Raw genomic sequence first — 57,671 nt, 5'->3', positions numbered from 1 at the left:
CAGGTTGAACTGATCCTCCCAGCGGAACTCGTAACGCGCCCGTGTGAGAACGTCGTCCCACTCCTGCGCGCCCGGGTGGCCCTTGGCGACATCCGCCGCGTGCGCCGCGATCTTGTAGGCGATGACGCCCGCTTTCACATCCTGCTTGTTCGGCAGCCCCAGGTGCTCTTTCGGCGTGACGTAGCAGAGCATCGCCGTGCCGTACCAGCCGATCATCGCCGCGCCGATCGCGCTCGTGATGTGGTCGTATCCCGGCGCGATGTCGGTCGTTAGCGGGCCGAGAGTGTAGAACGGCGCTTCGTGGCAAATCTCCATCTGCAATTCGACGTTCTCGCGGATCTTGTTCATCGGCACGTGGCCCGGCCCTTCGATCATGACCTGCACGTCGTGCACCCACGCCTTTTGCGTAAGCTCCCCGAGGGTCCGCAATTCCGCGAACTGCGCCGCGTCGTTCGCATCGGCGATACCGCCGGGACGCAGTCCGTCGCCAAGGGAAAACGCGACATCGTATTTCTTCAAAAGCTCGCAGATGCGCTCGAATTCCGTGTACAGGAAGTTTTCGCGCTCCTTGATTTGCGTCCAATGCGCGAGAATCGATCCGCCGCGGCTGACGATGCCGATGAGGCGTTTACGCGTCAGGGGGATGTAGTCCTTCAGCACACCGGCGTGGATCGTGAAATAATCGACGCCCTGCTCGCACTGCTCGACGAGCGTGTCCATATACACGTCGATATCGAGCTTCTCGATCCGGCCTTTCACCTTTTCGAGCGCCTGGTAAATCGGCACCGTGCCGATCGGCACCGGCGCGTTGCGCAGGATCCACTCGCGCGTCTCATGGATGTTCCGTCCGGTGGACAGGTCCATCACGGTGTCCGCGCCCCAGGTCGTCGCCCACTTAAGCTTTTCCACCTCCTCCTCGATCGAGGAGGAAACCGCCGAGTTGCCGATGTTGGCATTGATCTTCACGAGGAAATTACGGCCGATAATCATCGGCTCGCTTTCCGGGTGGTTCACATTCGCCGGGATGATTGCCCGCCCCGCGGCCACCTCCGAACGCACGAATTCCGCCTCGACGTTTTCGCGGATCGCGATGTACCGCATTTCGTCGGTGATTCGCCCCGCGCGAGCGTGGTGCATCTGCGTCACGTTGTGGGCGCCGAAGGCGTCGCGGCGCGCCTCGATCCACGGCTTGCGGAGCCGGGGCAGCCCGTCGCGCGGGTCGCAGCCCGCGGGGCCGCTCGTATCGTACGCGCGAAACGCCGGCTTGCCGCCGGTCAGCCGGATTTCCCGAAACGGCACGGCCAGGCCGTCCCGTTTCTCGTAAATCTTGGCGGATTCTGGAAAATGGTCGCCGGCGGTGCCGCATGCGTGCGTCACGTCGCCGTTGACGGGATTAGATGTCGGGGAAAGCTTGTCGGCCATTGTCGTCCTTCCTACGCCGGCATGACCCGGATCAGGTTCCGCGGGTGTGATCTCAGCCCTCGCGGCCGTTCGCGAGGACACCCCGAGCGACGGTGCGAACGCTATCATCCGGTGCGGCGGAGGGTCAACAACGGCCGGCATCGTGGGTGTGTCATTCGTGAAAAACGTCAGCCTTCCCCACGTTCCCGCCGCGCCGGTGCGCGGCGAAACCCGGCGTGCCTTCCGGGCGGCGCCGCGGGCAACGCGGCGATTTCCTTTCCGACTTACTTTCAGGAAGTTCACTTAACATATTGATTTTGTTTAATTTATTGCCGACCATCCCCGTTCGATCACCGAAAAACATCCTTTGACAAAGCTCACAAATATCTGGTATGAACCGCGCCAAAGACGGTTGAGGAGGCGTCGCCCCGGAGCGGCTGACGTTTACCCTCATTTCCGTAATCTGGGAGGAACGCATGTTTAAGGTTAAATCGCTGGTGCTCCTGACGATGGCGGCCGCCCTGATCTTCGCGGCGGGCTGCGACGAAGCGACGGAGGACGCGCTGGAAGCGGCCACGGGTTACGATTTCGTGCTCGACGAAGGCGAGGCGGGCGCGGACACGCCGGACGGCTGGGTGTTCATGTTCGGTATCAACTTCGAGGGCGATGAGGCCGAGGCCCTGGACCAGGACTTCGAGGTGGACCTGAGCCTGCTCGAGGATCTGCTGGATCTGGACTCGATCACGCAGATGATCGCGTTCGCCAAGGTCGAGGACGTCGCCGGATACGGCAACCGTCTTCGCTACGCGAACAAGGTCGTTATCGACGACGGCAAGCTGAAGCTCGATTCCGAGTCCCGCGAGATTCTTGGGGATTCGATCGGATCGTCCGGTTCCGGCCTGTACGTCGCGTATTTCGCGGAAGAGCAGAACGGTTTTGTGAGCGGCTCGGTGAAGGACTGCGACGGCAACAAGAAAGCCGATATTCTCGTTGTCGCCAACGAAGGCCCCTTCTTCACCTATACCGCGGATGACGGCAGCTACGCGCTTCCCGCGCTTGGCGACACGCCCGTCAACGTCAATTTCTCCGACGGCGACGACTGCCAGGGCGACGATTCGATGCCCTGCACGGATCCCGAGGAGAACCCGAACCCGAAGGACGAGACGACGGGTGAAGATTCGACGCCTCCGAGCGAGGATTTCCCGGACGGCACAAGCGACGTCGAAGGCGGCGAGAGCGAGATGGAAGAGCCGGGCGACGACGACGCGGCGCCGGACGGCGACTGCATCGACTTCGCCGGCGGCGAAGCGTCGTTCAACTGGGACTTCAGCTCCGGCTGCGACCAAGGCTTCTTCGGCGTGTCCGACGAAGGCTACGACGCCCTGTTCCCCGACGGCGACAGCGGCAACTACCTGTTCGCCTCAAGCGGCGGCAGCAGCGTCCAGAGCTGCACGCTGACCCTTTCGGTCGCCGTGCCCGAAGGCGCGACCTCCGTCGAGGTGAGCTACAACTTCGCGAGCCAGGAATACGCGGAGTGGGTCGGCAGCGCGTACAACGACGTCTTCACGTTCATCGTGCAGGGCGCGCCGGAGTACGTCGTCAACCGCACGGTCAACGAAATCGCGACCAACGAAGACTGGATCGACATTCCCGCCGCGGCGGAAGAGATCGCGAGCATCGCGACCTCCGACGACGCGCAGTGGAACGATACCGGCAAGGTGTTTGACGGCTCCCTGCGCTGGGACGACAGCGCCGACGACAATCCGCGCGGTGAGCCCGAAGACGACAACGTCGGCAAGACGGCGAGCGCCGAGCTTCCCGCCGGCCAGTCCACGGTTACGCTCATCATGACCGTCAGCGACGTCGCCGACGCCTACTGGGATTCCGTCGGCCTCGTTGACTGGATCTGCTTCAACTAGAAAAAACGCCAGGTCAAAAGGCGCGGCCCTGCTCCAGGCAGGGCCGCGCTTTTTTTTGCCGCCTCGCATCGGGGGGCTCGTCAGGGCCGCGCATCAGCAATCAGGGTGGCGGTAGCCGCGATGCCGGGGCGGTATCAACCGCGCACTTCGTCGCGCCCCTGGCGCGACTTCGTTTGCGGCCCTGACATCGCCGAGGGCCGCTTTCTTAGAACATCGGCTTGAGCCCCAGGTGCCGCGCGATGACGATGCGCTGGATCTCGCTTGTGCCCTCGCCGATCTCCAGGATGCGCTGGTCGCGGTAGAAGCGCTCGACGTCGAACTCCTTCATCAGCCCGTATCCGCCGTGGATCTGCACCGCCGCGTGCGCGACGCGCTTGAAGACCTCCGAGCAATAGAGCTTCGCCATCGCCGCTTCCTTGGCGAACGGCTGTTCGGCGTCTCGCAGCCAGGCCGCCTTGTAGAGCAGCCAGCGCGCCGCCTCGATCTCCACGGCCATGTCCGCAACCTTGAACGCAATCGCCTGAAAGCTGCTGATCGGCTTGCCGAACTGAATACGCTGCTGCGAGTAATTCAGGGCCATCTCAAACGCGCCCTGTGCGCCGCCAAGACCCATCGCCGCGATGGACAAACGCCCCTGATCGAGCGTCGCCATCATCTGCTTGAAGCCCTCGCCGCGGCCGCCGAGCAGGTTTTCCTTCGGTACGCGGCAATCGTCGAAATAAAGCTGCCCCGTGTCGGACGCGCGCCACATCAGCTTGTTTTTCATCGGCTCGGCGCGGAAACCCGGCGTGCCGTGCGGCACGAGGATACAGGAAATTTCCGGCTTGCCGCTCGACTGCGTTCCGGTGACCGCCTGCACGACGCACACTCCCGCCAGCGGCGAGGAGGAGTTGGTGATGAATATCTTGCTGCCGTTGATCACCCAATGATCGCCTTCGAGCTTAGCGCGCGTGCGGCTGTGCGCGGCGTCGGAGCCGGCGTCCGGCTCGGTCAGTCCAAAGCTCGCGATGATCTCGCCGGTGCAAAGGCGCGGCAGCCACGCCTGGCGCTGCTCCTCGGTGCCATAATAGTAGATGAGGCCGATGCCGAGCGAATTCGCCGCCGCGACCGTCGCGGCGTGCGACCCGTCCACGCGGGCGAGTTCCTCGACGGCGATGACGTAGCTGAGGTACGGAAATCCGCTTCCGCCGTATTCCTCGGGGATCGTCATGCCGAAGAGCCCCATCGCGGCCATTTTTTTGGCCGTCTCCACCGAAAAACGTTCTTCGATGTCGAGGTCGCGCGCGACCGGGCGGATCTCCGTCTCGGCGAACAAGCGGATCTGGTCGCGCAGGATGCGCTGGTCTTCGGAAAGCTCCATGTTCAGCACGGGAGGACCCTTTCTACTCGGCGTTGGCCGAAGGCTTGGCGAGCACGTCGTTCAGCGTCTTGTCCGGCTCCACCCACTCGATGCGAAAAAGATTCTTGCGGATCGGCGCCGCGAGGTTCGGGTCGCCGTATTTGAGGATCATGTTCATGAGCGCGATGTCGGTCTTGTCGCGGCGCGGAAACTGATCGACGCGGTAGTGCCTCCCCACGAATCGCTTGGCGTGGATGCGCAGGAAATTCGAAAGCCGGATGAGCTGCTCGTCCTGGACGTTCACGTGATTTTCGTCGCGGAAATAGCGCTCGGCGGCTGTCTCGAGCTGGGCGGTCAGGTTTTCCGGCGTATAGGGCTCGCGCGCAAGCCGTGGCCCGCCGATCGTGCCCTTGGAGATCGCGAATACGAAATACGGCTCGGCCAGGTCCGGAAGGATATCGCCCTCGATGCGCGAGAGCGTCACGTCGCCGACCGGCGAGTCGAACTCCTCCCGCCACGCCCCTTCGATATTCATCGGAGAGGACTCCGGATAGCGTGAATAGCCCTCTTTCGGTGGGATCGGGTAGTTGTCGATCACGACGCGAAGCACGAGCGCGTTGTGGACGTTGATCCAGAACGCCCGCTTCTGGTCCTTCGTGAAGACCTCGTAGTCGTCGTCGTCGAGCTTGTCGACGGCCTTCACGAAATCGTCGAGCCCTTCGCGGCCAAGCTTGAGCCCCGCGTAGTTCACGCGCCCGTTGTCCGTGACGAATTTCTGCAGCACCGCGCCGTAGTCCGCGTAGGTGTGATCCCAATCCGGATCGGCGATCGCGGGCGGGGCCGCGAAGGTCAGAAGGATGAGCGCGGTAAGAATCCGCGCGGTCGAAGTCCGGCGCAATATCATCATCGACTCCCGATTGTCGTTGCGTGGCAGATGAGCGATTCGTTTTTCGTGGCAAACGCGCGGAAAATCAAGCGGCGTCACGCCACGCGCACCGGGCGAAACCCCACCGCGTCCGCCGCGCAGAAGATGTAGCGCACGCCGTTGCGTTCACCCTCGAACGCCAGATCCTTGTCCGGCCCGTGATAGTGGCCATAAACGACCGTGTGCGCTCCGAATTCCTCGATGATGTCCGAAAAGCCCACGGCGTCGCGGCCCTTCACCACCGGCGGATAATGCAGCATGACGATGATTGGCCATCCGGGCGCGACCTTCTCGAACGAAAGGCGAAGCCGCTGCCGCTCGCGTTCGAAAACCTTTTCATCCGCGAGCACGTTCATCGAATAACCGGGGATCGGCAGATCCCATCCGCGCGTGCCGCACACCGCGAAGCCCTCCACGATCGTTGCGTCGTGCTGCAGTACGTGAATTGACGCGGGCACGCGTTTTCGGAGCTGCCCGATTTTCACCCACCAGGAATCGTGGTTGCCGCGGATCATCACCTTCCTGCCCGGCAGGCGATCGATGAATTCGAGATCGGGCATGGCCTCGTCGAGCGTCATGCCCCAGGAAATATCGCCCGCGACAAGGACGGTATCCTCCGGGGCGACCGTTTCGCGCCAGGCCGCCTCGATCTTCGCGGGGTGGTCGCGCCAGACCTCGCCGAATATGTCCATCGGCTTGTCCACCGCGAATCCCAGATGCAAATCGGCAAGAGCCCAGATCGCCACGCGACACCTCCGCCGCATGTTGTAGCACGAACGCGTAACAGCGCGGGATGGTGGAACGGTGGGACGGCGCGAAGGCTGGAAGGTCCGCCGCAAAGCTGTTAGACACGAATGTCGTGCATTTTCGCCAGCATTTTTTGGGGTCGCGAACGGGTATGCGGTTGGGGAAGGGTTTGACATCAGGCGAGGCGGGATCCTTCGCTTCGCTCAGGATGACAAGACGCGCCTTGACGGCGCGTCGCATGTCCGTGCACGACGCGACGATGCGAGGGACGCACCGATTTGGCGAATGGTGCCGGACGTTGCGAGGGACGCACCGATTTGGCGAATGGCGCGGGACGGTGCGCGGGACGCGCCGATGCGGCGAATGGTGCGGGGCGGCGCGCGCCGGCGTTCCAGCCTTCCGGTCTTTCCTCCTTTCGGTCTTTATTCTTGTAATCGCCACGGCGCTTTTCCCTGCCGGCGCCTTCGCCGCGTCGATTTACGAAGCCGGGTACGATTGGAAGACGATCGCGACGGAGAATTTCGAGATCATCTATTACGAGGGCGAGGAATTTCTGGCGAAGAAGGCCGCGATCGTCGCCGAGGATGTTTTCCCCGCTCTGACGCAAAAACTGCGCTGGGTCCCGCGAGAGAAAATCCGCATCGTCCTTGCCGACTCGCTCGACGACACGAACGGCTATTCCACGCAGCAGCCCTGGAACACCATTCGCATCTTCGCCGCGCTGCCCCATTCGGAAGACCGCCTCGACTACTACGACGACTGGATGCGCACCATCATCACGCACGAGATGACGCACGCCATCCACATCGACAGCGTGCGCGCGATCCCCGCCGGATTGCGTTTCGTATTCGGCCGCGCGTTCTTTTTGCAGCACATCCAGCCGGTGTTCATGATCGAGGGCCTCGCCGTTCACGAGGAAACGGACCTCACGACCAAGGGGCGCAATCGTTCGACTACCTCCGACATGATCATCCGCGCCGCCGCTCTCGAAGGACGTTTTCCGGGGCTCGACCGCGCGTCGTTTTTCCCGCGCACCTGGCCGGGCGGCGCGGTCCCGTACATCTTCGGCGGCGAATTTCACGAATACCTCGCGAACCGCTTTGGCGACGACACGCTTGGCGATTATGCGTGGAAGCACGCGGGCCAGATCTGGCCGTTCCTGTTCGACACGAACGCCAAAAGCACGTTCGCGCACCACACGCTCGACGAGTTGTGGAGCGACTGGCGATACGAAGCGACGTTCGCGTATCAGGCGCAGTACCGCGTGCTTGTCGAGGAGGGTCTCACCGCAACGCGCGCGCTGACCGACTCGGGATTCCAGCATGGACGGCCGCGTTTTCTCGATAACGACACGGTGCTCGTCGAAACGAACGACGGGCGACGAAAGGGGCGGATCGAGGCGATCGATCTTCCGTCGGGGCAAAGCCGAACGGTCGAAGGCGCCGGCATCTTGCGCGGCATGGCCGTCGTCCCCGGAACGCGCAAGATCGTGTACGCCTCCGCCGGCCCGGACAACCCCTGGACGACGCACCACGATCTCTACATCCACGACCCCGACAAGCTGATCGACCGGCGGCTCACGCGCGGCGAGCGCGTACGTGACCCGGACGTCCACCCGGACGGGACGTGGGTCGTGGCGATCGCGCAAAAGGACGCGGCGTCCAAGATTGTGCGCGTCGATCTTGAAACCGGCGAACTCGCTGACCTCACGTCATTTGACCGCTTCACGCATCCGGTGCATCTGTCCGAGCCGGCGTTTTCGCCCGACGGGGAGACGATCGCGCTATCGGTCTGGCACGAAGACGGCAACCGCGACATCTTTCTGTTCGATTGGCGAAGCGGTGCGTTCGAGCGCGTCACGGACGCGTCCTCGCGTGATGTCGATCCGGTATTTTCGCCCGACGGCAAGACGCTGTATTTCGTCTCCGATGCGAGCGGCATCCATAATGTGTACGCGCTCGATCTTGCGTCGCGCCGGCTCGCGCGCGTGACGAACGTCGTCAACGGCGCGTTTTACCCGACGCCTTCGCCTGACGGAAAACGCCTCGCGATGATCCAGTACTCCGCGCGGGGATTCGATCTGCACGTGATGAATCTCGCCGACGCCGACGGCCGCGGAGAGGGCGTCGTCCGCCCGCGGTCCAACGCCATCCGACCGGGCGGCGTCACGGCCGGGCTCGAGGATCGTGCGCGCGAGTCGGACCCGGCCATCGAGCTTTATTCGCCGTGGAGCACGCTGCGCCCGTCGTACTGGATGCCGAACTACTCGTTGGCGTGGTTCGGCGAGCGGACCATCAGCTCGCTCGGATTGCAAACCTCCGGCATCGATTCCATCGGCCGGCACTCGTACGCGGTCGATCTGAACTACCGATTCGAGCGCGGGTTCCTGTCGGGCGCCGTCGCGTACGCCTACGACCGGTTCCGCCCGACGCTCCGCGCAAGCGCCTCGCGCATCGGCCTCGACTACGGCAACATCGCGGAAGACGAAACCGGCGACACGCACAATTTCTTTCTGCTTCGCAACGCGGCGGCCGCCGGCGCGTCGTATCTATTCACGGACGAGTTCTCCGTCTTCGGCAACTTTCTCGTGCAATATTTCGAGCGCGACACGCAGATCGATGAGCCGCGAAATCGCCTGCCGGAAGAAGGCATCATGTCCGGTCCGCGCGCCGGTGTCGTATTTTCGAATGCCGAAGGCTATCAGCTCTCCGTCGCGCCGGAAAACGGCGGTGTGTACATCGCCTCCGTCGCGGCCGACAACCGCGTTTTCGGATCCGAATACGACGTGGCGTCCGCGATCCTCGCGCTTCGCCAGTTCGTGTCGATTCCGTGGCGCAACAATGTCCTTGACCTGCGATTGTTCGCCGGCGCCGCGCAGGGAGACGAACTCTACCGCACGCCCTTTCGCATCGGCGGATACACCCAGGAAGACCTCACCGCGCAGACGGCGACGAACACCTTTTTCCTGCGCGGATTCGCACCCGGCGATTTGCGCGGCGAGCGGGCCGCGGTCGGCAGCATCGACTACCGAGCGCCGCTTTGGTATCAGCAGACCGGCTTCAGCACGCAGCCGATTTACTTCGACACCCTGTCCGCGAGCGTTTACGCGAACGCGGGCAAGGCCTGGATGGGCGAACTTGACGTGAACGATCCCGGCGAAATTTACGAGGCATACGGGTTCGAGCTGATCCAGTCGCTCGGCCTCGCGTATTACTACAACGTCGCGCTGCGTTTCGTTTACGCGCACGCGCCTGATCGCAAGAATCCGGACGTATTCTTTTTCGGCGTCGGAGGCCTTTTCTGATGGCAACGCGCGAGGCCGTCCTGTTCGTGAAGCGCGCGTTTTCGGCCATTGCGGTCATCGCGGTCGTGCCCGTCTTTTTTGTCGGCGGGATCTTCGTGCTGCAAGGCGACGCGGATTTTCGCCGCGTGCTCTCCGACGAAGACCGCGAGGTTCTCGCGGCGGCGGCCTGGTCCGGATTCACGACCGCCCCGCCGGAGCGCTCCGTGCCCTCCACGTCCGATACCGAATTCATCATCGTCGCCTTCCACGCGGGTACGCGCGCGGATCGGCCGTTCATGGGCGCCGTGAGGGCCGAAGCCGATCTCGCGCCGCTTGTCGCGCGCCTCTCGCAAGAGCTGACCGCGCTCTGGAAACGCAAGATCGACGTGACACCCGAGGCGATCTCCGTGCACCTGGCGCGCGGCGTCTCGCGCGTGTGGATCGATTCGCTCGCGAGCGCGGGGCTGACCTACCAGACGGGCATCCACGGCCTGCTTCGCTGCGACGCCGAACATTGCCGCGCCCTGCCCGGCCCGGTGATTCACGCAAATGAGCTGCGTTTTGAACGCGCAATCAAGAACGTATCGGGCTCGAGCGCGCCGCTCATCCGCGACTTCGACCGCGGCGACGGGTTGTACACGTTCCTCGACGAAGGTCTCGTCACGCGCGCGTTCAACGAAAAGCCGCTGCCGCTTTATCGCGCATCGACGCTCGTCGAAAACCTATCGTCCGCGGACATCATCGAGGCGTGCAAAATCGGCGGCGATTTCCTCATCGGCATGCAAAAGGAAAACGGCAAGTGGTACTACGAATACAACGCCGGCCGCGATAAATACGACAAGAAGGACTACAACCTCCTGCGTCACGCGGGTACGACCTACGCGATGTACCAGCTCTTCGGCGCGACGGGCGAGCCGCGCTATCTCGCGAGCGCGGACAAGGGGCTCGCGTGGCTGAAGTCGGTCATCGAGGCGGACCCCAAGGACAAGGATCGCCTGTATGTCCGCGAGCCGCGGGCGATCAAGCTCGGCGGCGCGGGCCTTGCGCTGATGGCGTTCGTGGAAAAACACGGCGTCGCGAAATCAAACGGCGAGAATGATCGCTACATGGCGGGCCTCGCCCGGCACATCCTTCTTTCGCAAAACCGCGACGGCAGCCTTGCGAGCTATTACGGCGGCGTCCCGGGCGTGAAGGAGAAGAACCGGCGTTCGATCTATTACCCCGGCGAGGCGATGCTCGGCCTGATCCGCTATTACAAGATGCTCGAGCGCGAGGGCGGCGACGCGCGCCGGCCGGAGATCCTCGAAGCCGTTCGGTGCGCGGCGGATTACCTCATCAACGAGCGCTGGAACATGCTGGGGCTGCGTTTCAACGTTCCGCCGGACGCGTGGCTGATGCTGGCGCTCGATGAACTGCATTCGGTCGATCCCAGGCCGGAGTACGCCGAATACGCGTTCGCGATCGCGGACGGCATTGGCGCGGATCAGTGGATCCGCTTCCTGCCGCCGCGCGACTACGCGGGCGGCTACTATCCCGTGCCGCCGGCGGTCACGCCCGCGGGCTCGCGCTCGGAGGGCCTGACGGCGACGTGGCGCATCGCGCAGCGCATCGGCGACGAAAAGAAAATGAAGGAGCTGGAAACGATCATCATGCGCGCCGCGAAATTCCAGATCGGCGGCATGATCCGCCCCCAGTTCGCCGGCCTCTACCCGAACCCCAAACGCGCGCTTGGCGCGTTCCGCCACTCGCCCGTCCGCAACACCACGCGCATCGACTACAACCAGCACAACATTTCGGGCCTCTTGGTGGCGGCGGAAATCGTGAAATAATCCCACCCTGTTCGCCGCCCCCCGACTTGTCCTGGATCAAGACAAAATCGTCGTTTGTTCCTTGACGCGCCGCGTCTAGCTCCCTATGATTCGCCCCGCCGATGGGGAGCCGGACTCGCCCCAAGTCCCTTTCCAGAAACGATTTCACTGACAAGGCGTTTCGCCGCCGCCGGAAAACCGGCCGCGCGCCGCTACGGGAGCTGTACCCGTGCCTGACGCATCCCCCTATCCGAACCCGCGAGGCCGCCGTGGCTGACGGACCCCTTTGGCCGCTTCTGTTGTATGCCGGCATTGTGATCGGCCAGGCCGCCTTCATGATCGGCCTGTCGTTTTTTCTCGGCGGACGCCATCGCGAGGAACAGACCGGCGAGCCGTACGAATCCGGCATCGTTTCCACCGGCTCCGCGCGGGTACGTCTTAGCCAGCAGTACTACCTTGTCGCCATGTTCTTCGTGATCTTCGACCTCGAGGCCGTCTTTCTCTTCTCGTGGGCCGTGGCCGTCCGCGACCTGGGGTGGCTCGGCTTCGTCGAGGCGCTGATCTTCATCGTCATGCTTTTTGCCGGCCTGGTGTACCTCTGGAGGATCGGCGCGCTCGACTGGGGCCCGAAATCGCGGCTCGCGCGCCGGGAGGAAACATGACGAAGAAAAACGCGTTGGCGCCCGGCGCGACGCCCTACACCCTTGTGCCCGCGCACAGCTCGACCAAGGCCGCGTTCGCGGCGAACGATCCGTTCGTCATCGAAGCCGCGAAACAGAACGTCGTGTTCTCGCGCCTGCAAGATCTCATCGCCTGGGGACGCAAAAACTCCATGTGGCCGTTCGCGTTCGGCCTGTCCTGCTGTTTTGTTGAGATGGCGACGTCCATCACCTCCAAATTCGACGTTGCGCGCTTCGGCGCCGAGGTCATTCGCGGCACGCCGCGCGAGGCGGACCTGATGGTCATCGCCGGCACGCCGTTCATCAAGATGGCGCCGATCATCCGCCGCCTCTGGGAGCAGATGATGGAGCCCCGCTGGGTGATCTCGATGGGCTCGTGCGCGAACTCCGGCGGCATGTACGACATCTATAGCGTCGTTCAGGGCGTCGACAAAATCATGCCGGTCGATCTTTACGTTCCCGGCTGCCCGCCGCGCCCCGAGGCGTTTCTCGAAGGACTCGTCATGCTGCGCGAGCAGGTCGGGCGCGAGCGCCGGCCGCTGTCCTGGGTCGTCGGCGAGCAAGGCATCATCAAGCCAACGACGCCCTCGATGCGCGATCTCAAGCACGACTGGCGCGTCAAGGTCACCGACCTGCGTTCGCCGAAGGAAGTCTGATGGCGGCCGCCGAGCAAACCAACAACGTCATCGCCGAACTCGCCGGGAAATTCGGCGAGGACGCACTGACCCTGCAACCGACGGCCGATCACATTCCGACCGTGTGGCTTGCCGCGGACAAAATCGCCGAAGCGCTGCGCTTCCTGAAGGACGGCGTCGCCGGCGGCTACAAATACCTGTTCGATCTCACCGCCATCGACGAGCGCGTGCGCGTGCATCGCGAAGGCCAGCCCGACTCCGATTTCACCGTCGTCTATCATCTGGTTTCGTACGACCGAAACTCTGACGTCCGCGTGAAGGTGCCGCTGAAAGGCGACCACCCCTCGCTCGACTCCGCGACAAAGATCTGGCCGAACGCGAACTGGTACGAACGCGAGGTCTTCGACATGTTCGGCCTCAAGTTCAACGGCCACCCGCACCTGCGCCGTATCCTCATGCCGGAATATTGGGAAGGCCATCCGTTGCGCAAGGAGCACCCCGCGCGCGCGACCGAGATGGGCCCCTTCCAGCTTCCCGAGGACGAGGCGATCCGCCGCCAGGAGTCCATGCTCTTCAAGCCCGAGGATTGGGGCCTGACGACGTGGGAAGACGACCACGACTTCATGTTCCTGAACCTCGGGCCGCAGCACCCCGGGACGCACGGCATCATCCGCCTGATCCTTCAGCTCTCCGGCGAAGAGGTCGTGAACATGGTGCCGGATATCGGCTACCACCATCGCGGCGCCGAAAAGATGGGCGAACGCCAGAGCTGGCACACCTACATCCCCTACACCGACCGCATCGACTACCTGGGCGGCGTGCTGAACAACCACGCTTATTGCCTCACGGTCGAGCAGCTCGCGGGCATCGAATTGCCCGATCGCGCCAAGACAATCCGCATCATGATGTCGGAGCTGTTCCGCATCGCGAGCCACCTCGTGTGGTACGGAACCTTCGCGCAGGATCTCGGCGTGATGAGCCCGGTGTTCTACACGTTCAACGACCGTGAGCGCATCTTCGAGATGGTCGAGGCGATCTGCGGCGGACGCATGCACCCGAGCTGGTTTCGCATCGGCGGCGTCGCGCACGACCTTCCCCTGGGATGGGACAAGATGGTGCGCGCATTCGTCGAACGCATGCCCAAGCGCCTTGTCGAATACAACAAGATCGTCATGAAAAACAAAATGTTCCAGGCGCGCACCAAGGGCGTCGGCGCGTTCACGACCGAAGAGGCGATCGACTGGGGCCAGTCCGGTCCCGGCCTGCGCGCCACCGGCTTCGCGTGGGACATGCGCAAAAAGCGCCCCTATGGCGGATACGAAAATTTCGAGTTCGACATCCCCACGGCCGAGGGCGGCGACTGCTTCGCGCGCGCCGAGGTGCGTCTTGAGGAGATCAACCAGAGCCTGCGGATCGTGAAGCAGTGTCTTGAGAACATGCCGGCGGGCGATTACAAATCGCGCCATCCGCTGACGACGCCGCCCCTCAAGGACCGCACGATGCACGACATCGAAACCCTCATCACGCACTTCCTTTCCGTGAGCTGGGGGCCGGTCGTTCCGCCGGGCGAGGCGACGTTCATTTACGAGGCGAGCAAGGGGCACAACGCGTATTACTGCGTCAGCGACGGGAACACGATGTCGTACCGCACGCGCATCCGCACCCCGTCGTTCGCGCATATCCAGATGATGCCGCTGCTTTGCAAGGGCGCACTTGTTCCCGATGTTTTGGCGATTCTCGGCGCGCTCGATTTCGTGCTCGCCGACCTGGACCGATAGAGGACCCATGCTTTCCGCCAAGGACCGCGACGACATTCTTGAACACGCCGGACACTACGCCGATCCGCGCGCGGCGGGCATCGAATCGCTGAAGCTCGTGCAGGATCGCTACGGTTGGGTGTCCGACGATCACCTGAAGGAGGTTGCGGGCATCCTCGGCATGTCGCCGACCGAACTCGACTCGGTGGCGACGTTCTATAGCCTGGTGTACCGCAAGGCCGTCGGCAAATACGTCATCCTGCTTTGCGACAGCGTGAGTTGCTGGATCGTCGGCTATCGCGGCATCCGCAAGCATCTGCGCGAACGGCTCGGCATCGACCTCGGACAGACCACCGCGGACAACATGTTCACGCTGCTCACCGTGCCGTGCCTGGGTTGCTGCGACCGCGCGCCCGCGTTCATGGTGAATGAGGATCTGCACACGAACCTCACCCCGGATCGCGTGGACGAGATTCTCGAATCGTACCGGAAGAAAGGCGCGTGACGATGGAACGTCCGCTGACGAGCCGAATCCGCGAAGGCGAAGCGCCTTACGACTACGACGGTTTCCGCAAGGCCGGCGGCTACGAGGCCGCGGACAAGGTCCTTGCGATGGCGCCCGGCGACGTCGTGAAGGCCATCAAGGAATCCAATCTGCGCGGCCGCGGCGGCGCGGGCTTCCCCACGGGCATGAAGTGGAGCTTCGTGCCGATGGGCGAAAAGGCGCGCCGCCCCAAGTACCTGGTCGTCAACGGCGACGAGATGGAACCGGGCACCTTCAAGGACCGCGTGCTGCTCGAGGGCGATCCGCACGGCATGATCGAATCGATCATCTGCGCCGCGTACGCCATCGAGGCGGAAATCGCCTACATCTTCCTTCGGTGGGAGTACCGCCACGCCGCGCGGCTTTTGCACAAGGCCATCGCCGAGGCCGCCAACGCCGGCATGATCGGCAAGAACATCAAGGGCACCGGCTACAGTCTCGACATCTACCTGCACGCGAGCGCCGGGCGCTACATCTGCGGCGAGGAAACGGCGCTGCTCAATTCGCTTGAAGGCCGCCGCGCCAACCCGCGCGCCAAACCGCCCTTCCCGCAGTTCGTGGGCCTTTTCGGCAAGCCGACCATCGTCCAGAACGTCGAAACGCTCTACAACGTGCCGCACATCATTCTGAAGGGCGCCGACTGGTTCAAGGGCCTCTCGAAGACGGAGGACGGCGGCACGAAACTTTACGGCGTCTCGGGCAACGTCAAGACGCCCGGCTGCTGGGAGCTGCCGATGGGCACGCCCGTCCGTGAGATCCTCGAAGGCTACGCCGGCGGCATGAAGGATGGATACAAGTTTCGCGGCCTCCTGCCCGGCGGCGCGTCGACCGACTTCCTTGTCGAGGAGCACCTCGACCTGCCGATGGACTACAAAAACATCCAGGACGCCGGAAGCCGCATGGGCACCGGCACCATGATCGTCCTCGACGACAAGACGTGCCCCGTCGGCATGGTGCACAACCTGGAGCTTTTCTTCGCGCAGGAATCGTGCGGCTGGTGCACCCCCTGCCGCGACGGCCTCCCGCGCGTGCGCGACATCCTGAACGCGATGGAAAACGGCGAGGGCCTGCCCGACGATATCGAGACCTTGCAGGCGCATTCGCGCTGGCTCGGCCCGGGCATGACCTTCTGCGCGCTCGCGCCCGGAGCGGTCGAACCGCTGCAAAGCGCGATCAAATATTTCGGCGACGATTTCAAACGACACATTGACGAAAAACGGTGCCCCTGGAGCTAGGGAATGGCGAAGATCATTGTCGATAACGTTGAGGTCGAGGTGGACGGCGAGGACAACGTCCTTTCCGCCTGCCTGTCTCACGGACTGAACCTGCCCTACTTCTGCTGGCATCCGGCGTTGGGCTCGGTCGGCGCGTGCCGGCAGTGCGCCGTCAAGACCTACCGCGACGAAAACGACACGCGCGGCATGATCGTCATGTCGTGCATGACGCCGGTGCGCGACGGCATGCGCCTGTCGATCAAGGATGCCGACGCGACGAAATTCCGTGCCGAGGTCATCGAGTGGCTGATGCAAAGCCACCCGCACGATTGCCCGGTCTGCGACGAGGGCGGCGAATGCCACCTTCAGGACATGACCGTGATGACCGGTCACAACTACCGCAAGACGCGATTCCCCAAACGCACCTACCGCAATCAGAAGCTCGGGCCGTTCATCAACCACGAGATGAACCGCTGCATCCAGTGCTACCGGTGCGTGCGGTATTACAAGGACTACGCGGGCGGCAAGGATCTCGGCGCCTTCGCGTCGAAAAACCATACCTATTTCGGTCGCCACGAGGATGGCACGCTCGAAAGCGAGTTCGCCGGCAATCTCGTCGAGGTCTGCCCAACGGGCGTCTTCACCGACAAGACGCTCAAGCAGCACTACACCCGCAAGTGGGACCTGCAAATGGCGCCATCGGTGTGCCAGCATTGCTCCGTCGGATGCAACATCTCCGCGGGCGAACGCTACGGAACGCTGCGCCGCGTCGTGAACCGTTACAACAGCCACGTCAATAAATATTTCCTGTGCGACCGGGGACGCTTCGGCTACGAGTTCGTCAACAGCGAGGCGCGCATCCGCAAACCGGTGCTGCGCGCGGCCGCCGACGGCGTGGCCCTTTCCTCGCGCGACGACGTGCTCGCCGCGGTCGCCGAAACGCTCGGCGACCCTTCGCGCGTCGTCGGCATCGGCAGCCCGCGCGCGTCGCTCGAGGCGAACTTCGCGCTCAAGCGCCTGGTCGGCGACGAGCGCTTCTCGACCGGCATCTCCGCCGCGGAATCGCGCGCCGCCGCGAGCGCGATCGACGTGCTGCGCCGTTCGGGCGCGGCGCTGGCGTCGCTCGGCGAGATCGAGAAATGCGACGCCGCCATCGTGCTTGGCGACGATCCGACGCAGTTCGCGCCGCGTTTCGCGCTGGCTCTGCGTCAGTCGGTTCGCGTTCAACCTCTGGCCGCCGCGCGCGAACTCGATCTGCCCAAATGGCACGACCTCGCGCTGCGCGAGGCCATCCAGCAGGACCGCGGGCCGCTCTTCGTCGCCTCGCCCTGGCCCACGCGCCTGGACGACGTGGCGAGCGGCCGATTCATCGGCGCGCCGGCGGACATCGCACGCTTTGCTCATGCCGTCGCGACACGCGTGGCCAGCGGAACGGACACGGCGGGATTTGACGAAGCAACGCGCGACCGCATCACGAAGATCGCGCGCGACCTCAAGGACGCCGACGCGCCGCTCGTCGTCGCCAGCACCGGCCTTCTCAACGAATCGCTCATCAAGGCGGCGGGCGCCCTGGCCGCGGCGCTCGTGGCCGCGGGCAAACCCGCGCGCATCGCGATTGCGTTCGCCGAGTGCAATACCGTCGGCGTTTCGATGCTCGGCGGCATGGACGCGACGGCGGCCCTTGGGCGCGTGGCGGCCGGCGAGGCGGACACGCTCGTCGTCCTGGAAAACGATCTGTACCGCCGCGCGCCCGCCGAACTCGTGGACAAGGCGCTCGATAAAGCGCGTGTCGTCCTTGTCGATCACACCATGACGCCCACCGCCGCCCGCGCGGGCAGCATCCTTCCCGCCGCGACCTTCGGCGAGGGCGACGGCACGATCGTCAACCACGAGGGCCGCGCGCAGCGGTATTTCCAGGTCTATCCGCCGGCCGGCGACGTCTCCGAAAGCTGGCGATGGATCCGCGATCTCGCCGTCAAGGCGAAGCGCGCGGAATTCGAAGCGTGGAACGACCTCGACGATATCACCCGCGATCTCGCGAAGGCGGCGGGTTTCGAAAAAATCGGCGATGTCGCGCCGAACGCGGACTTCCGCGTGTCTGGCCTGAAGGTCGCGCGCATGACGCATCGCGTAAGCGGCCGCACCGCGCAAAACGCGCATATCAATATTCACGAGCAAAAACCGCTCGACGATCCCGACGCGCCGCTGGTCTTTTCAATGGAAGGCCATCAGGGGCAGGTTCCCGGCGCGATCAAGCCGTTTTTCTGGGCGCCAGGCTGGAACTCCATCCAGTCAACGCACAAATACATGGCCGAGGTCGGCGGACCCCTTACGGGCGGCGATCCGGGCATTGACCTGTTGTCGGTCGAGCCCGGCGGCGACTTCGGATCGGCGCCCGCCCCGGCGACGGCCAACGGCGCGCTCGGCATTCTGCCGCGCCACTTCATCTACGGATCGGAGGAACTCAGCAATCTCGCGCCGGCGGTCCGCGCGCAGACCCCGGCGGCATCCGTGCTCCTTTCCGAAGACACCGCGAAGGCGGGCGGATTCGCCGACGGCGACGCGGTCGAGTTCGCGGTAAACGGCCACGCCGTCCCCGCGACGCTTACGGTCGCTCCCGGCGTGGCTCCGGGCGTTCTGGGTGTGCCGGCCGGATTCGCCCATTTCGGATATGTCGAGCCCGCGTCCGCGACGCTGAAAAAGGTGACGTCATGAATGACATCATCGTCCGTATCGCCGGCATGATCGGCATCTTCTCCGTCGTCATGGTGCTTTCGGCCATGCTGATCTGGGTGGAGCGCCGCCTTCTCGCGCTGTGGCAGGATCGCTACGGCCCGAACCGCGTCGGCTACTTCGGCCTCTTGCAGGTCGTCGCGGACATGATCAAGATTTTCTTCAAGGAAGACTGGATCCCGCCGTTCGCCGATAAAAAAATCTTCGTCGTCGCGCCGGCGATTGTGGTCATCTGCTCGTTGATGTCCATGGCGATCGTTCCCTTCGGCCAGAATCTGCAGATCGTCGATATGAATATAGGCCTGCTCTTTTTTCTCGCCATGAGCGCGATGGCGGTTTACAGCGTCGTTCTCGGCGGTTGGGCATCGAACAGCAAATATTCGCTCATCGGAGGCATGCGCGCCGCCGCGCAAATGGTGAGCTACGAGGCGTTCATGGGCCTTGCGCTCATGGGCCCGGTGATGATGGCCGGTTCGTTCGAATTGGGCGATATCGTCGAGGCGCAAAAGAAGGTCTGGTTCTTCATTCCACAAGTTCTTTCCTTCGTGGCCTTCTTCGTCGCCGGCATCGCGGAAACGCATCGCCTGCCCTTTGACCTGCCGGAAGCCGAGTCCGAAATCGTCGCCGGTTTCCACGCCGAATACTCCGGCATGAAGTTCGGCATGTTTTTCGTCGGCGAATACATCGGCGTCATCATGATCTCGGCGCTCGTCACCGCGCTGTATTTCGGCGGGTGGCTTGGGCCCGCATTCCTGCCCGGCCCCGCGTGGTTTTTTCTCAAGATGATGTTTTTCATCACCCTGTTCGTGCTCATGCGCGGCTCGCTGCCGCGCCCGCGGTACGACCAGCTCATGAGCTGGGCGTGGAAGATCTTCCTGCCGCTCTCCTTGCTGAATCTTGTCGTCACGGGAGGCATCCTTGTCGCCACGTCGTAAACACGCCGGAGCGAAGCGATGCTGAGTTCCCTCAGATCGCTGTGGCTCGTCTTCCTGCACGCCTTCGCCAGGCGCGAAACCGTGCAATACCCCGACGAGATGCCGTACCTCGCGCCGCGCTGGCGCGGGCGCATCATCCTCTCGCGCGATCCTGACGGCGAGGAGCGGTGCGTCGCGTGTTATCTGTGCGCGGTCGCCTGTCCCGTCGATTGCATCTCGCTTCAGGCCACCGAGGACGAAAACGGCCGCCGCTACCCGGACTTTTTCCGTATCAACTTCTCGCGCTGCATTTTCTGCGGCTACTGCGAGGAAGCCTGCCCGACGTACGCGATCCAGCTCACGCCGGATTTCGAGCTTGGCGAATACAACCGCACGAACCTCGTCTACGAAAAAAAGGACCTGCTCATCAGCGGGTCCGGCAAATACCCCGATTACAATTTCTATCGCGTCGCGGGCCTTTCGATCGGCGGCAAGGACAAGGGCGAGTCCGAAAACGAAAAGCCGCCGATCGACGTTCGCGACCTTTTGCCATGAGATCCGCATGACGCTTGCCTTCTACATCGCCGCCGTCGCCGCGCTCGTCGCCACGGTCTTCGTCATCACGTCGACGCGCGCGGTCCACGCGTTGTTGAACCTCATCATGTCGCTGATGGCCGTCGCGGTGATCTTCTTCGTGCTCGGCGCGCCCTTCGTCGCCGCGCTCGAGGTCATTGTCTACGCCGGCGCGATCATGGTGCTGTTCGTCTTCGTCGTGATGATGCTGAACCTCGGCGAGGCCACCGAGAGCAAGGAACGCGAGTGGCTTTCGCCGAAATCCTGGATCGGCCCCTCGATCCTCGCGGTCGTTCTGGTCGGCGAGCTTGTCTATCTGCTTTCGACGCAGGACGCCTCGACGCTCGCGGGCGTCGCGATTTCACCCGCGGATGTCGGCCGCCGCCTGTTCGGCACCTACCTGCTCGGCGTCGAACTCGCCTCGATGCTGCTTCTCGCCGGCCTGGTGGGGGCGTATCACCTCGGCCGCCGCGCGCCGACCCAGGGGGGGAGCTGACATGGCGAACGTCCCTCTCGAACACGTCACACTTCTGGCCGCGATGCTCTTCGCGCTCGGCGCGATCGGCCTGCTCGCGCGGCGCAACATCCTGTTCATGCTCATGTCTGTCGAGATCATGCTGAACGCGGCGGGGCTCGCGTTCGTCGGCGCGGGAGCGCGCTGGGGGCAGCCCGACGGTCAGGTGATGTTCATCTTCATTCTGGCGATGGCCGCGGCGGAGGTCTCCATCGGCCTGGCGCTCATTCTGCAGATTCACCGCCGGTACAAGTCGCTTGACGCCGATCTGGCCAGCGAGATGAGGGAATAGCCGTGTTCAATCTCCTCTGGCTTGTCCCGGTTCTTCCCCTTGTCGGTTTCCTGATTCTGACGTTCGCGGGCAAACGCCTGTCGCGCGCCGCCGCCGGAGCCGTCAGCGTGGGCGCGGCCGCGGCGAGCGCCGTCATCGCATTGCTCATCGCGATCGCGTTCATGACCTCGCCGCCGCCCGACCACCACTTCACGCAGACGTTGTGGACGTGGATGAGCGTCGGGAACTTCGCGCCCGACTTCGCGTTTTATCTGGATCCGCTTTCCGTCGTTTTCATGCTGGTGGTGACGTTCGTCGGAACGCTCATCCATATCTACTCGACGGAGTACATGGAAAAAGACGCGGATTTCCCGCGTTTCATGTCCTACCTGAACCTTTTCGTGTTCGCGATGCTCTGCCTCGTGCTCGGCGACAATCTGCTGCTTCTCTACCTCGGGTGGGAAGGCGTCGGCCTTTGCAGCTATCTGCTCATCGGGTTCTGGTACAAGGACAAGCAAAACGGCTATTGCGCGCGCAAGGCGTTTGTCGTCACGCGCATCGGCGACACGCCGATGGCGATCGGCCTGTTCCTGCTTTTCTGGTCGCTTGGCACCGTCAACATCCAGGAATTGATGGGCCGCGCAACCGACACCTGGTCGGTCGGCCATCCGATGGCGATCGCCGCCGCCTTGCTGCTGCTTGGGGGCGCGTGCGGTAAGTCCGCGCAGGTGCCGCTGCAAACGTGGCTGCCCGACGCGATGGCCGGACCGACGCCCGTCTCCGCGCTGATCCACGCCGCGACGATGGTCACCGCGGGCGTATATCTCATCGCCCGCACGCACGTCATCTTCGAGCTCGCCCCGCCCGCGATGACCGCGGTCGCCATCGTCGGCCTTGTGACGCTTCTGATCTCCGGCTTCACCGCGCTCGTGCAGACGGACATCAAGCGCGTGCTTGCGTATTCGACCGTCAGCCAGATCGGCTACATGTTCCTGGGGCTTGGCGTCGGCGCGTTTTCGGCCTCGATCTTCCACTTCATGACGCACGCCTTCTTCAAGGCGCTCCTGTTCCTCGGCGCCGGCGCGGTGATCCACGCGCTTCACGAGGAGCAGGACCTGCGCAAGATGGGTGGCCTGAAAAACTCGCTCAAGACGACCTACCTCACGTTCCTGGCCGGCTCGGCCGCGCTTGCGGGCTTCCCGCTCGTGTCGTCGGGCTTCTACAGCAAGGACCTCATTCTCTATAAAGCCTTCACCTCCGGCCACGTCGTCATGTATGCGCTCGGCGCGTTCGGCGCCTTTATGACGGCGGTGTACACCTTCCGCCTCGTGTTCCTCGCCTTCTTCGGCGAAGAGAAGACGCACGTGCATCACCCGCCCGGAAAACGCATCACGTATCCGCTCATCATCCTCGCGGTGCTGTCGATCGTCGGCGGATTCGTGGAGCTGCCCGCCACACTCGGCAACGTGCCCGCCTTCTCGCACTTCCTTGAGCCGACGCTGCCGGTGCATCACGGCGAGCATCACGTCGGCACGGAACTCGTCCTGCAGATCGTCGCCGCGGTCATCTCGCTGTCCGGCATCGCGCTGGCCTATTTCCTCTGGGTGAAGCGCCCGGATATTCCCGCCGCACTCGCCGCCAAACCCTGGGGTGAGACGCTGCGCCGCTTCTGGTTTTCCGGCTGGGGGTTTGACGCGGTTTACAACGCGCTCATCGTTCGCCCGGTCATGGGCTTTGCGAAATTCAACCGCAACGACTTCGTGGACGCGGCCTACTCCGGCATGGCGGTCGTCGCCCGCGCGGCGCACGGCCTCATCCGGCATACGCAGACCGGGCGCGTGCGCTGGTACGCCTCCGGTGTCGTCTTCGGCGCCGTTCTCCTCGTCGCCATCGTGGTGGTTCTATGATTCTCGTCTACTTCCTCGCGAGCACATTCCTTGGCGGCGCCGCCGCGTGGGCGCTCGGCAAGTCGAACGACAAGGCGCCGCGCTACATCTCGCTCGCGGTGCTCCTTGTCAACTTCGTCGTCGCGGTCGGCTATTGGCTCGGCAACCCCGCGGGCGAGCCGGGCGCGTTCATGTCCGATGTGCGTTTCGCGTGGGTGCCCGAGTTCGGCATCAGTTTTCACCTGGCGATGGACGGCCTTTCGCTCGCGATGATCGTCCTGACCTTCTTCCTCGGCGTCCTCTCGGTGCTGACGAGCTGGAACGAAATCACCGAGCGCGTCGGGTTTTTCCACTTCAACCTCATGTGGATCCTCGCCGGCATCGTCGGCGTGTTTCTTGCGCTCGACCTGTTCCTGTTCTACTTCTTCTGGGAAATGATGCTCATTCCGATGTATTTCCTCATCGGAATCTGGGGGCACGAAAAGCGCATCTACGCGGCCGTGAAGTTTTTCATCTTCACGCAGGCCGGCGGCCTTCTGATGCTGCTGTCGATCCTCGGCCTCGCGTTCGCGGCCCGCGCACAGACCGGCACGCTCTCGTTTGATTACTTCGATCTTCTCGGCACGAGCCTCGCGCCGCGCACCGGGATGCTTCTGATGCTGGGGCTGTTCGTCGGCTTTGCCGTCAAGCTCCCCGCCTTCCCGCTTCATCCCTGGCTGCCCGACGCGCATACGCAGGCGCCGACCGCGGGCTCGGTCATCCTCGCGGGCCTTTTGCTGAAGACCGGCGCGTACGGCCTGATCCGCTTTGCGGTGCCGCTGTTCCCGGAGGCGTCGCTCGAATTCGCACCGATCGCGCTTGCCATCGGCGGCATCGGCATCATCTACGGCGCCGTCATGGCGTTTTGCCAGGACGACCTGAAGCGCCTCGTCGCCTATACGTCCGTCAGCCACCTGGGCTTCGTGCTGTTGGGCGTCTATGCGTGGAACCAGATCGCGCTGCAAGGCGCGGTGATGCAGATGATCTGCCACGGCCTCTCGACGGGCGCGCTGTTCATTCTCGTCGGCGATCTCAAGCACCGCCTGCACACGCGCAGTCTCTCGGAAATGGGCGGCCTCTGGGAAACGATCCCGAAATTCGCGGCCGTCGGCATGTTCTTCGCGATGGCCTCCCTTGGCCTGCCCGGGCTTGGCAATTTCGTCGCCGAGTTCCTCACGCTCGTCGGCGCGTTTGAGGCCAACGTGTTCTGGACGGTCATCGCCGCGATCGGCATCGTCTTCGCGACCGTTTACTCCCTGTTCATCGTGCAACGCGCCTTCCACGGATCAAACGTCCACAAGCACGCGCTCGCGGACCTAAGCCTTCGCGAGGCCGTCATCTACGGATCGTTCATCGTCCCGCTGATCGGACTTGGCATCTACCCGCAACCGGTGCTCGACATGGTGAACCCCGTGCTCGAAGGACTGACGCGCGTTGTCACCGCCGCGGCCCAGCTCCCCGGAGGTCTCTCGTGACAAGCGCGCAGATCGCCACTCTTCTGCCGATCATCATCCTTTCCGCGACTGTCCTCGGCTCCCTCATGACCGCCGCTTTCGTAAAAAAAGGTGGCGGCCTGACCGCGGGGCTCACCATCGCCGGGCACCTCGCGGCGCTGGTCGCACTTGTCCCCGCCGCCGCGGCGAGCCCGCAAAATGTGATGGGCGTCTTCGCGGGCGACGCGTATTACGTCTTCTTCGCCGCGCTTGTCATCGCCGCGAGCGCCGTTGTCGCGCTGCTCGCTCACGGATATCTCGCCCAAACGACGCAACGTCCCGACGAGCTTCACATCCTGCTCACGATCGCCACGATCGGCGCGGTGACGCTCGCCGGCGCGACGCACTTCGCCACGCTATTCCTCGGTCTGGAAATTCTCACCATCGCGCTCTACGCGATGATCGCTTACATGCGCGAGCGTCCGCTCTCGATGGAAGCGGGCGTGAAATACCTCATCGTCGCGGGCGCGTCCGGCGCGTTCGTACTGTTCGGCATGGCGCTCATTTACGCCGACACCGGCGAGATGGGATTCGCCGGCGTGCGCGGATTCCTGTCCGGCGGCGCGACGCTCGCCGTCACGATCGGCGGCGCGATGATTTTTGCGGGCGCGGGCTACAAGCTCGCCGTCGCGCCCTTCCACATGTGGGCGCCCGACGTTTACGAAGGCGCCCCCGCGCCGGTCGGCGCGTACGTCGCCACGGTATCCAAGGCGGCAATGTTCGCCGTGCTGCTTCGCCTGTTTTCGCTCGCTCGGCCGGAAGCGTTCTCGACCTTGTGGGCCGGCATCGGCGTCATCGCCGTGCTGTCGATGTTCGTCGGCAACCTGCTCGCCTTGATGCAGAAAAACCTGAAACGGCTTCTCGCCTATTCGTCCATCGCGCACCTGGGCTATCTGCTCGTCGCGTTTGTCGCCGGCGGCGAAGGCGCCATGCTCGCAGGCGGCTACTATCTCGTCGCGTACGTGGTCACGAACCTCGCGGCCTTCGGCGTCATCGGCCTTGCGTCCGGGCCGGATCGCGATCGCGACGCGATTTCCGATTACCGCGGCCTATTCTGGCAGCGGCCCCTTTACGCGACCGCGCTGACCGCGGCGATGCTCTCGCTCGCGGGTATTCCGCTGACGGCCGGCTTCCTCGGCAAATATTTCGTGCTGGCCGCGGGCGTCGGCGCGGCGCAATGGGCGCTCGTTTTCTTCCTCGCGTTCAACAGCGCGCTCGGCATCTACTACTACCTGCGCGTCGTCGTTGCGATGTTCTCCGCCGCACCCGACGGCGAGGAAGTGGTCCCCGCGCCGCGTTTCGCGCTCGGCGCCGGCATCGTCGCTATCCTCGCGTTTGTCATCTTGTGGTTCGGCATCTTCCCCGCTCCGCTCATCCGCGCAATCACATCGACGCTCTCGCCTTTGGGATGAAATAGACTGGAACGCTGATAGACCGAACGTTTGAAAGTCTGACGGGTCATTGAAACCGAAACGCGGCAACCGAATTCCCGGCTGAGATACGACAAAGGGCACAAAGATCAAACTTTGTGCCCTTTGTGCGTTTTGTGTATTCGTGTTGAAATTTGTCGTTGCTTTTTGCGATGGCCTTCCAGACTTCCAGACTTCCAGGCTTTCAGACTTTCGGACTTCTCATCGTCTCATCAACACCCGCATCCGCCTTCATCGTCGTCGTCATCATCAGCCATGTCGTCATCGCCGGAAACGTCATCGTCATCGCCCGCCGCGCCGTCGTCATCGTCACCCGCGGCGTCATCGTCGACTCCAACATCGTCATCGTCGCCCGATGCGTCATCGTCATCGCCGGCGTCGTCATCGGCGTCATCATCGTCGGTCGCATCGTCGTCATCCGGCGGCGGCGGCGGATCCGTAGCGTAATCCTGCATCTCCATCGTGACGCAGTGCACCGCACCGCCGGACTGAATGATGTTCTCCGAATCCACGAGCACGACGGTGCGGTCCGGATAAAGCGACTCGTAGATCGCCTTCGCCGTGGCGTCCTCGGAGCGGTTATATTGCGGCACCATCACGACATCGCCCGCCACAAGGCCGTTCGTGTACGTGTGGAACACGGAAAACAGCGCCTTGGCCCATCCGCCCGATCGTTGCGGGACGCGCACCACGTCGTAAAACACGCCGTCGAGCGACTGCGAGCCCGCCACTAGCGCCGCCACGTTATCGAGCACCGCGTAATTCGCGTCGCCGGTGTCCTCGTACTGCCCGACCATCACCGTCGTCTGGTCGATGACCTTGAGGAACATGTCGATGTGCCCCGTGCCTTCGTTCGCCAGCGGCACCGGCATGATCACCTGATCGCAGCCAAGATAGTCCGCGAAAAACTGATCGACCTGCTGCTGCGTGATGCCGGGGTTGTTGTCGAATACCACCGTGCTCGCGAAGCACGTCCCGCGCCCGTCGGTCAAAAGATTCCCGCCGTCTTGCAGGATCTCGGATTGGTAAAGCGGCATCGTGTACGTCGACGACCAGAACGGCGGTATCGCGTCGTCCGCTTCGCGCCAGTAGCGCGAATACGTCACGTCCAGGATCGAGGGCGTCTCCTCCGCGCCGACCCCGATGAACACCGGGCCCCAATCGCGCATCCACACGGTATTTGTGTTCACGATCTGAAAATCGACGCCGCTTGTCGGAATGCCCTCGCCGGCCAGCTCGGAGAGCACGTTGTTCTTCTGCGTCTCGTTCTTGACGACGATCGTCAGCGGCTCTTCGCCCGCGAGATTCTCGACGATGCCGTAAAAGGTCGGCTCGTAGCCGGGAAACTCGCTCGGCCAGCGCGCCAGCACGCGCGTTTGCGCCTCGAACTCCGCCGCGTAGCGCACCGGTGCCGGGGGCGGCGCCGTCTGCCCCTTCTCCCGCCGCGAAAAACGCGTCAGGTCCGGTTCCTCGTGCCACCACGCCTCTCGAACCACGTCATCGAACAGAACGGACGCCTCGTCGCGCGTGACACCGAGTTCGGCAAGGCGCCCGGTGCGCTCCAGGCTGTCGAGGTGGCGCTCCCTGTCGAGAGGAATCCGCAAGAATCCCGGCATGGGCATGGCGCGGACCTGCTCGCGCAGCGCGGCGAAATCCGCGCGCGCGGCGCCCGGGATGGAAAGCATGGCCGCGACAAACGCCGCGACCGGCAGGGACAACCACCGATGCATCAAACGGCCCTCTCGAATGCGGCGAAATTCGCGCCGCCGTTCGAACGATTTTTATCACAATTGCGCCCCGTTCGCATGATGCCTCCTGGCGCGCGGGCCGCTGGATCAAAGTTTAGGCGCACGCCGGGCGCCGTTCGGTGAATTTGCTGACGGGCTCCCGTTTTTCGCGCTCTTCCCTCTTTTGCCTTTCCCCGGATAATGGCGCCATGCGTATCCTCATCGACACCGCGATATTCGCCATCGTCGCCGGGCTCGTGTTCGCGGGCGGGTGCGTTTTCGGCGACGACGAAGACACGTCGGTGCCGGAATCCCGATCCGTGAACGATGACGCAGACGACGACGTCGCCGATGACGACGCACCCGGCGACGGCGACGGCGACGGCGATCCCGTCACCGATCCTCTCCCCTGGGTCGATCCGTTCATCGGCACCGGCGGACTTGGCTGGGGCATGGGAGCGATGACGCCCGGCGCTTTCGCGCCCTTTGGCCTCGTCAAGATGAGCCCCGACACCTCCGTCGGCGGCCTGATGATTCCGCTCCTGCACGCGGGCGGCTACTGGTGGCCGGACAACACCATCCGCGGAATGTCGCACCTGCACCTGCCGGGCACCGGCATTGCGGACCTCGGCAACATCAACCTCATGCCGGTGATGGACATGGACGATGCGCGCGTCACGAACGAGGGCTATCGCTCGGGTTTTCGCCACGCGAGTGAGGAGGCGCGGCCGGGATACTACCGCGTGCATCTGGACCGTTACGACATCACGGTCGAGAGCACGGCGACGCCCCTGACGGGTCTTTCCCGCTACACCTTTCCGAACACGGGCGCGGCGCCGCACGTCGTCGTTGACGTGAGCTATTCGATTGTCTCGGACGCATGCCGGGGCGCCCAGGTGACGATCGACCCCGCGCGCCGCGAAGTGTACGGATACACCGACCAGCACGGCACGTTCAGCAAATATTCCGGCGGAATGAAGATTTATTTCGCCGCGCGATTCGACGCCGATTTCGTCAACTGGGGAACGTCGAACGACGACATACGCTTTGCCGGCGCCACGCACGCCGGCGGCGACGACATCGCCGCCTACGTCGGGTTTGCGCCCGGCACGAAAAACGTCGAGGCGCGTGTCGGCATCTCGCTTGTCAGCGTCGAACAGGCGCGGCGCAATCTGGATCATCAGACCGCCGGGCGTACGTTCGACGAGATCGCAAGCGACACCGCCGCAATTTGGCGCGATTTGCTTTCGGACATCCTTGTTTCGGGCGGAACTCCGCTTGAACGCGAGATCTTCTACACCGCGATGGACCATCTCTACGTGCTGCCGACGTCGATCACCGAAGCCGGCGGCCTCTACGTCGGCTTCGACCGCCAGGTGCACGTCGCCGACGGATTCACCTACTACACCGACCTTTCGTTGTGGGACACCTTCCGCACCTTTCACCCGCTCCTGACGCTCCTTCGCCCGGACATGAACCGCGACATCATCGTCTCGATGATCCGCATGTACGAGCAGGGCGGCGCGTTTCCGATGTGGGCGCAGGGACTCGGCGAAACGGAGATCATGATCGGTTCGCACGCGGACACCGTCGTTGCCGACGCGTACCTGAAGGGGCTGACGAATTTCGATATCCAGACCGCGTGGGAGGGCTTGCGCGCGCACGCGATGGGTCCCGTGCCCTACGCCGGTCGCCCCGGCATCGAGGAGTACATCGACAAGGGCTACGTGCCGTACCGATTTTCTCTCCTGGACGAGTCCGTCTCGATGACGCTCGAATACGCGCTGAACGACTACTGCCTCGGCCGCCTGGCCGAAGCGATCGGCGAAGACGAGGACGCCGCGATGTTCCTGGATCGCGCGCAAAACTATCGCAATCTGTGGGATTCGGAGACGAATTTTTTCCGCGCCCGCCGCGAAAACGGCGATTTCGTGGATATCTCGTTTCCGGAGATGACGTTCTTCTTGCACGGATACACCGAGGGCAACGCCTACCACTGGCGCTGGTTCGTTCCGCACGATCTCGCCGGCCTCGTGGAGCTGTTCGGAGGGCAGGAACCATTCCTCGCCGCGCTGACCGATTATTTCGAACTCGCCGTCCCGCGCGCCGACACGCCGCTGCACGACAAGTACTACTGGCACGGCAACGAGCCGAACATCCACGCGTCCTACCTGTTCAACGTCGCCGGGCGCCCCGACCTGACCGCGAAATGGGTCCGATGGGCAATGCGCGAAAAATACGACGGCGGCCCGCACGGCCTGGACGGCAACGACGACGGAGGCACGCTTTCCGCGTGGTACATCTTCTCCGCGCTCGGCTTTTATCCCCTGCCCTGTACCGACCTGTATCTCGTCGGAAGCCCCCTCTTCACGACGGCGACGGTTCGCATGGGCGACCGCACGCTTGTCGTCACGGCGCAAGACGCCTCGCCCGAAAACATCTACGTGCAATCTCTCGCGATCGACGGCGAACCGATCGACACGCCCTGGTTCACGCACGAACGCATCGCGAACGGCGGGACCATCGAGTTCGTCATGGGGCCGGCGCCTTCCGATTGGGGCGCCGGCGCCAACCTGCCCCCGATCCGCTGACGCGCGGCGATTCGGGTCGTTTTTTCGTATTTCGCTTAACAAGAACGCTCATCCCGTCGATACGTCCTTTAGGCCCGACGGGAGGTTTTGCATCCGATGATACCGAGCCGACTATCGACCGTGCGCGTTTACGAGGAACAAGACGAAAAAGACGCCGGCAGCGCGGCGCTTTCCCGCGAGGGCATCCGGCAGCAGTTGCGCATGGAGATCTCGCGCCGCGTTCGCGAGGGCGAGTTCGACGTTCCCATGCTGCCCCACGTCGCCGCGCAGGTCTTGCAACTGGCGTCGCAGCCGGATGCTTCCGCCGCGAAAATCACGCACATCATCGAGCAGGATCAGTTCATCTCCGGCCGCCTCATCTACATGGCCAACAGCCCCGTCTTTCGCGGCCTGCACGAGGTCACGAACGTCAAGCGCGCGGTCATCATGATGGGCTTGAAGACAACGACCGACCTCATCCTGTCGATTTCGTTGCAATCGAAGATCTTTCGCAGCAAGGATTTCATGCCGCTCATGCAGCGCCTCTGGCGCCATTCGCTCGGCTGTGCATTCACGGCGCAGGAAGTCGCGCGCGTCTCTCGCCGCGACAGCGATTCCGCGTTCCTTTGCGGCCTGCTCCACGATATCGGCAAACCGCTCATGATCGACACGATCACACGCCTTCTGGCCAAGGACCGCGATCGCTACTTCCTCGTCGTGGGCGACGAGTCGCTCGTTTCGGATCTGCTGGACGAGTTCCACGCGCAGGTCGGCGGCCTGATCGCCCGGCGCTGGAAATTCCCCGACAGCCTTGTGCATGCGATCGCCCATCACCATGAACCGATCCGCGAAGGCAAGGTTGACGAATGTGCCCTGCTGACCGGCGTCGCGGACCTTATTGCGCATCGCATGGGATTCGGCGACAACCCCCGCGAAGGTTTGCTGGCGGAAAACGCGTGGGTGAAGGAGATGGGCATCACGCCGGAAAAAGTCCAGGAACTCGAAAGCCGCCTGCCCGAGGCGCTCGATTTCTTTTTCCGGTCCTTCGTCTAGATCCTCCATGAACGAACGCAAAATCGGCGGTTTCGGCCGCCGGTTTTTTCGCGCGTGCCTGCCCTTGGCAAGCCGCGCCCCCGCCCCTATCATGCGCGCGCCTTGTTGATCCGACGCACCAGATTCCCGCGCTTCCTGTTGATGTTGTCGGCCCTCGCCGTCCTTGTCGCGGCGGGCGCCTGCGAGCGCCAATCGTCCACCGGTGGCGACGATGCGCCTGGGGCCCTCGTCCGCGCGCAGGAGGAAGGCGATGATGACGCCGGCGGGTCCTCGCCACGGCCGGACTGCGTCGCCGCGTTTCGCGCCCTGTATGGCGAGGAGGGCTGCGTGCCGGGCGCTTACAACGAAAGCCGCATCGACGCGGCTTGCGCGACGTACGATGCCTGGGCGAACGGCGTATGCGCCTCCGGCGTGCTGTCCGACTTTTTTCGCTGCCTCGAGGAAATTTCGTGCGACGTATTTGAAGAGGACGCCAAACCGTCGTTCACGCACGAATACGAGCGCTGCCGCGTTCAGTTCGCCAAGGAAATGGATATCTGCATCCAGGCGGAAAACGGGTAGCCACGACCGTCCGGCCCGCCGCGCCGCCTACAGTTCCGTCTCGTCTTGCGAGGTCGGGATCAACGACGGCTTCATGATCTCCGCTTCGATATGCGAAAGCGCCGCCGTGCCTTGCGCGACGAACTCCGTCTCGTCGGAGTTGTCCTTCGCCGCGTCTAGATACGCCCGCCACGCCTCGCGCGCCTCGTAAGGGCGCTCCATGCGGTCAAAGCCGGCGGCGGTATTGAATAGCGCGCGCAGGTGCGTCGGATCGCAAGCGGACGCGCGCTTGTAATGCTCGACGGCCATGCCGATCCGCCCGGCGCGCGCCTCGGCCAATCCGGCGAGAAACCAGGAGTCGGCTCGATCCGGCACGCGCCGGCACAACTCGCGCGAAGCGGCGAGCGCCTCGTCCGCGCGCCCGGCCTCGAGGTGCGCTCGAATCGTCTCGGTCTCCCGCGCGAAATTCATGTCGTCCATGCCGGCGAACTGCATCGCGGCGGCCAGCTCGCGTTGCACATCGTCCCACAGAACATGATCCGCATCCTCGCCTTCGCGCGACTTGATGATCCCCGCCGCCTTGCGCAGCCAGAAAATCGCGTCTTCGTGCCGGCCGACATGCTGGCCGTAGATGACTCCCAGTCGATAGGCGGCGAACTCCGGAGCCGGATTCTTCTCGCTTTGAAATGTAAACTTGTAGTGGCGAATGGCACTTTCCCAGTCGCCGCGCCGTTCCATTGCCGCGGCGAGCTGGCGCTGGTGCTCGAAATCAATATTTTCCGTGTCCGCGGGTACGTTGGTCCCGTAGAGCCAGGCGCCTATACCACCAGCCTTCCCAACGCCCTTCCAAAAGGTAACGGTCACGATCGTTTGCACGACGATGGCGAGAATGATCGCGGATCCAAGACCAAAGCCCGCACCGAAGTAAGCCCCGGCAACGAAAATCGGGAATACGAGAAGATTGAGCACGACGAAATACGCGATCCAGCCCGGAAGGTCATCATCCGCTCGCGCGATTCGCTTCCAGAGTTCCCCCCAATGAACCTTCATTCCGTGATCGCCTCCAGGACGATCGGCTCGCGAAGCATCTGATCGGTGATGCGCCACGCCGCCTTGTTCTCCTCGTGCGTGTCGGCGTTGGTCTGAAGGATCGGATCGACGAGCGTCACTTCGACCGAAAGCACGCGGTGCGACGGCGCGTCCGGCGGCAGCGTCGAGATGTGCGGAAACTTCGGCAGGCGCATGCGGAACACGTTCTTGCCGCCGTCCTTTCCGACGTACACGAACGGATTCGCGAATTTCGAAAAATCGAGCGGCTCCTTCGCGAAAAATTCGTATCGATACGTGTCCCCCGCGGCCTTGGCCGCCGTCCATTCCATTTGCGTCGCCGCGCCGGGAAACAGCGCGAAGATTAACGGCAAATAGAACTCCACCGCCTCCTTGGTCGCCGACTTGGCGTCGACGCGCACGCCCCAGCGCGCGTGTTTCGCGTCGGTTTGCGTCAGGACCAGATGCGCTTGCGCGAAATGCGGAAGCGAACGCATGACGCGCACGACCTCGTCGGCGGTCGCAGCCGGCCCGACGGTCACGCCTTCGGCGGGCTCGACGCCGGGCGTCATCGTCTCGCAATCGAGCGCGCTTTCAACCTGGGCGTACAGCCCGCTTGTCAGCACGCCGTGCAGGCGCTTTTCATAGACTGGCAACCCCTGCGCGTCCGTCATCGGCGCATTCGAGGAACGCACCTTCCCCGGCGGCGCGACGCGAAGCCGCATGGAGCCGGAGAACATCTTCTCGACGAGCAGATCGAACGTCGCGGCATCGAGATTCGAAAGCGCCGTCGGGTCCGGCTCGACCATCTTGCGCGGATCGCGCTGCGCCAGATTGAGATGCACGGAGAAATCGCCGCAGCGCGCGCCCGTCATCTCCAGTTTGGCAGCCGCCGGCAATAAGGGCATTTCCCGGGCCGCGTCGCCGTTCAGAAAATCGTTGAGCGCCTTGGGATTGTCGAAAACCAGGCGGTATCGAAACACCGCGCGATCGGCCTCTTCGTAAAAGGAATGGTCGATGAGATCGACGCCGTCGGCCGCGCCCGCCGCCTCGGCAAGCGCGCTTGCCGCGCTCGCGGTTTCCGCCGCGAGTCCGCGCCCGCCGACGGCGGTAGCGAGGATCGCGTCGCGCCGGTCCATCCGCACCCAGCCGGTCAGGAATCCCGAACCGTCCGGCAAGATGCGAATCTCGGTTTCGAGATCGAAGCATCCGCCCGTGGCAAGGGCGACAAGAATGATGGCGATGGAAAGTCGGCGACGCACGCCGCGATTATAGGGGCGCCACCGGCGTGTGGAAATGCGCGTTAACGGCGCCGGTAAAGATAACCGGGAGACGAACGCGTGGCGGCCGACATGCGCACGAACGGCAGGCGTTCGACGCGGTCATAATCGGCGTCGAGCATCGGCCGAAGGAGCGCGGGCGCGGCGCGGTTTCGTTCCTCGATGAAATACGGAACCCGCCGCTCGCGAAGCTCGGCGGCAAGACGCAGGGCGATCGGGCGTCCCCACGCGGAATTCGCGAAATCGCGCCACGACATCTCATGGATCCAGAAGGTGTCGCCGCGCGGCAAGACGTGCCCCGGCATGTAGTAAGCGTCGTCGAGCGCATCGATGCGCTCCATCAATCGTTCCGCACGCTTTTGTTCGTTTGGCGAGATGGTCGCGCGCTCATACGACGACCATTGCAGCGCAATCTGCGCCGCGAGCAAGATCGCGATGACGCACGCCGCAGGCGGCGTCGATAACCTCTCGCGCGCCGTTGCGCCCGCGCGCTCGCGGAAAAGATCCGCGACGCCGACGCCGCCGGCGATCGCCGCCGCGGCGCCGACCGGCATCAGCGAATTTCCCGCTCCGCCCGCCTGAATCCGGAACAGATACGAAACCGCGTACGCGGCGGCGAAAAACGCGAGCCAGCGATCCTCGAACACGCACCGCCACTCGCGCCTCCAGAAACGCCAAAGAACCGAGGCGACGACAAGCGCGATGGGAATCGGCCACTCGCCGAGGATTTCGCGGTGCGCGCCGAGCACGCGCTCATCAAGGACGTTGCCCTTGACGAGCTGAAAGGTGTAGCGCCAAAACCACCCGTCGCTTGTGGCCTGCCAGGCAAGAACGAACGCGCCGACAAGCGCCGCGAAGACGGCCGCGAATACGAGTGCGTTTTTTCGATTCGCGACGAAAAAGACGAAAAGGAGCGGAGGAAAAAACAGCAAACCATTTTGCTTGGCGAAGGTCGCAATCGCCAGGATCAGGGCGGCAGCGGCCGCGCGCCGCGTCGATCCGCGCGGATCGGCGACCGCAAAAGCCGCCACGAGAAATAACATCGCAAACGCGTCGACGCGAAAGAGGTCGGGAAACGTTCGCAACAGCGTGTACGCGCTCAAATAACACGCCGCCGCCGCCGCGCCGACATACCAGCCCGCGCGCGCGCGGACGCTGTATATGATGACGCCCGCAAGCGTGATCGTCGAGGCGAACGAAACGGCGCGCCCGGTCCAGAATTCGGCGCCAAAGATTTTCACGAGCGCGCCGGTGACAAGAAAATACAGCGGAAAATACGGCGCCGGGATGTAGTCGAGCGAGGGTTCGGGATAGAGCGCCCCGCCCTGCGCGACGCGCGTGGCCATGGCGAGCATGTGCCCCTCGATCCATTCCAGATCAAACGGAAAGTCGACGCGCGTCGCGAAGGCGTGAACGAAGCGAGCAAGCGGAACAAGGGCCAGGGCAAAAACAATCGCGCCCGGCAACACGCGTAACGGCCGCCGATACGGGCGCGGCGATGTCATGCCGGCGGCGTCGGGGCCGGCAGACGGGGAGGCCGCGCGAGGGCGAGATGCGCGTATACCCGGAGATACTGAATCACCGTCCGCACGATGCGGATCTTGCTTTCGCCTTGCTTGAGGTCATAGCGCAGACGAAGCGGTATTTGATCGACGCGCGCGCCGATCCGCGACATCTTCACGAGCAGTTCGAGGTTCACGGAAAAGCCGGGCGACACAATCAGCCCCTCGCCCCAGGCCTCGAAGGCGCGCCGGACAAGCGAGGCGCGATAGAGGCGATAGCCACAGCTCACGTCGCGCACGTGCAGATTGCCAAGGGCAACGCGCGTGAACACGCGCGCGCCGACGGACAGGATCTTGCGAAACCACGGCACGCCGGCGACCGTCGAGCCCTCGAGATAGCGGCCCGCCACAACAAGCTCGGCGCCCCGCCGGGCGGCTTCGACCAATTGCGGAATCTGGTCGGGGCGATGCGATCCGTCCGCATCCATCGAAACGACAAACCCATCCGGATCGACAAGATCAAGCGCGCGTATTAGCGCCGTTCGCATGGCCTCGGCCAGGCCGCGATTTCGCGCGTGCGGCTCGACGACGACCGGGTACGTCCCGGCCGCGGCCGCGGCGATCGCGCGCGTGCGATCGGTGGAGCCGTCGTCGACGACAAGAATCAACGCGTACGGCACGGCGTCGTGCGTATCGCGGATGAGATCGGCGAGATTGCCCTCCTCGTTATAGCTGGGAAGGCACACGACAAGGCCGCGGCGCGCGACGGTCATGACGATATCGATCCCGGGGACCGCCCCGCATTCGCGCCGCCGGGCGTGACGGAGGCCGGGATGGCGCGCGTCACCGCGCGAACGCCTCCCGGCCGATCCAACGCGCGTCGCCGCCGAGAACGTCCTCGATGCGAAGAAGTTCGTTGTATTTGCACAGGCGCTCGGAGCGCGAGGCCGACCCGGTCTTGATCTGCCCGGTGTCGCACGCGACCGCCAGATGCGCGATGAACGGATCGCACGTTTCTCCCGAGCGATGCGACACGACGTTCGTGTACCCCGCGTCTCGCGCGGCGTTGATGACGTCGATCGTTTCCGTCACGGTGCCGATCTGGTTGAGCTTGATGAGGATGCTGTTGCCGATCTTCTCCCCGACGCCGCGCGACAGGCGCCGCGGGTTCGTGACGAAAAGATCGTCGCCGACAAGCTGCACCTTGTTCCCGAGTTCGTCGGTCAGCCGCCGCCAGCCTTCCCAGTCGTCCTCCGCAAGACCGTCCTCGACGGAAATGACGGGGTACTTCGCGACGATCTTCGCGAGAAATTCGATCACCGCGTCCGAAGGCGCGCGGCGCAGCCCCTCGGCGGCCATCGTGTAGGCACCGTTTTCGAAAAATTCGCTCGCCGCCACATCGAGCGCGAGGAAGACATCCTCGCCCGGCCGATATCCCGCGCGTTCGATCGCCGCGAGAATCAGTTCGAGCGGCTCCTCATTGTTCTTGCAGTTCGGCGCGAACCCGCCTTCGTCGCCGACGGAGGTGGCGTAACTCTTGTCGCCCAACACCTTTTTCAGATGGTGAAAGACCTCCGCGCCGCAACGCAGCGCCTCGGCGTACGTCGGCCGGCCCGCGGGCACGATCATGAACTCCTGAATGTCCACGTTGTTGTCCGCGTGCTGCCCGCCGTTGACGACGTTCATGAGCGGCACCGGAAGGATCGTTGCGCCGCGGCCCGACGGCAGCGCGCGGAACAGCTCCTGCCCCGCCGTGATCGCGTGTGCGCGCGCGACGGCCATGCTCACGCCGAGAATCGCGTTGGCGCCCAGGCGGCCCTTGTTCGGCGTGCCGTCGAGTTCGATCATCGCGCGGTCGATATCGCCCTGCGCCGCGGCGTCCATCCCGCGAAGGCGGCCGAGGATTTCGCCGGTCACATTGAAAACGGCGCGCGTTACGCCCTTGCCGAGATACCGCGATTTATCGCCGTCGCGCAGCTCGACGGCCTCGTGCGTGCCGGTGCTCGCGCCGGACGGAACGGCCGCTTCCGCGCGCGTTCCGTCGTCCAGCGTCACTGTCGCCGAAAGCGTGGGATTGCCGCGCGAATCCAGAATCTCACGCGCCGTGATATTCGCGATCTTTGCCATGACCTGCTCCTTGCGGCCCTCAGCGCTTGCGCGCGGCGGCCGACCGGCCTTTCGCGCGTTTGGATTGCCCGCTCTTCGCGGCCGACGCCGTTGTCCGATTGGCCGTCACGCGCGCATCGGTCTTTTTGGCGACCTTTGCTTTTTTCGCCCGGGCCGGCGGGCTCGCGAGTTCACCAACTTTCGCCGTCGAATCCGCCGCTTTTTCCTCCTCGATCGCGGCCTGCGCCGCCGCCAGTCGGGCGATCGGAATGCGCGGCGGCGAGCAGGAGACGTAGTCCATCTTCGCATCGTGGCAGAAGTGGACGCTTGCCGGATCGCCGCCGTGTTCGCCGCAGATGCCGACGTGCAACTTCGGATTGGACGCGCGCCCGCGTTCGATGCCAAGACGCACGAGTTCGCCCACGCCATCGACGTCGAGCGACACGAACGGATCCTCGGGCAGGATGCCGCTATCGACGTAATTGGGGAGGAAACGTCCCGCGTCGTCGCGCGAGAGGCCAAACGCGGTCTGCGTCAGATCGTTCGTGCCGAAGCTGAAGAAGTCCGCGAACTCCGCGATTCGGTGCGCCGTTACGGCCGCGCGCGGCAGCTCGATCATGGTGCCGATCGGGAAACGCCCCCTCGCTTTGCGCCGTTTGAGGACATGTTTGATTTCCTCCTCGATGCGCCCGCGAAGGAATTGCAATTCCTTGAAATGCCCGACAAGCGGAATCATGATTTCCGGCCGGCACTCGATACCGTATCGGCTCTTCACGTCGATCGCCGCCTCGACGATCGCGCGCGCCTGCATCAGATAAATCTCCGGATAGACGACGCCAAGCCGGCAGCCGCGGTGACCGAGCATCGGATTGAACTCGTGCAGCGACTCGACCTTGGCGCGCAGTTCCTGGGCCGGGCGCTTCAGCTTCCTCGCCAGATCCGCGATGTCCTTTTCGCCATGCGGCAGGAACTCGTGCAGCGGCGGATCGAGAAGGCGGATCGTCACCGGGCGCCGGCCCATCGCGCGCAAGATGCCGATGAAGTCGCGCCGCTGATACGGCAGCAGCTTGTCGAGCGCGTGTTTTCGGCCGTCCGCGTCGTTCGCGAGGATCATCTCGCGCACGGCGTCGATGCGATCGCCGCCGAAAAACATGTGCTCCGTGCGGCAAAGGCCGATGCCCTGCGCGCCGTAGACCACCGCCTCCTCCGACTGGTCGGGCTGATCCGCGTTCGCGCGAACGCGAAGGCGGCGGAATTTGTCCGACCAGCTCATGAGCCGGCTGTACGCCAGAAACGTCGTCGATTTCTTCGCGCGTTCCGCTTCCTTCCCCTTGCCGAACAAGGCCTGCTCGACCTCCGAGCGCATCACGTCGATCGCGCCTTCGTAGACGTCTCCCGAAAATCCGTCGAGGCTGATGAAATCGCCTTCGGCGACGCGATGGCTGTTCGAACGCAACTCGCGCGCGACGTACGAAACATCCAGATCGGCGCAACCCGACACGCACACCTTTCCCATCTGCCGTGCGACGAGCGCCGCATGCGAGGTCTGCCCGCCGCGCGCGGTCAGGATGCCCGCGGCGACTTCCATGCCGCGAATGTCCTCCGGACTCGTCTCCAGCCGGACGAGAATCACCTTCTCCCCGCGCCGATGCGCCGCAACGGCGTCTTCCGCGTGAAACACGACGCGCCCGCTGGCCGCGCCGGGCCCCGCGGCCAACCCCTTGGCGATATGCCGGCCCGCCTTTTTCGCCGCGGCAAGCGAGTCCGGCCGGAACACGGGACGCAGCAACTGCTCGAGCGCGCCCGCGTCGGGGATTAACCGAGTCAGGGCCTCTCGCGGCGACGCCATCTTTTCCTTCACCAGATCGACGGCGATCCGGCAGTGCGCGAATCCCGTCCGCTTGCCGTTACGCGTCTGCAGCATCCACAGTTTGCCGCGTTCGATCGTGAACTCGATGTCCTGCATATCGCGATAATGTGCTTCGAGCCGACGCACGATGGCGTCCAGCTCGCGATACGCGTCGGGCAACTCCGTCTTCAACGCGACGATCGGCTGCGGCGTCCGAATTCCCGCGACGACATCCTCGCCCTGTGCGTTGCGCAGATATTCGCCGTACAACGCCTTTTCGCCCGTCGCCGGACTGCGAGAAAAGCCGACGCCCGTCGCGCAGTCGTCCCCCAGATTCCCGAACACCATCGCTTGCACGTTGACCGCGGTGCCCCACCAGTCGGGTATGCGATTGAGGCGCCGGTAAACGTTGGCGCGCTCGTTGTTCCACGATCCGAAAACCGCGCCGATCGCGCCCCAGAGCTGGTCCCATGGCTTATCAGGAAAGCGCCGGCCCGTGCGCTTTTTGATCGCAGTCTTGAACTCGTCCACCAACCGCTGCAGGTCGCGCACATCGAGCTCGAGATCGAGCTTGATCCGCCGATCGCGCTTCACGCGTTCGATGATCGCCTCGAATGGATCGGCCTCGTCCTTATTTTCCGGCCGCAGGCCAAGGACGACGTCTCCATACATCTGCACGAACCGGCGATAGCAATCCCACGCCGCGCGTTCGCTCTCCCGGGCGAATCCCTCGACGATCGTGTCGTTGATGCCGAGGTTCAGCACCGTGTCCATCATCCCCGGCATCGACGCGCGCGCGCCCGAGCGCACCGACACGAGAAGCGGGCGTTCCGGCGATCCGAATTTCCGCCCCATGATCTTCTCGACGCTCGCCAACGCTTTCTCGACCTGCGACGCCAACTCCTTCGGATGGCTTCGTTTGTGCTCGTAATAATAGGTGCACACGTCGGTGCTGATGGTGAAGCCGGCGGGAACGGGGATGCCCAGGTTCGACATCTCCGCGAGGTTCGCCCCCTTGCCGCCGAGCAGCTCTTTCATCTTCGCGGAGCCGTCGGCGCCCCCCGAATCGAATCGAAATACATATTTCTTCGGCACGTCTTTCCTCGCGCGGGTCAAGCGGTTTGCGGGATCGGATGAACGGTTCGGAAGCGCTCCGAATGATTCGGATTCGGCGGGGTTTTGTCAATGTCACCGGGGGGCCAAACCGGCGCGGACGCACGCGTATTCGCCGTTATTTCGGGTCGAATTCCGGGTGTTTGCCGCGAAAAGCCTCCGCGGCCTTCGGCGATTTCGTGTTCAGCCGCGCGTAGAGCTCATGCGCCCGGTCCGCGTGGCCGACCGCGTAATGAAGTTCCGTAAGCTGCAACAAAACGCGCGGGTCGTCCGGCGAAAGCACCGCGAGTTTTTCAAAGATCTCGAGCGCTTCGTCGTTGCGTTCGCGCCGGATCAGAGCCACCCCAAGACGCGCCAGCGCCGGCACGAAATCCGGATTGCGTTCGAGCGACGCCCGAAAGCTCGCTTCCGCCTCTTCCACGCGGCCGAGCTTCTCCAGCGCCACGCCCCGGTTGTGATGGCATTCGTGATGTTTGGGATCCGCCTTTGCCGTGCGTTCGTAGTACTCAATCGCCTTTTCGGTTTCGCCGCGCTTGAAGTGCATGTTGCCGAGATTGTTCAGCGTGTACGCGTGATCAGGAAATCGTTTGGCACTTTCGTGATAGAACTCGAACGCCTTGTCGATCTTTCCCATCCTGTCGTAAGCGAGCGCCATGTTGTACCAGGCCATGACGTTGTCGTCGTCAAGCTCGCGCGAGCGCGTCAGCTCCGCGAGCGCGGCGTCATATTGTTTCTCGTTCAGATGCAGCACCCCGCGCGTGCTGGCGAGGACACTTTTCAGATGATCGTCGGCCACCGGGTACTTCGGCCGGCCGTGCGCGTCGACCGGCGGATCTTTCATGTACTTCTCCACGAGCGTTTCCGCCGTCGAGATCGACTCGAGCGCCTTTTTTGTGTCGCCCCCGGTCGCGTACGCGTCGCCGAGCGCGGCGTGCGCGCGGGGATCGCCCGGATCCATGCCGACCATCGCGCGCGCCTCGCGCATCATGCCGTCGCGGTCGCCCTTCTTGCGGAACATGTCCAGGCGGTTCATGTGCGTCTCGATGGAATCGAATTCCGTCGCGCGTTCCGCCGCGGTTTCCTCGCCGCCGATGTAGCCGAGGCTCTTGAGCTTTTCCTCCATCTCGCGGGATAGCTCCGGAGCGATCGCCGGAGCATCCGCGCGGATCTCGCCGGTGTCGTACGTCGGAAGTTTTGTGACGGGGCGTTTGGCGACGAATTTCTCCTCGAACGCCGCGAGAATCGGTTTGCCGTCGAAATCCTCGGCGACCGGAAGATCGAGCGCGTAAAGAACGGTCGGCGTGATATCCAGAATCGACGGCGTCTCCGATAAACGCACGCCCTGCCTGACCCCCGGCCCACTCATGAGAACGACACCCTCGATTTCGTGCCACTTGTGCGCGGTCGATACCTTCGTGTTTTCGGCCTCGGCCAGGCGGTCCTCGCGGCTCTTGAATCCGTGGTCCGAACAGACGATGACGATCGTGTTCGGATCGAGCTTGTCGAGAAGGCGCGCGAGCGCCTTGTCGTTGCGCTCGTAAACCGCGTTCAGCGTGTCGTTGTATTTATCGAACAGCTCGCCGGAAATGCCCTCCATTCGCGGGGCGCGGTACTTCATGTACAGATGCCCGGTGGTGTCGATCGATTCGAAATAGATGCCGAAAAGATCCGGCTGGTATTTCTCGTACAATTTTTCGCCGATCGCCTCATACGAACGCAGCGTCGCCAGCATGTGCATGAAGTGATGCAGCGGATTCTGAAAATCGAAGGCGCGGTTCGCGCTCGCCGCGTATTCCAGATCCGAAATCTTCATGAACGGATCAAGCATCGACTTCGGCTGAAGCAGCGGATTGACGATGTCGCTTTCGATCTCGAAGGCGATGGACTCCGGGTAGGTGCGCGAGGTGGACGCGGCGTCCTTGTTCAACCCGAGGCCGAATCCGTGCCACGCGACCTGATCGGTTACGACAAAGCCGTTCACCGTCTCCGCGGGCCAACTCGCCCACCAGCCCACGAAGCCGACGCTCCGTCCCAGGCGCGAGGCGATATTCCACAGCGCGGGCACGTCGCGCTTGGCGCTCGTGATCGGCATCGGGTTACCCGTCTTCGGATCGCGCACCATGAACCACGTGATGCCGTGACGCTCGGGCGTCACACCCGTGACGATCGACGTCCAGACGATCGGCGAAAGGATCGGCTCGATCGTCTCCAGATTCGCCCGTACGCCGCCGTCCATGAGGCGCTTGATGGTCGGAAGGCGGCCCGCCGCGATAAGCTCGTCGATGACGTCCCAATCCGCGCCGTCGAGTCCGATCAGCGCGACCTTGGGCCGCGCGTCGGTTTCGAATTTCGAGCATCCGCCCGCGAGAATCGAAACGGCAATGACGACGGCAAGAACGGGCAAACGGATGGATCGTGGGCGTTGCGTCTTCATGGCTTCCGAGCGCGGCATCCTAACAGATGCGCGCATTGCGCCAAGTCCCCCGGCATGCTTCCGGCATCGCGCGGCGCCGCCTATGATGGGCGCATGACGCTCGCATCCCGATTGGTTATTGCGCTTGTTTGCCTCGCGGCGCTGGGCGCGCTCGCCCCGACTTATACCTGCGGTGACGACGACGCCTTCGACGGCGAAACGGACGACGGCGCGACACCCGAGATACGCTGCAAAAACGCGTGCGACGCGCTGTCCGCGTGCGGTCTGGCGGTCCCGGATGATGTAACCGGCGTGCCGCTGTCCACGGCGCAATGCAAGGCCGGATGCGACGACGAGCCCGGTAATGTCGCCTGCGTCGGAGATTGCGTCGACGACTACGAGCTTTCCGGCGATTGCGGCGGCCTCGAGGCGTGTGTCACCGATGCCTGTGGTATTCCCGTCGGCTGACCGCCGGACGCGGGCACGGCGCCCATTAACTCATCAATCATCACTTCCCACGCCCGCCCCATCGCTCGATCGTTGAAACGCGTATCGATGCGTCGCCGCGCCTCCACCCCGAAACGCGACGCCTCGTCCGGATCGTCGAGCAGCCGCCGCATCGCGCGCGCAAGCGCGGCGTCGTCCCCGGGCGGCACGAGAAGGCCGCTTACGCCGTCTTCGATATAATCCTCCACGCCCATGACGCGCGTGGCGATCACGGCCCGCCCCATCGACATGCAAAAGAGCGCCGAGAGCTGCCCGAGCGACTGCCGGCGCTCCGGAAGCGGCAACACGACAAACGGCGCGTCCTCGACCAGGCGCCCGAGATCGTCCGCCGGGACGAAAGGGCGAAACTCGACGTTTTCCGGAATGGGTACGCCGTCGCGATCGATTTCCCGCAGACGTTCCCGGCCGACGATGAGCAATCGCGCGCGGCCGGAAATCGGTGCGAACGCGCGCAACAGCATCGCCCAGTCGCGAAACGCCCGCCCGTGGTGCCCCGGCGCGAGAATCGGCCCGCTCGCGGGCGCGCCCGCCGGCCGTGTTGTCCGATACGGTCCGATACCGATCGGAATGAATCGCAAGCGTTCCCCGATCTCCGGAAACACGCGTTCGTAATATTCGCGCTGCCGCGCGCTCGCGTGCACGATACGGTCGATGCGCGCCGCCGCGTATCGGACCAAACGAAGCCGCGAGCCGCCCTCGACGCGGCCAAACGACTCGACATCGAAAACAACAAGCTTCGTGCGACGGCGAAAAAGGTGAAACAACAGCGAAAGCGGCAGGCCGACTTGCGACGAATACGCGACGACAAGGTCGTGCCGAAACGATCGAATAAAAGCGACAAGGGGCGCGACCAGATAAAAACGAAGCCACGTCTTTTCAAGCCGCGTGATGGGACCAAGCCGGTAGGTGCCCATCAACGTGACGCGCGGCGGCCTTTGAAAATGCGCGAAGAACGCGAAACCCGAATCGTCGCCCGCCGACGCAAGCGGCCAGTTGCCGAGAAACAGAACCCGCAACGAGGGCGTCATGTCGTGTCAGCCGCCGCCATGTCTTGTTCCGTCAGGCGCTTGAGCACGATGGAGAACGCAAACGGCAAGACCGAAACAAACGGCTCCTCCATGATGTATTCGTGAAAAAACCAGTACGCGCACATGGCCGCCAGAAAGAGAGTCAGACCGACCGCGATCGCGGCGTCGAATTCGTTGCGCGTATGGCGGATGACGAATCGGTAGTTGCGAAATGTGATGACGTAAACGGCGATGAAAGCCGCCAGCGACAAAATGCCCGTCTCCGCGAGCATGCGGCCGTAATCGTTGTGCACCGGCACGTTGTCGGGCATCGCAAGCGACGCGGCGTCCCACGAATATTCGCGCCACGGCACCGGGAATCGCTGCATGAAATCCCACGAGTGCAGCGTGTAGGTCTTGATGCCCCAGCCGAGAATCGGCTTTTCCAGAAAAGCCATCAGCGCGTTGTACAGAAAGTAGAAACGGTCGAGATAAACCTGATCGCCCTCCTGCGTGAAGCGCGCTCCCATCGCTTCCGATATGGTCTCCGGAAGGATGAACTGAAGAATGATGCCGATGATCGCCGCGACGAGGCCGACGGTCAGCGCCATTCGCCACACGAGCGCCTTGTTGCGTTCGAAGAAGTAATAAAGCCCGATGTAGCCCACGCCAAGCACGACGGCGATGCGCGTGAAGCTGACGAAAAGCCCAAGGGCGACGGCGATGAGCACGAGCGCCCATAACGCGCGTCGTCCAAGCGTATCGCGAAAAAAGAACGTGATCGAAAATGCGAGCGGCAACAGGAGAAACATCGCAAGGCGCGGCCCCGATTCGAAGGTGCCCGAAGCGCGCCGGATGCCGGCGACGGCGTACGATGTCACAATGTCCATGCCGAACACGTCGAAGTGGTAAGCGGGGAAAAAGGCCGGCGAAATCACCGACTGCGCCACGGCCAGGAGCGACTGCACGACGCCCCACCCGATCAGAATCGCGACGCACATCGCCAGTTGCCGCCGGTCGCGAACGGCGATGATGAGCGTCAATCCGAAAACGAGCGAAATGATGTAGTACTTCATTCCCGTCAGCGAAAAGCGAACGTCGACGGAATTGACGAGCGAAAGCAGGCAAATCGCGACGTACGCCGCGATCGCGACGTACAGCGGCTCCACGCGCGCCGGCTTGCGCCGGATGATTTCGCGCGACATGAAGAACGCGAATCCGATCGCCGTCATGAATGTGATAACGCGAAGGCGCCGACCCAACAGGTTGACCCACGAAATCGGGATGATCGCGATAAGCACATAGACGAGCAGCGTCGGCCGGCGGACCAGGATCAGCGCCGCCAGCATCGCGACGATGAGCGCGAAAGCCAGGATGAAGCTCTTGAGCGCGAGCGCCGCAAGGACGATCGCGAAAATGAACATCGTCGCGAGTTCCCAGTAACGCCGCGGAATCGACGCGGCGGCTTCTTCGACATCGCGCGCCGCGCGCCGGACAAGCCGCTCGAATCTCGTCAGGCGCAGGCGACTCTCCTCGATCATCGCCCGCCCGCCTTTTTGCAAACGATGGTGAAACTCGTCAGCGCCCACAACGCCCGGACGCGGTTGCGATAAACATCGTACATAGGCGCCGGGAAAAGCCGCCGCTTCCACGAGCGCGGTCCCGTCTCGCGCGAGCGCTCGTATTCGCAGGACACGATATCAAGGCCGGCCTCGCGAAACGCGCGGCGATATTCCGACATCGTCACCGGCTCCTCGATGTAGCCGAGATCGCGCGCCCACCGGCTTTCGTCGTACGCGCGCCGCCGCCCGATCACCGGAAGCGCCGGTTCGAGCAACACCATCAGGCTGCCGGCGTCCATCACCTGCGTAAGCGTCCTGAGCAGCAGCGATTTGCGCAACGAATGGTGCAGCGTTTCGATGAGCAGAACGAAGTCGTAACGCCGGCGCAGCGCGCCCTCCTGCGCGAGTCGCGCGATGTCGTAAAAATCCGCGGTCACAAAGCGAAAGCATGCCGGGTCGCCGCCAAGCGCGCGGATGGCGCCGGGTGCGTGCGCCTCAAAATCGGGCGACACGTCCACCGCGTCCACGCGCAGCGTCGGCTCGATCGACGTCAGAAGAGCCGGCACGACGGGATGCCCCGCGCCGACGTCGAGAACCGTCTTGTTCGCAAGATCGAAACGCGACCAGTAACGAAGTGTTTCCTCGCGCCGGCTCGCCGCCGAGCGCGCGTCAAACGCCTTGCCGAATTCCTTTTTGACTTCGCGCTCGATGCGCGCAAGCCCGGATTCCTCACGCGGGTCGATCATGGGGCTCGCTCCGCGTTTCGCGTCGCCAACACGCTGACGACATCGCCTTGCCCGGTCCGATCGGCGAAAAACACGATCGCGTTCGCAAGACGCAAGACCGCGCCGCTCGACTCCAGATACGCCGCGCGGTCCTCACGCCCCTCGTGGCGCGCGGCCGCCGCGAGCGTTCGCAATACGGCGCGCGCGCTTGTCGCCGGTGCGTGGGCGATCGGCGAAAATCCCGCCTGGCGCAAGAGTGCATCGAGATTCTTCCGCGAAAACAGATGCAGATGACGCGGCGCGTCCAGGTTGTACCAGTGCTCGGTCAATAGGCGCTGAACGATTCCGTCGGTCACCGGCGTCGTGACAAGTAGCAAGCCGCCAGGCTCCATCAGGTTTCGCGCCGCGCCCAGCGCCGCGAGCGGATCGGGAAGATGCTCGATGACGTTCGACATCACCACCGCGGAAAACGGCGCAAAACGCGCGAGCGCCGCCGAAGACTCCGGGAACGTGCCGTTGACGATTGGGTATCCGCGCGCGATGGCGCGATGGGCCGCCGCGGCCGACGGCTCCACGCCGATCACCGCCCATCCGCGCGCGGCGTACTGCGCAAGCAGGTCGCCCGCGCCGCAACCGACATCGAGCAAGCGCCGGCCCGCGCCGTTGAACGCGAGCATGTTGAATCGCCCGCGCCCGGTAAGATGAAACAGGCGCGCCGCCGCCAGACGCCCGATGGCGCCAAGGGGAGAAAGCCAGATGCTCCGCCGGCCGCTCGCCGCCCATTCGGCGAACTCGCGGCGCAGGCGATCGCCCGTGCTCGGCACCGCGGTCGCCGGCAGATCGGGCCCGCTCGCGTGATGCGCGCGGTATTCGTCGGGGTAAAGCCGCGCAATGTCATCGCCGGCGGGCGCGGGATCGACGCGCCACGATCCGCACGAAATGCACGACACGACGTTTGCCTCGCCCGGGAACAAGCCCAGCGGATCGCGCGCGCGCACGACGAGGCGAGAGCGCGGATCGCCGCATAGCGCACATCGCGTCGGGACGAGCGCGAATGCACGCGGCATTTCGCGAGCCGCGGCGCTCACGGCGCCGGCTCCGTTGCGATCGGCACGCGATGGCGCTCGGGCAACATGCGCGCCGTCAGGACAACGCACGCGCCAAACCGCACGACAAGCCGGGCTATGACGGCGCCGTAAATGCCCCAGATCGCCAGAAACGGAACGATGAGCGCGATCGTCAACGTCGGGCGAATCGTCGAGGCCAGGTAATACGTTCGCTGCAAATGGTCCTGCGAGATGTAGTAGGTTTCCAGATACGTGACGACCACCGATAATAAGGCCGACGCGATCATCAGCAAAACAAGCGGCCACGAATTCGCGTACGCCGGAAAGAACAAGCGCAGCACAAAGGGAAACGCCGCGGCCGTCACGAGCGCAAGCGCGGTAAGCACGGCGACCAGCACGGCGAGCTTCGACAGGAATTTGCGCGCCGCGTCGCGCGCCTCGAGCGTCACCGCCTTGGGCCAGGCGAGGCGGTTGATTACCGTGCCGATGACGCGAAACGGCTCGGAAAGCCGCGTCGCGAGGCCATAAACCGCCATGACTGGAAGATCGTAGAACGTCCCGACGAGAACCTGGTCGATCGTGAACGACACGTTGTTGAGCGCGGCGATCCACGACAGATTCCGCCCGAACGCGTCAAATCCTTCCTCAACGTTGTCGTTCGCGCGCCGCCGCCAGACGGCGAGCGTCGCGATCGAATTCGCCGCGCCGCGCGTACCGATATTCGCCGCGAGGATCCACGCCGGGCCGCCGCCTGCGAGCGCCGCGCCCATCGTCGCCGAGGCGACGGCGATGTTGATCGCGCCGTTCACAAACGCGTAGGAACGAAATTCGCGCCGCGCGTGATACCACGTTTTGTAGTCGTCCGCGCCGAACGCCAGCGCGAATCCGATCCCCGCGGCGATGGCCGGCGCGACAAGGTCTTCGCGCCCCGTCAGCGCGAAGACGGGCCCGAGCAACACCAGGATTCCGCCGCCCGCGAGCGACCATGCCAGGCGGCGGCGCACGCCCCGCGCGAACACGCCGTCGAATCCGCGCGCGAGCGAGCGGATCATCGCATTCGACACGCCGGTCAACGTCAACGGAAGCAGGAACATCGCGATGGCGAGGATATAGAGGTAGGCGCCGTACGATTCCGGCTCGATGGCATTCGCGAGCACGTAGGTCGTCACGAAACTCGTGGCGACATTGACGGCGTGATCGGCCGTCAGCCAGGAGCCGCCGTGCGCGACGTAGTCGAAATCCATGCGCAGAAGCCGGCCGACGCGCCGCGTCCAGGGAGCGTGCGTCATGAAAGCGCCCCGCGAAAAATGGACGCGAATCGATCCGCCATCCTCTCGATATCCAGATGCTCGCGCACATGCGCCCGCGCGCGTTCGCCAAGCCGCGCGCGCAGCGCCGCGTCCTCGTTCAACTCTTCGATCGCCCGGCGCATCGCCCGCGCGTCGTCCGGCGGCACGAGAAGCACATTCTCGCGATTGACGAGCCCGTAACCCTCGCGGATCGCCGCCGTTTGCGTGACGAGGACGGCCTTGCCCGCGGCCATCGCGGAAAGCAGGGCGATGGTGGCGCCGGTGTACGGATTTTCTTCCACGGGCAATACGACAAATCGCGCCCGCGCGACGCGCCGTTTCATTTCCGGTACGGGAATCGGCGCAAGTACGCGAGCCTCGGCGGGCCACGACGTGCGCTGGGCGACGTCCGTGTAGGCGTGTACGTCCAGCTTTACGCCTGAACCCTCGATCGCGCACGCAAGCAGTTTCCAATCGCGGCGCGTGTCGAATCCGAACGACAACGGTCGGTCTTCCTCGGAGGGATCGTCCACGAAAAATCCCGCATCGACGCAAAACGGCACGAAATGCCGGCGCGCGGGCTCGACTTCGAAGATCCGCGCAAGCTCCTCGCCCTCCGCGTGACCGAAGTGAACGATCGCCGCGGCTTCGCGCAGCAGCCGCCGATACCAGCGCCAGAGAGCGCCGCGCCGCTCGGGAAAGCCGTGCGTCAGGCCGATCGTCGCGTACACGACCGGCGCGCGAACGCGTCCGCGCGCCTTGCGCGCCAGGATCGGCAGCGCGGAGCTGTCCGCGGTCGCGAAGATAAGATCCGCGCGCGCCATGTCGCCGCGCAGACATCGCTCCTGCCACGCGTGAAAACCGACGCGACGCCCGCCGTCGGAAAGCACATGCGCGGCACGCACCCATAAATGAGCGATGCCCCGGATCCGCTGCCCGGCGTCCGAAAACCACGGCTCGAATCCGCGTCGCCGCATGGCGTTAATGGCGTAAAGCGCGTGATCGGGCGCTTCGCCGCGCTCGTACGCCGCCTGCAACTCGCCTCGCGCGCGGTTGAAGACGAACAAGACCTTGGGAGCGCTCATGAGACGCCCATCGCCACCGCGTTCAGCAGCGCGATCTCCCGCTCGATGTTCGCGCGCAGATCGTAGCGCGTCTCGACGTCCTTTCGCGCCGCCGCGCCAAGCGTTCGCGCGAGTTCTTTGTCATCGAGCACGCGCTCAATCGCATCGCAAAGCGCCGCCGCGTCGTCCGGCGGCACGAGAAGTCCCGTTTCGCCGTCGCGCAACACGTCCTCGATTCCGGCCACGCGCGTCCCGACGCACGGCAAGCCCGCCGCCATCGCCTCGAGCAACGATTTCGGGTGACCTTCGATGCGGCTTGGAAGCACGAAAACATCGGCCGACGCCAACAACGCCGGCAGTTCCGTATGCGGAACCGTTCCGCGCAGGTCCGCTTCGATACCCGCACCGGCGCACGCATCGGCCAGGCGCGAACGCAACGCTCCGTCCCCCGCCACGACGAGACGCACCCGCTCGCGCATCGGCGCAAGCGCCGCCGCGAGCAGCAACGGATTCTTTTGCGGCTCGAGCCGACCGACAAAAACCACCGTCGCCTTGCCGTCGCGCCTGATGGCGCCGTTTGGCGCGAACGCTTCCGTATCCACCCCGTTGGGAATCAGATGCACGCGTTCGGGCCCGATCAACGCGCGCACGTGCGCTTCGAGGGAAGCGTTCGTAACGATAACCGCGTGCGCGCGTTTGATCGCGCGCCTCGCCACGAAGGCCGCGTAGCGCGCATAGAGCGGACGCCTTTTTTCGCGCATGAAGGCGTCGTATCGATATCCGTACGTCACCACGAGCGGGCGACGCCAGAGCATTTGCGCGATCACGGCCGGAAGCGCCGCCCCGGCATGCATCGCGCGGACGAGCGATGCACGGCGAATCCGCCGCCGATGCAAAAAGGGCAGCGCAAGGCCGTACGCCACGCCGCGCCAACGCGGCCGGCCCGCAACGAAATGCGCGTTCGGAAACGGCGTTTCGCCGCTTGCGCCGTATTCGTACACGTCCACGCGATCGAACGCGCGCGACCACGCGGCGACGTAGTTATCGTTGAAACGCGCGAGCTGTCCTTCGCGGCGCATCGTCTCCGCTCCGTCGCCCGCGTTGAGAACGACGGCGAGAATCCGCCGCCGCCGCTTGCGTGTGAGGCGATCGTGAATCGCGTCCGTTTCCTCGGCGCAACGTTCCCACGTGAAACGTTCACGCACCGCGCGCCGCGCATTGTCGCCATAGCGCGCAAGGCGCGCGTCGTCCGCAAGCAGCGACGCCAATTCGGCGCCGAAACGATCCCGATCCTCGAGTGGCAGCACGAGCCCCGTCACGTCGTGCTTGACGACCTCCGGCAGCGATCCGCGATTTGATACGACCGCGGGAACGCCCAGCGCCATCAGTTCCACGACGGCAAGGCCGAATCCTTCCAGCAGGCTCGGAAAGACGAACAGATCCATCGCGCGTGCGTAGAGCGCCTTGCGATCGTTGGCGATTCGCCCGGTGAACGTCACGCGCGATTCGACGCCAAGTGTCGTCGCGCGGCGCATCAAGCGTTCGCGGCAACCCTCTTCCCCCGGCGCGTCGTCGCCGACGATCACGAGATGCAGATCCGCATTCGTCCGCGCGAGCGGCGCGAACACCTCAAGGAGATATCCGGGATTTTTTCGCTCGGAGAGGGCGCCGACAAATCCGAAAACGCGTTTGCCGGAAAGTCCGACGGCCCGCCGGGCGTCCTCCGGCGTGCGCGGCGCGGCGTGAAGCTCCGTCGTGCCGCCGTACGTCACATAGATCTTTTCCGGGTCGAGCCCCAGGCGGGACGAAGCCTGCGCCTTTGAAAACTCGCTCGTCACAATGACGCCGTTGCAGCGGCGGCATACATGACGCACCACGAAATTCCGGATGTGCTCGTTGTCCTCGAGATGGAAAACATTGGCGGCCAAGGGCACGCCGGTCAGGGCGCGGAACGCGAGCGCCGCGGGGCCGACGTAATACGGATCCGTCACGCGCACGATGTCGAAGCGGCGCCGCGCGCCGAACCACAACCATGTGAGCGCAAGAAAAAAAACGGCGTTGCTGATGATCGGCCCGAGCTTGTAGGTGCGTTCGACGGGAATGACCAGAACGTCCCAGTTCGGGCGCGGCTCGTACTGTGACCGGAATGCGAGTGGAATGACGCACGGCGTCCCTCGCTCGGCGAGCGCCTCGAGAAGCTTCAGATGGAATATACCCCCGCCGTAGGTGTTCTCCGGCGAGAGTGACATCTGCGGCGAACAGACGCGAATCGGGCGCGGATCGGTCATCCGTGGTCCTCGCGAGCGCCCGCCCGCACGTCGCGATAAAACGCCTCCATGGCCGGCACGACCGCCGCCTCGCCGAAGTGCGCGGCGGTATGGTCTCGTGCGCGCTCGCCCATCGCGCGCCTCGCGTCTTCCGGGAGTTCAAGCATGGCGAGAATCGCGTCGGCCAGCGCGGGCGCATCATTTCGCGGCACGAGACGCCCCGTGACGCCGTCGATCACCGCTTCGGCGTTTCCGCCCGCGTCGGCCGCGACGATCGGTCGCGCGGCCGCCGCGGCTTCGAGCAGCACGCGCGAAAAGGGCTCCTGCCAGCGCGACGGCAAAACGACAAACTCCGCCGTCGCGTACAAGGCGCGCATATCCTTTTGCGGAAGCCGCCCGGCAAACAACATCGACGGCGCCGCGCGCGTCTCCTCGCGATTTCCCGCGACGACGCACACCACATCGTCGCGGCCGGCCGCGACGATCTCCATCGCGCTTGTCAGCACGCGCGCGCCCTTGCCGATCGAATAGCGGCCGACAAACGCGATCACCCGTTTGCCCGCAAGGCCAAGACGCGCGCGAAAGGCCGCAGCATCCGGCGAGGCCGGTTCGCGCGCCGCGCCGTCGCGCTCCGGCGGCAGGGTCGATTCGCTCATTGGGACGAGATTGGGTATCACACGGCTGAACGGCGGCGTCAGACGCGAAGCGCCGTAGATGTCGAAAACGCGCCGGGAGACGAAGATCGCGCCGTCCATGTTCATGATTGCCCGGACGGCGCGTTGGCGGTTCGCCCACTCCAGGCGGCGGCGAACGTCGTGGCGCGCGCGGCTCATGCCCGAAACCTCAACGCCGTAAATTTCGTTGTAGGCGCGCAGGCATCCGCGGAAATCGCCGGCTCCGCATCCCACGGGGGCCCGATCCTGATCGTGCAGGCAGATCGAAATCGGGCACAAGGCCCGGTAATCGCGCACCGTCGCGACGCACGGCAGGCCCAACGAACGCGCCGCCCGGTGCGTGGCGGCGAAACTGTCGTACCCCTGGGCGTGCAGGATCTCTGACTTGTGCTCGATCGCGGCCGATCGCGCCGCCCGCGCGAAACGCGCCTGAAAAAACGGATTGCCGAATACGTACGATGCGAACGCGCGCGGCGGATCCCCCATCGTGACGCGGACGGGAAAACGAATCACATACGCATCTCCGGAGGCCGCGAGGCGCTTGTCGATATCTCCCGCGCGCGATTGCTCGACCCGCCCGAGGTCGGGCGTGACGACGCGGACGGAGTGACCGGCCCGTGCGAGCGCGCCGGCCAGATGGAAGACGCTCCACTCCGCGCCACCCGGCGAGTGCGGCAGAAAATATTCGCTGAGCATCAAGATGCGCATCAGGTCCGGGCACGCGCCTCGCCGCGTTTCGGGCGTTTGCGGCTCGTCCTGTTTCCCGGCGCCTTTTCGACGGGGCGCGGGCGAAGAACGACGCGATATCCGGTCGTGTCGCCCGGGCGGTATTCCATCGCGTCGCGCTTGTATTGATCGAAACGCTCATAAAGCGGCAGCGAGAATCCGCCCAGAAAATCGAAGACGCCGTACCAGGGTGTATCGAGCACGACGGGCCGGCGCGCCTCGCAGGCGAAGCCACCCTCCTCGCACTCGCGCTCGAGCTCGCCGTCGCCGTATTCGATGACGTGCGTCGGGTCGCAGTAAAAACGCAGCCCCGCTTCCTTCTTCCAGCGCTTGTATTGCGTATCGGCGTTCGGCGCCGACAGCAGCAACGTGCCGCCCGGCTTCAACAAGCGACGGATCTCGCCAAGGAACGCCCGGCGATTTTCGAGGTGCTCGATCACATCGAACGCGAGCACGACATCGAAGCTCGCGTCGGCAAACGGAAGCGATTTCTCGGCGGAAAGACGCAGCAGCGTGACGTTGCGCAGCCCCTCCCACCTCGAGTTGAACGCCGCGACTTCCAATACGCGCCGGTCCTGATCGAACGCGACGACCTCGTCCATCCGCTTGGCGGCCCAGATCGCGTGCATCCCCTGATTGCAGCCGATATCCAGAAGCCGCCCGCCGGTCAGATAATCGCCGTACCAGTAATGCGCCTGGCTGTCGCGCAGCAGGTGCTTGGGATGGATCGCGCTGACGTGCTTGCGCGTCGCGCGGACGACATAAGGAGCCAGGCGTTGCAGCGTCGCGTTGAGCTTGTCCCACGCGATCAGCCCCACGCGCGAAAGCGCCTGGCTTGTCGGTCGGCGGCCCGGAACGCGCGGAATGCCTCGCGATCCGCAATAGCGGCCGATGTTGATCGCATGGCGCCGCGCGAAAGCGTGCGGGATATAGCGCCAGTCGGCCGGGCGAGCGAGCGCCGTGATCGCGTCGTAGGCGGCGCCCGCGACGAGATCGTACGCAAGGCGCGGCAAGCGGTAGCGCGAACCGGCCTGTCCGATCGCGACGCGCGCCGCGGACTCCGCGTGGAAGCGGCGGAAAAGCTCGGCGGGCGTCTCATTGTGGCTGTGGTACGCGGCGGCGGTCGGCTCGTAAACGATGCGCCGGCCGTTGGCCATCATGCAAAGCGACCAGGCGAGATCCTCTGAATACGGAAGCGTTTCGTCGAACCGTTCGCGTTCCCAGTCGGCGCGCCGGATCGCGGCGTTCGCGTTCGAATGCGTGATCGCGGAGCCCGCGTGGAGATAACGGCGCGAAAGGCCGTAGCGCCGGCGCAGACCGCGCCGGTCGAACGGATTGCAATCCGGGCGCGGAAGCTGCTTGCCGGTCACCGCCGCGACGGCCGGATCGTCTAATGGCGCAAGGATGTTCGCGAGCCAGTCGCGATCGAGCGGACGTGCGTGCGCCGAAAGCAGCGCGACGATAGGCGCGTCCGTCGCCGCGATGCCGCGATTGAGCGCGCGCCCGTAAGTGAACTCTTCCGCCGGCATCGTCTCGACGCGCACACCGCGTTTTTGCGCGAGCGCGACGGTCTCGTCCGTGCTTCCGGAATCGAGCACGAGCACGTCGAATTCGACTCCGCGCTGCCCAAGGACGGCGTCGAGCGTCGCCCCGATTTGGCGCGCTTCATTTTTGGCCCGTATCAGAACCGTGACTTTCGGCATCCGTCGCCCATTCCGTTTCGTTGTTTTCCGGGACGCGCTCCACGGCGACGCGCCGCCACGCGATGTTCAACTCGTCGGCCCGCCGGCGCTCGCCACGCACCGCGCGCAGGCGGATACGCATGGCGCTCATGTCGACGGGAACCTCAAATTCCGTTTCGATCGAAAACGCCCCGCCGCGCTCGCCGGGTTCGTAGCTTTTCGTTGCCGCCGCGGCGAACAGTTCCGCGTCGAGCGGATGCACGGCCTCCACGCCGAGCGCGTCACCCGCTCCGGCGCCGCTTGCCGTGCCTTCCACAGTCAGACGATAGCGCCCCCCGGGGTTTAGCGGAATATCCTGCCAGGCGTGAAACCAGTGCGCGACATCGGAGCCAAGGCGAACGTGCAGCGCCGGGCCGCCGCCATCGCGGGCTCGCGCGACGCGCGCCCCCTCGGCCGGAACGATGCGCCAGCGCGGAAATGTCTCGTCCAACTCCCTGTCAAAAGTGCCGTTTTGCACGAGATCGTCGTCGCGCGCGAATGGCGCGCCGGCCAATTCGCGATAGCGTCCGTACGCTCGCTCGGCCTCGTCGAATCGCCATCGATCCGCGAGGTACTCGGCGAGGCGATGCTGCGCGCGCGCCCTGTCGGGCACAACCGCCACGGCCGCCTCGATCCCGCCCGCGGAATGCAGTAGCGATTCGACGATCCGCTCCAGGTCGTCGAGGCCAAGCGCGAGCGCGGCTCGATACCAGCGGCCCGCGCGATCGTCGCGGCCAAGCGAAAGCGCAAGATCGCCCGCCGCGCGCAAGCGATCGGGGCGTACCGGGTCAAGCGCAAGGGCCTCTTCCATCGTCTCGAATTGGGCGTCGATCGCGGTTTCGTCGGCTTTCGAAAATGATTGGAGGCGAGCGCGCGCGATCGATCCCCAAAAGCGCGGTCCGGCCGCCAGGGCGTTCGCGCTCGCCGCGCGCTCGTAGCAGACCAAAGCGGCGCAAAGCAGGCGCGCCCGGCGATCGCGATCATGCCCGCCCAAGCCGCCTGACGGTTCGCAGGCGGCGACATCGCCGGCCTCCGGCGCCGAAAAACGGGAGCCCGCCTCAACGACGCTTTTCTCGATCGCGTCCGCCACCGGGGCGTTCGCGCTTTCGGCGGCGCGGTGGAGATATCGCCCTGCCGTTTCCCACGCATCCGGATCGCCCGGAATGAGGCGAATCGCACTCGACAGCCGGCGCCAGCGCTTGCGGGCATCTTCGGGGCCGACGGGATCGACGCTGTGGCGCGCGCGCGCGCGCACCGATTCCAGGGCCGACGCGCCGGCAAGCGTCGCCGCGCCCTTGACGCAAACGAGAACGGCGGCGGCAAGGCCGATGACGGCGAAAACGCGGCGCACGGGTCAGTTCTTCAGCACGCGCGTCGCCGTGACGTAAGCCAGGGCGAGGAGCGCGAAAAATGTGACGAGGTTCGCCGGGATCGCGAAGTTGAAATCGACGAGCCCGTGCGCGCCGACGGCCACCACGCCGACCAGCGCGCCCAAGGCGATCGACCGCGCGAACCGGCTGGTGCGCCGCGCGCGAGCCCGCAGCGACGCAACGACGGTCCACAGGATCATCGCCGCGATCGCGGCAAGGCCAAGGGGGCCGGTCTCGCACAGGATTTCGAGGTAGTCGCTGTGGGCGTGTTCGTAACGCGCGAGGATCGACGGCGCGCGGACAACGGCAAACGCATCGCCGAACATCCCCGCGCCCACGCCGAGAACCGGCGCCGCGGCCACGAGGCGCAGCGACGAAAGGTAGACA

The 57,671-nt window shown here is 64.4% G+C and carries 43 protein-coding genes and 1 riboswitch (1 of these 44 running past the window's edge); of the genes, 20 read left to right on the top strand and 23 right to left on the bottom strand.

All coding sequences use genetic code 11. The features are described from left to right. Positions 1–1,422, bottom strand: partial view of a phosphomethylpyrimidine synthase ThiC gene (gene thiC / locus K8I61_15385; protein MBZ0273421.1) — the 5' portion only. Its footprint begins 198 nt before the window's first position; only the first 1,422 of its 1,620 coding nucleotides appear in the window; its start codon is at positions 1,420–1,422; its stop codon lies off the left edge, out of view. Continuing rightward, positions 1,413–1,517, bottom strand: a riboswitch (TPP riboswitch). It overlaps the preceding gene by 10 nt. Positions 1,518–1,877: 360 nt before the next feature. On the opposite strand from thiC, the gene K8I61_15380 reads away from it, so the two are divergent. After that, on the top strand, positions 1,878–3,320 hold the full coding sequence (locus K8I61_15380) for a choice-of-anchor L domain-containing protein (protein ID MBZ0273420.1): 1,443 nt from the start codon (positions 1,878–1,880) through the stop codon (positions 3,318–3,320). Between the two features lie 205 nt (positions 3,321–3,525). Here the strand turns inward: K8I61_15380 and K8I61_15375 are convergent, their stop codons facing one another. The 3 genes from K8I61_15375 to K8I61_15365 form a co-directional block, all read right to left on the bottom strand. After that, positions 3,526–4,686 carry an acyl-CoA dehydrogenase family protein gene (locus K8I61_15375; GenBank protein ID MBZ0273419.1) on the bottom strand — a complete coding sequence of 387 codons (1,161 nt, stop codon included), beginning with the start codon at positions 4,684–4,686 and terminating at the stop codon, positions 3,526–3,528. Between the two features lie 16 nt (positions 4,687–4,702). Then, on the bottom strand, positions 4,703–5,566 hold the full coding sequence (locus K8I61_15370; GenBank protein ID MBZ0273418.1) for a DUF547 domain-containing protein: 864 nt from the start codon (positions 5,564–5,566) through the stop codon (positions 4,703–4,705). Between the two features lie 74 nt (positions 5,567–5,640). Next, positions 5,641–6,348 (bottom strand): metallophosphoesterase, encoded by a 708-nt coding sequence (locus K8I61_15365; protein ID MBZ0273417.1) that lies wholly within the window; start codon positions 6,346–6,348, stop codon positions 5,641–5,643. A gap of 221 nt (positions 6,349–6,569) precedes the next feature. Here K8I61_15365 and K8I61_15360 point away from each other — a divergent pair, with 221 nt between their 5' ends. From K8I61_15360 to K8I61_15290, 15 genes are all read left to right on the top strand, one after another. After that, complete coding sequence (locus K8I61_15360; protein ID MBZ0273416.1) at positions 6,570–9,635, top strand: hypothetical protein; 3,066 nt, start codon at positions 6,570–6,572, stop codon at positions 9,633–9,635. Beyond that, the gene (locus tag K8I61_15355; GenBank protein ID MBZ0273415.1) at positions 9,635–11,443 is read left to right on the top strand and encodes a hypothetical protein; all 1,809 of its coding nucleotides are present in this window, start codon (positions 9,635–9,637) and stop codon (positions 11,441–11,443) included. Before K8I61_15360 ends, K8I61_15355 begins: the two co-directional genes overlap by 1 nt. 314 nt (positions 11,444–11,757) lie before the next feature. Further along, positions 11,758–12,084, top strand: coding sequence for an NADH-quinone oxidoreductase subunit A (gene ndhC, locus K8I61_15350; protein MBZ0273414.1), 327 nt, complete (start codon positions 11,758–11,760; stop codon positions 12,082–12,084). Then, complete coding sequence (nuoB, locus tag K8I61_15345; protein ID MBZ0273413.1) at positions 12,081–12,758, top strand: NADH-quinone oxidoreductase subunit NuoB; 678 nt, start codon at positions 12,081–12,083, stop codon at positions 12,756–12,758. The genes ndhC and nuoB overlap by 4 nt, the downstream gene beginning before the upstream one ends. Continuing rightward, on the top strand, positions 12,758–14,515 hold the full coding sequence (gene nuoC, locus K8I61_15340) for an NADH-quinone oxidoreductase subunit C/D (protein ID MBZ0273412.1): 1,758 nt from the start codon (positions 12,758–12,760) through the stop codon (positions 14,513–14,515). Before nuoB ends, nuoC begins: the two co-directional genes overlap by 1 nt. Positions 14,516–14,522: 7 nt before the next feature. After that, complete coding sequence (gene nuoE / locus K8I61_15335) at positions 14,523–14,999, top strand: NADH-quinone oxidoreductase subunit NuoE (protein ID MBZ0273411.1); 477 nt, start codon at positions 14,523–14,525, stop codon at positions 14,997–14,999. Positions 15,000–15,001: 2 nt separating this feature from the next. Further along, the gene (gene nuoF, locus K8I61_15330; protein ID MBZ0273410.1) at positions 15,002–16,273 is read left to right on the top strand and encodes an NADH-quinone oxidoreductase subunit NuoF; all 1,272 of its coding nucleotides are present in this window, start codon (positions 15,002–15,004) and stop codon (positions 16,271–16,273) included. Positions 16,274–16,276: 3 nt separating this feature from the next. Then, complete coding sequence (gene nuoG / locus K8I61_15325) at positions 16,277–18,967, top strand: NADH-quinone oxidoreductase subunit NuoG (GenBank protein ID MBZ0273409.1); 2,691 nt, start codon at positions 16,277–16,279, stop codon at positions 18,965–18,967. Continuing rightward, the gene (gene nuoH, locus K8I61_15320) at positions 18,964–19,920 is read left to right on the top strand and encodes an NADH-quinone oxidoreductase subunit NuoH (GenBank protein ID MBZ0273408.1); all 957 of its coding nucleotides are present in this window, start codon (positions 18,964–18,966) and stop codon (positions 19,918–19,920) included. Before nuoG ends, nuoH begins: the two co-directional genes overlap by 4 nt. Before the next feature lie 18 nt (positions 19,921–19,938). Further along, the gene (gene nuoI, locus K8I61_15315; protein MBZ0273407.1) at positions 19,939–20,454 is read left to right on the top strand and encodes an NADH-quinone oxidoreductase subunit NuoI; all 516 of its coding nucleotides are present in this window, start codon (positions 19,939–19,941) and stop codon (positions 20,452–20,454) included. A 7-nt stretch (positions 20,455–20,461) separates the two neighbouring features. Next, on the top strand, positions 20,462–20,968 hold the full coding sequence (gene nuoJ, locus K8I61_15310; protein MBZ0273406.1) for an NADH-quinone oxidoreductase subunit J: 507 nt from the start codon (positions 20,462–20,464) through the stop codon (positions 20,966–20,968). 1 nt (position 20,969) lies between these two features. Continuing rightward, positions 20,970–21,278 carry an NADH-quinone oxidoreductase subunit NuoK gene (gene nuoK, locus K8I61_15305; protein MBZ0273405.1) on the top strand — a complete coding sequence of 103 codons (309 nt, stop codon included), beginning with the start codon at positions 20,970–20,972 and terminating at the stop codon, positions 21,276–21,278. A 2-nt stretch (positions 21,279–21,280) separates the two neighbouring features. Continuing rightward, entirely contained in the window at positions 21,281–23,164 is a 1,884-nt protein-coding gene (gene nuoL, locus K8I61_15300) for an NADH-quinone oxidoreductase subunit L (protein MBZ0273404.1), read from the top strand. Continuing rightward, positions 23,161–24,657 (top strand): NADH-quinone oxidoreductase subunit M, encoded by a 1,497-nt coding sequence (nuoM, locus tag K8I61_15295; protein ID MBZ0273403.1) that lies wholly within the window; start codon positions 23,161–23,163, stop codon positions 24,655–24,657. The genes nuoL and nuoM overlap by 4 nt, the downstream gene beginning before the upstream one ends. Then, positions 24,654–26,087 (top strand): NADH-quinone oxidoreductase subunit N, encoded by a 1,434-nt coding sequence (locus K8I61_15290; GenBank protein MBZ0273402.1) that lies wholly within the window; start codon positions 24,654–24,656, stop codon positions 26,085–26,087. Before nuoM ends, K8I61_15290 begins: the two co-directional genes overlap by 4 nt. Before the next feature lie 230 nt (positions 26,088–26,317). On the opposite strand, the gene K8I61_15285 is transcribed toward K8I61_15290, so the two are convergent. After that, on the bottom strand, positions 26,318–27,835 hold the full coding sequence (locus K8I61_15285) for an agmatine deiminase family protein (GenBank protein MBZ0273401.1): 1,518 nt from the start codon (positions 27,833–27,835) through the stop codon (positions 26,318–26,320). Between the two features lie 206 nt (positions 27,836–28,041). On the opposite strand from K8I61_15285, the gene K8I61_15280 reads away from it, so the two are divergent. From K8I61_15280 to K8I61_15270, 3 genes are all read left to right on the top strand, one after another. Next, positions 28,042–30,423, top strand: a complete 2,382-nt coding sequence (locus K8I61_15280; GenBank protein ID MBZ0273400.1) for a GH92 family glycosyl hydrolase — start codon at positions 28,042–28,044, stop codon at positions 30,421–30,423. A 96-nt stretch (positions 30,424–30,519) separates the two neighbouring features. Beyond that, a complete protein-coding gene (locus tag K8I61_15275) occupies positions 30,520–31,455 on the top strand; it encodes an HDOD domain-containing protein (protein ID MBZ0273399.1) in 936 nt (311 codons plus the stop codon). Between the two features lie 138 nt (positions 31,456–31,593). Further along, the gene (locus K8I61_15270; GenBank protein MBZ0273398.1) at positions 31,594–32,016 is read left to right on the top strand and encodes a hypothetical protein; all 423 of its coding nucleotides are present in this window, start codon (positions 31,594–31,596) and stop codon (positions 32,014–32,016) included. 27 nt (positions 32,017–32,043) lie between these two features. On the opposite strand, the gene K8I61_15265 is transcribed toward K8I61_15270, so the two are convergent. From K8I61_15265 to K8I61_15235, 7 genes are all read right to left on the bottom strand, one after another. Continuing rightward, on the bottom strand, positions 32,044–33,045 hold the full coding sequence (locus tag K8I61_15265) for a tetratricopeptide repeat protein (GenBank protein ID MBZ0273397.1): 1,002 nt from the start codon (positions 33,043–33,045) through the stop codon (positions 32,044–32,046). After that, a complete protein-coding gene (locus K8I61_15260; GenBank protein MBZ0273396.1) occupies positions 33,042–34,304 on the bottom strand; it encodes a hypothetical protein in 1,263 nt (420 codons plus the stop codon). The genes K8I61_15265 and K8I61_15260 overlap by 4 nt, the downstream gene beginning before the upstream one ends. A gap of 41 nt (positions 34,305–34,345) precedes the next feature. Next, positions 34,346–35,827 (bottom strand): hypothetical protein, encoded by a 1,482-nt coding sequence (locus K8I61_15255; protein ID MBZ0273395.1) that lies wholly within the window; start codon positions 35,825–35,827, stop codon positions 34,346–34,348. Beyond that, positions 35,824–36,597 carry a glycosyltransferase gene (locus K8I61_15250; protein MBZ0273394.1) on the bottom strand — a complete coding sequence of 258 codons (774 nt, stop codon included), beginning with the start codon at positions 36,595–36,597 and terminating at the stop codon, positions 35,824–35,826. Before K8I61_15250 ends, K8I61_15255 begins: the two co-directional genes overlap by 4 nt. 70 nt (positions 36,598–36,667) lie before the next feature. Further along, positions 36,668–37,951, bottom strand: coding sequence for a phosphopyruvate hydratase (eno, locus tag K8I61_15245; protein ID MBZ0273393.1), 1,284 nt, complete (start codon positions 37,949–37,951; stop codon positions 36,668–36,670). Between the two features lie 19 nt (positions 37,952–37,970). Next, positions 37,971–40,874 carry a pyruvate, phosphate dikinase gene (ppdK, locus tag K8I61_15240; GenBank protein ID MBZ0273392.1) on the bottom strand — a complete coding sequence of 968 codons (2,904 nt, stop codon included), beginning with the start codon at positions 40,872–40,874 and terminating at the stop codon, positions 37,971–37,973. 136 nt (positions 40,875–41,010) lie between these two features. Further along, positions 41,011–43,296, bottom strand: coding sequence for an alkaline phosphatase family protein (locus K8I61_15235; GenBank protein MBZ0273391.1), 2,286 nt, complete (start codon positions 43,294–43,296; stop codon positions 41,011–41,013). A 123-nt stretch (positions 43,297–43,419) separates the two neighbouring features. On the opposite strand from K8I61_15235, the gene K8I61_15230 reads away from it, so the two are divergent. After that, positions 43,420–43,773: a hypothetical protein gene (locus K8I61_15230; GenBank protein ID MBZ0273390.1), complete on the top strand. Its 354-nt coding sequence runs from the start codon at positions 43,420–43,422 to the stop codon at positions 43,771–43,773. On the opposite strand, the gene K8I61_15225 is transcribed toward K8I61_15230, so the two are convergent. From K8I61_15225 to K8I61_15175, 11 genes are all read right to left on the bottom strand, one after another. Beyond that, the gene (locus K8I61_15225; GenBank protein ID MBZ0273389.1) at positions 43,701–44,840 is read right to left on the bottom strand and encodes a glycosyltransferase family 4 protein; all 1,140 of its coding nucleotides are present in this window, start codon (positions 44,838–44,840) and stop codon (positions 43,701–43,703) included. The two genes, K8I61_15230 and K8I61_15225, sit on opposite strands and share 73 nt — an antisense overlap. Further along, positions 44,837–46,360 carry an O-antigen ligase family protein gene (locus K8I61_15220; GenBank protein MBZ0273388.1) on the bottom strand — a complete coding sequence of 508 codons (1,524 nt, stop codon included), beginning with the start codon at positions 46,358–46,360 and terminating at the stop codon, positions 44,837–44,839. Before K8I61_15220 ends, K8I61_15225 begins: the two co-directional genes overlap by 4 nt. Next, complete coding sequence (locus K8I61_15215; GenBank protein ID MBZ0273387.1) at positions 46,357–47,127, bottom strand: class I SAM-dependent methyltransferase; 771 nt, start codon at positions 47,125–47,127, stop codon at positions 46,357–46,359. Before K8I61_15215 ends, K8I61_15220 begins: the two co-directional genes overlap by 4 nt. After that, complete coding sequence (locus tag K8I61_15210) at positions 47,124–48,194, bottom strand: class I SAM-dependent methyltransferase (GenBank protein MBZ0273386.1); 1,071 nt, start codon at positions 48,192–48,194, stop codon at positions 47,124–47,126. Before K8I61_15210 ends, K8I61_15215 begins: the two co-directional genes overlap by 4 nt. After that, a complete protein-coding gene (locus K8I61_15205; GenBank protein MBZ0273385.1) occupies positions 48,191–49,462 on the bottom strand; it encodes a lipopolysaccharide biosynthesis protein in 1,272 nt (423 codons plus the stop codon). Before K8I61_15205 ends, K8I61_15210 begins: the two co-directional genes overlap by 4 nt. Further along, on the bottom strand, positions 49,459–50,547 hold the full coding sequence (locus K8I61_15200; GenBank protein MBZ0273384.1) for a glycosyltransferase family 4 protein: 1,089 nt from the start codon (positions 50,545–50,547) through the stop codon (positions 49,459–49,461). Before K8I61_15200 ends, K8I61_15205 begins: the two co-directional genes overlap by 4 nt. Then, entirely contained in the window at positions 50,544–52,814 is a 2,271-nt protein-coding gene (locus K8I61_15195) for a glycosyltransferase family 4 protein (GenBank protein MBZ0273383.1), read from the bottom strand. The genes K8I61_15200 and K8I61_15195 overlap by 4 nt, the downstream gene beginning before the upstream one ends. After that, positions 52,811–54,175, bottom strand: a complete 1,365-nt coding sequence (locus K8I61_15190) for a glycosyltransferase family 4 protein (GenBank protein ID MBZ0273382.1) — start codon at positions 54,173–54,175, stop codon at positions 52,811–52,813. Before K8I61_15190 ends, K8I61_15195 begins: the two co-directional genes overlap by 4 nt. Then, positions 54,175–55,896 carry a methyltransferase domain-containing protein gene (locus tag K8I61_15185; GenBank protein MBZ0273381.1) on the bottom strand — a complete coding sequence of 574 codons (1,722 nt, stop codon included), beginning with the start codon at positions 55,894–55,896 and terminating at the stop codon, positions 54,175–54,177. Before K8I61_15185 ends, K8I61_15190 begins: the two co-directional genes overlap by 1 nt. Beyond that, the gene (locus K8I61_15180; GenBank protein MBZ0273380.1) at positions 55,859–57,265 is read right to left on the bottom strand and encodes a hypothetical protein; all 1,407 of its coding nucleotides are present in this window, start codon (positions 57,263–57,265) and stop codon (positions 55,859–55,861) included. The genes K8I61_15185 and K8I61_15180 overlap by 38 nt, the downstream gene beginning before the upstream one ends. 3 nt (positions 57,266–57,268) lie before the next feature. After that, positions 57,269–57,671, bottom strand: a 403-nt coding sequence (locus K8I61_15175; protein ID MBZ0273379.1) for an O-antigen ligase family protein, incomplete at its 5' end; no start/stop codon positions are given.

The sequence above is a fragment of the bacterium genome, from assembly GCA_019912885.1.
Classification (GTDB): domain Bacteria; phylum Lernaellota; class Lernaellaia; order JACKCT01; family JACKCT01; genus JAIOHV01.
Note: the sequence above shows the minus strand (reverse complement) of the source record. Positions and strands in the feature narration are given on the sequence as shown.

Bases quoted from the DNA above. Each gene is read 5' to 3' on its own strand.
- eno (MBZ0273393.1), bottom strand. From the start codon at position 37,951: ATGGCAAAGATCGCGAATATCACGGCGCGTGAGATTCTGGATTCGCGC.
- nuoJ (MBZ0273406.1), top strand. From the start codon at position 20,462: ATGACGCTTGCCTTCTACATCGCCGCCGTCGCCGCGCTCGTCGCCACG.
- K8I61_15215 (MBZ0273387.1), bottom strand. From the start codon at position 47,127: ATGATCGACCCGCGTGAGGAATCCGGGCTTGCGCGCATCGAGCGCGAA.
- K8I61_15185 (MBZ0273381.1), bottom strand. From the start codon at position 55,896: ATGCCGAAAGTCACGGTTCTGATACGGGCCAAAAATGAAGCGCGCCAA.
- K8I61_15220 (MBZ0273388.1), bottom strand. From the start codon at position 46,360: ATGATCGAGGAGAGTCGCCTGCGCCTGACGAGATTCGAGCGGCTTGTC.
- K8I61_15205 (MBZ0273385.1), bottom strand. From the start codon at position 49,462: ATGACGCACGCTCCCTGGACGCGGCGCGTCGGCCGGCTTCTGCGCATG.
- nuoK (MBZ0273405.1), top strand. From the start codon at position 20,970: ATGGCGAACGTCCCTCTCGAACACGTCACACTTCTGGCCGCGATGCTC.
- K8I61_15190 (MBZ0273382.1), bottom strand. From the start codon at position 54,175: ATGCGCATCTTGATGCTCAGCGAATATTTTCTGCCGCACTCGCCGGGT.
- K8I61_15355 (MBZ0273415.1), top strand. From the start codon at position 9,635: ATGGCAACGCGCGAGGCCGTCCTGTTCGTGAAGCGCGCGTTTTCGGCC.
- nuoM (MBZ0273403.1), top strand. From the start codon at position 23,161: ATGATTCTCGTCTACTTCCTCGCGAGCACATTCCTTGGCGGCGCCGCC.
- K8I61_15200 (MBZ0273384.1), bottom strand. From the start codon at position 50,547: ATGAGCGCTCCCAAGGTCTTGTTCGTCTTCAACCGCGCGCGAGGCGAG.
- K8I61_15195 (MBZ0273383.1), bottom strand. From the start codon at position 52,814: ATGACCGATCCGCGCCCGATTCGCGTCTGTTCGCCGCAGATGTCACTC.
- K8I61_15365 (MBZ0273417.1), bottom strand. From the start codon at position 6,348: ATGCGGCGGAGGTGTCGCGTGGCGATCTGGGCTCTTGCCGATTTGCAT.
- nuoG (MBZ0273409.1), top strand. From the start codon at position 16,277: ATGGCGAAGATCATTGTCGATAACGTTGAGGTCGAGGTGGACGGCGAG.
- K8I61_15280 (MBZ0273400.1), top strand. From the start codon at position 28,042: ATGCGTATCCTCATCGACACCGCGATATTCGCCATCGTCGCCGGGCTC.
- K8I61_15360 (MBZ0273416.1), top strand. From the start codon at position 6,570: ATGTCCGTGCACGACGCGACGATGCGAGGGACGCACCGATTTGGCGAA.
- nuoB (MBZ0273413.1), top strand. From the start codon at position 12,081: ATGACGAAGAAAAACGCGTTGGCGCCCGGCGCGACGCCCTACACCCTT.
- K8I61_15225 (MBZ0273389.1), bottom strand. From the start codon at position 44,840: ATGACGCCCTCGTTGCGGGTTCTGTTTCTCGGCAACTGGCCGCTTGCG.
- ndhC (MBZ0273414.1), top strand. From the start codon at position 11,758: ATGATCGGCCTGTCGTTTTTTCTCGGCGGACGCCATCGCGAGGAACAG.
- nuoF (MBZ0273410.1), top strand. From the start codon at position 15,002: ATGGAACGTCCGCTGACGAGCCGAATCCGCGAAGGCGAAGCGCCTTAC.
- K8I61_15370 (MBZ0273418.1), bottom strand. From the start codon at position 5,566: ATGATGATATTGCGCCGGACTTCGACCGCGCGGATTCTTACCGCGCTC.
- K8I61_15250 (MBZ0273394.1), bottom strand. From the start codon at position 36,597: ATGACCGTCGCGCGCCGCGGCCTTGTCGTGTGCCTTCCCAGCTATAAC.
- K8I61_15380 (MBZ0273420.1), top strand. From the start codon at position 1,878: ATGTTTAAGGTTAAATCGCTGGTGCTCCTGACGATGGCGGCCGCCCTG.
- K8I61_15255 (MBZ0273395.1), bottom strand. From the start codon at position 35,827: ATGACATCGCCGCGCCCGTATCGGCGGCCGTTACGCGTGTTGCCGGGC.
- nuoH (MBZ0273408.1), top strand. From the start codon at position 18,964: ATGAATGACATCATCGTCCGTATCGCCGGCATGATCGGCATCTTCTCC.
- K8I61_15265 (MBZ0273397.1), bottom strand. From the start codon at position 33,045: ATGAAGGTTCATTGGGGGGAACTCTGGAAGCGAATCGCGCGAGCGGAT.
- K8I61_15230 (MBZ0273390.1), top strand. From the start codon at position 43,420: ATGACGCTCGCATCCCGATTGGTTATTGCGCTTGTTTGCCTCGCGGCG.
- nuoE (MBZ0273411.1), top strand. From the start codon at position 14,523: ATGCTTTCCGCCAAGGACCGCGACGACATTCTTGAACACGCCGGACAC.
- nuoC (MBZ0273412.1), top strand. From the start codon at position 12,758: ATGGCGGCCGCCGAGCAAACCAACAACGTCATCGCCGAACTCGCCGGG.
- nuoI (MBZ0273407.1), top strand. From the start codon at position 19,939: ATGCTGAGTTCCCTCAGATCGCTGTGGCTCGTCTTCCTGCACGCCTTC.
- K8I61_15275 (MBZ0273399.1), top strand. From the start codon at position 30,520: ATGATACCGAGCCGACTATCGACCGTGCGCGTTTACGAGGAACAAGAC.
- K8I61_15285 (MBZ0273401.1), bottom strand. From the start codon at position 27,835: ATGCATCGGTGGTTGTCCCTGCCGGTCGCGGCGTTTGTCGCGGCCATG.